Raw genomic sequence first — 56,927 nt, 5'->3', positions numbered from 1 at the left:
TCATTTTGGGTATAAGCGCTATTTCATTAGTATTGAGTTTCTCTCTGCCTTTCTCGTCGCGGCTGCTGGATGGCGATGGTTGGGTGCAATAATATTTATTGCGGCCATTGGGTGGGAGGCGATTCTTGGCGCTTCTTCTGTTCTGTTCTTCTTCAACTATTCCCAGATTCAAACAATTGCGAGATTTGTTTTTGAGGCTAAAGCTTCATATGTCTTGGCGTTTGGCGGGTTTCTTGCTATTGCTGGAATATTGTATTTTGGCGCCTGTCGTGCCTTGAGGCGGGTTTCTTGGCCGCAGGTGTTCTTTGCCTCTATTGGCCTTGTCTTGCTTCAAGCTGTGATCTCATTCAGGGAGGGGAATTTTATATTTCCCACGATCGCGGACAGAAAAAGCCTGCTTGTTGGTAGTTCGATGTATTTTTCTGAAAATATCATTGAGCAGAATAGAAAGGCATTTGATCTTGGGAGGTATGATAATGTGGAATATGTTCCTGTTCGTTGGCCTTCCGCATTGATGCAGACATTGGGAAGCGATTCTGAGAATAAAACCTCCTCTCGTAAGATCTTGTTTATCATTGCTGAATCATGGGGAAGTCCAGGTGACAGGAGGGTGTTGAATTCGCAAATCAAATCAATTGAGAATAGCGATAATGTGCGAGGCATGACGCTTGGCAGCGTTCATGCAATAGGCGCAACGGCCTTTGCGGAGTTTCGCGAACTTTGTGGGAAACTGCCCACCAAGTTGAATTTGAAAGAAATATCGGAGGCCGGCCTAGGCGAGTGTTGGCCAAAGATGCTGGCTCGTCAAGGATATCGAACTGTATCCGTACATGGGGCACATGGGACTATGTATGATAGGCTGCATTGGTATCCAGTTATTGGATTCCAGGAGAAGATCTTCAAGGAGAACATGCCAATCATCACAGGTGAGCAGTGCTATTCATTTCCTGGATATTGTGACAAAAACTTATTTGAGGTAGTTGGTCATAAATTGGCTGGCAATGATGAGATATTTTTGTATTGGTTAACGCTGAATTCTCACATGCCATACGATCGAAGAGATATCTTCGAATACAGGATGGGACTATGTGAGGATGTTTTTGGCAGGGGCTATAGTGAGGGGTTGTGTAATTATCATAATCTTCATGTGCAGTTCTTTGAGGGGCTGGCTAAGTTGATACGAAATAGCGAGCTATCGGGAACGGAAGTCGTGGTAGTGGGAGACCATCCGCCGATATTCGGCGATGAATCTTCGAAGAGTTATTTCGAGATCAACAAAGTGCCTTTTTTGCACTTCTGGGTGAAATGATATTTCCTGAGCAGTTTCGTTTTCAGGCGAATGCCGATTGCTGAGTGTGCAATTAGTGAATCAGCGACGCTAGGAGGGCTGCTATATCGATGTCCAACCTGATGCAATAAAGCGGTGGCTTGGCCAGGATTAGGCGCAGGTTGTGCCCAGTCGTGCATCACGAGTATGTCTGTGTCCGGAAACATGCTTTCCTTCGCACGATCCGCTGCTGCTGCCCGTCGCTCAATTGGATAGAACAATTGCCTTTAAGCAATAGGTCGGGGGCTTCGTCTCGAGGGCATCCACACCCCAGTGGCTTGCATCAGGCCACGAAACTCCCCGACTTCCCCCCATGTTTCTCCAGCACCCGCATGCCAGTCATCACCATGCGCTTGTCCGCCGCCTTGCACATGTCGTAGACGGTGAGCAGCGCCACCTGCACGGCGGTCAGGGCTTCCATCTCCACGCCCGTCGGCCCCACGGTTTCCACGGTGGCGGTGCACTGAACGGCGTTCTCGACCTCCAGTAATTCGAACTCCACGGCGACGCGGGTCAGGGCCAGGGGGTGGCACAGCGGGATCAGCTCGCTGGTCTTCTTGGCGGCCATGATGCCGGCGATGCGGGCTACGCCCAGCACGTCGCCCTTCTTGGCGGTGCCCGATGCGATCAGCGCCAGGGTGGCGGGTTGCATCTCGATGCGGCCGGTGGCGATGGCGGTGCGGTGCGTGGCGGGCTTGGCGCCCACGTCTACCATGTGAGCCTGGCCCTGGGCGTCGAAGTGGGTCAGCGGGGAAATGGGTATGGTCATGGCGGGCGGGATTACAACCGGGTGCGAAACATTTACATCGTCGGGGCATCATACGGCGATGTACCAATGGCCGCCGCGTGCGGCCGGCCCGGTGGGTCGGGCGGAGGAGTTTCGTGCAGGGTTTTAAGCTAAATCGGCCTCTGACGCTTATGGGGCGTGCGCTGGCAGCTTCTCTTTTGATAGTGTTTTGCACGGCGCAGGCGCCCGTGGCTCTGGCGCAGTCCCAGCTGCCCATGATGGGCGACGGGGCCGAGATGACGACCAGCGCCGAGCGCCAGCTGGGCGACCGCATCATCCGCGAGCTGTACCGCGACCCGGACTACATCGACGACGCGGTGTTGCAGGAATACGTGCAGGACCTGTTCCAGGCGCTGGTGCAGGCGGCCCGGGAGCGCGGCGAGCTCTCGCCCGAGCTGCAGGAGCGCTTTGCCTGGCAGATCCTGCTGGGCCGCGACCGCACGGTGAACGCGTTCGCGCTGCCTGGCGGCTACTTCGGCGTGCACCTGGGGCTGATTGGCGTGGTGAGCACGCGCGACGAGCTGGCCTCGGTGCTGGCGCACGAGCTCAGCCACGTGACTCAGCGCCATATCGCGCGCCTGATGGCGCAGCAGGGCCGGCAGACGCCGCTGATGCTCGGCGCGATGATCCTGGGCGCGCTGGCTGCAGCCAAGAACCCGGCCGCGGCCCAGGCGATGATGGTGGGCGGCCAGGCGCTGGCGGTGCAGAACCAGCTCAACTTCTCGCGCGACATGGAGCGCGAGGCCGATCGCGTGGGTTTCGGCCTGATGCAGCCCGCGGGCTTTGCACCCCAGGGCTTCGTCGGCATGTTCGACAAGCTGCAGCAGGCCAACCGCATCAACGACAACGGCAGCTGGCCCTATCTGCGCAGCCACCCGCTGACCACGCAGCGCATCGCCGACATGCACAGCCGCGTTCCGCAGGGCGCGGCGGCGCCCGCCCCCGCGACGCTGCAGCACCTGATGATGGCCGCGCGCGCGCGCGTGCTGATGCGCCCCGGTGTGGACACCTGGCGCCAGTGGGTGGCCGAGCCGCAGGACGCGGGCTTCGCTGCGCGCCCCCTCGCGCAGCGCGTGCCGGCCTGGTATGCGGCCACGCTCGCCGCCGTGCAGCTGGGCGACATGGCGGCCGCGCGCCAGTGCCTGCGCGGCCTGCAGGCGGACGTGCGCGGTGACGCGGCCGCGGCGCGCCAGGCACGGCTGCTGGGCGCGGAGCTGGAACTGGCCGCGGGCGACGCGCCGGCGGCCTTGACCTACCTGCAGGACAGCGTGGTGGCGGGTGCGGAGAAGAAGGCGGGCGCGCCCATGGGTCGGCCCGAAATGCTGCTGCGCACGCAGGCGCTGCTGCGCACGGGCGCCGCGGCCGATATGGCGGGGCTGCTGCAGACCTGGGTGACAAGCCACCCAGGCGACGCGACGGCGTGGCAGCTGCTGGCGCAGGTGTGGCAGCAGCAGAAGCAGCCGCTGCGCGCCGTACGCGCCGAGGCCGAGGCCCAGGTGGCGCGCTACGACTATGCCGCCGCGGTGGACCGCTTCAAGGCGGGGCAGGACCTGGCGCGGCGCGGCGGCGTGGCGGCCGACCACATTGAGGCTTCGATCATCGACACGCGGCTGCGCGCCGTGCAGTCACTTCTGAAGGAACAGGCCGCCGAGCGCTGATTCGATCACCATGCCCAGCAGCGAATAGATCAGCGAGCCGATCAGTGCTGCCGTGAAGCCATGCACCTGGAAGCCCTCGCCCAGCACCGAGGCGGCGGCCCAGAACATGAGGGCGTTGATGACGAACAGGAACAGCCCGATGGTGACGATGGTCACCGGCAGCGTGAGGATCACCAGCACCGGCCGCAGCACCGCGTTGAACAGCCCGATGACGAAGGCGGCCAGCAGCGCGGAGCCGAAGCTGTGCACCTCCACGCCGCTGTAGAGGTATGCCACGCAAAGCAGGGCAGCCGCGCTCAGCAGCCATTTGAGCAGTAGTCGCATAGGCGGCCAGCATAGCACCAGCCCCGCTCGGACGGGATGTGTGCCCGCGCCCTTGCGCGATTGATCAGTGGATGTGATCAGTCGGCGAGCCAAAAGTATTGGCCTTGCAGCATTGGCATTCCTACGATGCCCGCACGACACAACTACTTGGGATTCGAATGAGTCGAGCGCTACCCCTGGCAGGGATACGGATCGTGGATATGTGCAACGTGGTGATGGGGCCTTACGCCACGCAGATACTTGCCCAGTACGGCGCGGACGTCGTCAAGGTCGAGCCCCCGGAAGGGGACGATGCACGGCGTACCGGCGCCCTGCATGAGCCGAACATGGCCTCGCTGTTTCTTGGCGTCAATCGGGGCAAGCGCAGCGTGGTCCTCGACCTGAAGAGCCCGTACGCCAGATCCTATCTGGAGTCCCTGGTCCGCGATGCGGACGTCCTCGTGCACAACATCCGGCCGCAGAAGCTGAATGTGCTGGGCATCGATCCTGAAAGCGTGATGCGGACAACCCCCCGCATCGTTTACGCGATGCTGACCGGCTTTGGACAATCGGGTCCCTATGGCGGCCGGCCGGCGTCATCCAGGGAATGTCGGGGCTGGCGGAGCTGAGCGCCCGCCATTGCGGTGGGCAGCCGCGCTACATGCCCACCATTGCCGCGGACAAGACAGTAGGCATATTGGCGGCAAGCGCCATCCTCGCGGCATTGATGAAGCAGCAGCGCGAAGGCGTGGGCAGCGTGGTGGAAGTCCCCATGTTCGAGTCCATGGTGGCCTACAGCCTCGTGGAGCACATGCACGGCGCGCATTTTCACGGCGGCGATGGGCCGATGGGTTATCCGAGGGCGCTGGCGCCGTGGAGGAAGCCATTTTCCACGCGGGATGGCTACGTCTGCGTGATGCCGTATACCGACCGCCATTGGCAGGGCCTGCTCAATCGTCTCGGCAGCCCCGAACTTGCGGCGGATCCGCGCTTTTGCAACATCGTGCAGCGCAGCCTGCATTCCGATTACGTGTACCGGACGCTGGGCTCCCTGCTCGCCAGTCACGCCACCAACGCCATCCTGGCCATCTTGGCGGAGCTCGAAACCATGGTATCGAGCATGCTCACGCTGATGCCCCAGGTGAGCGCCGGCCGCGTGCGGCCGCTGGCGGTGACCAGCCTCAAGCGCGCAGAGATCGCCCCGAACATTCCCACCGTCGCCGAGGCCGGGCTGCCCGGCTACAGCGCCAGCACGTGGTACGGCTTGTTTGCCCCCGCCGGAGTGCCCCAGGACGTCGTGCAGCGGCTGGCCGATGCCATGGAGACGGTGCTCAAGGACAAGGACGTGCAGGCCAAGCTCGCGGCGCAGGGCCTGAGCATGGTGCCAGAAGTCAACAGTCCGGCGGCTTTCGGTGCCTACGTGCAGACAGAGGCGCAGAAATGGCAAAGTGTCGTCCAGGCCGCCGGCATCTCAGCCGATTAGTTCTGCTTGGGAGGGCCCGCGGCGTTCCATCGAGCGCGTATGAACCTTCGGCAGCTGCAGCATTTCGTCGTCCTGGGAGAGGTCCTGAATTTCCGCAAGGCGGCGGACAAGCTCCATATCGTCCAGCCGGCGCTGACGGCATCCATCCGCCGGCTTGAAAGCGAGTTCGGCGTCGACCTGTTCGAGCGGACCACGCGGGACGTGAAGCTGTCGGCCGCGGGCCGCGCCGCGCTGCCCGAAGTCAAAAGGGCCCTTCAACAGATGGATCGGGCCCGGCGCAATGCCAAGGCCACCCAGACCGGGGAATGGGGTGCGCTGAGGGTCGGATTCGTGGGCTCCGCGAGCATGGCCTTGCTGCCCGCGGGCATCAGGGCCTTCCGGACCAGGTTCCCCGATGTGGTCCTGGGCCTGCAGGAGTCCACGGGAAGCCGCATCGTGGACCTGATCGACAACGGCCAGATGGACGTCGGCCTCATCCGTACGCCTGCCGTCAACAACCGTGGCTTGACCATCCATACGCTCCAGACCCAGCGCTTCATGGTGGTCATCCCGCGCGGCAGCGAGTGGGAGCCTGCGAGAAATACGAAGAAGGTGAGGCTGCAGGACCTGGCCAATGCGCCCTTCATCACTTTTTCGCGCGACGAATCGCCCATGCTTTACCTGGCCGTGGTGAGCGTATGCCGGGAAGCCGGGTTTACGCCGAACATCGTGCAGGAGGCGATACAGGTGCAGACCGTCGTGACACTGGTGGAAAGCGGCTTGGGCGTGGGGCTTGTCCCCTCGGTGTGCGCGCAGCACAAACCTGCAAATGCGTCCTTTTTCGAGCTTGCGAAACAGACGCCGGCCTGTGCGACGGGGCTGGCGCTGGTCTACAACGCCGGCAGCCTTTCACCCGTGGGCCGAAGATTCGTCCAGACGCTGTCGGAGCTGGCGGAGCAGGACGGCCCCGCCCCCGTGTGAATTAATCTGCGAACAGGAACAGCAGGCCCAGGCTGGTCAGCGAGCCGGGCACGGACCAGCGGCGTGCCGGCTTGCGGGTGACGATGGGCGCGGTGTTTGCGGCGGGTGGCTGCGGCGCCTCCTGCGGTTCCAGCTTGGGCCGGCGTGCGTCCAGCACCGGGGTGTGGGCGCCATGCTCGGCCAGCAGCTGGGTCAGCAGTTCGGGCAGCGGCCCCTTGGCCAGCACCGTGCTCACCCGGTTGCCGGCGCCGCCCAGCCAGGGCTGCAGCTGCGCGAACAGCTTGTCGGCCCATTTGGCGCGCCAGTTCTCGCGCGCGCTGTGGCTCACCCATTTGCTGATGCGGTGGGTCATGCGCGGCGCGCAGGCCACCAGCACCCAGTGGGTGTTGGCGGCCGCGGAGCGCACGGCCATGGATTCCAGCTTCTGCCGCGCGTAGTCGGCGTCGTCCACGTACACGATGACCTTGTCCATGGCTGCGCTCCTGTGGGCCTGGCTGCCTGCCCGGTCAGCCTTGCTGGACGGGAGCGGCCTTACCGCGCTGGCTGGCGATGGCCTTGCCGATGGCCAGCACCAGCAGGGCGCCCGCCACGCAGGCGGCGTAGTGCACCGTGCCGCTCTGCGGCAGCTTGAACATCCACTGCCACCTGTCGGGGTTGGCCAGGGCGGGGTCGGAGACCAGCATGCCGCCGGCGATCCAGCCCAGCAGCATGCCGCCGCCCGTGATGATCAGGGGGAAGCGTTCCATGAGCTTGATGACCAGCTGGCTGCCCCAGACGATGATGGGGATGGAGATGAGCAGGCCCAGCACCACCAGCAGGACCTGGTGCTCGCCCGAGTTTTGCGCCGCGCCGGCGATGGCGATCACGTTGTCCACGCTCATCACCAAGTCGGCCACGATGATGGTCTTGATGGCCGCGAGCAGCTTGTCGCTGCCCGCCACGTCGCTGTGGCCTTCCTCGTCGGGGGCGATGAGCTTCACGCCGATCCACACCAGCAGCAGCGCGCCCACCACCTTGAGGAACGGCAGGTTCAGCAAGGTCATCGCGAAGACGATGAGGATCACGCGCAGGATGATGGCGCCCGCAGTGCCGTAGATGATGCCCTTGGTGCGCTGCACAGTCGGCAGCTTGCGGCAGGCCAGGGCGATCACGACCGCGTTGTCACCACCGAGCAGGATGTCGATGATGATGATCTGTCCCAGCGCGATCCAGAACGGCGTGTGGGTGAGAAAGTCCAAATCCATAGTGTGCGTACCTCGAAGTCGATTGCCGGTTCGGGGGAATCCGGCGGCGTCTGAATACCGGACACCATGGAGGGTGTTGAGCGACTGCCTGCGAACAAGGGGGACTTGCCTGCAGGAAAAGGGGCACGCTTTGAACCGACCATGGAGTGGCTGTGGCTCAAAGGTCTTGCTCGGCGGCGGCGGTGGCCACGCCTGGCAGGCCGGAAGCACAAGGCTTCGTATTGACGACCTGTCATCCGTTTGCACGTGGCGCTGACGCAAGGCCTGGTGCAAACGGGGAGCTACTCCCCTTTGAAGGGCGCGATTTAAGCATGTTTCCCGGTCCTTGCAAAGGGTGGTTTTTCCGCGTAGCCATGGCCGGACTATCATGGCCGCCCCGTCTTGCTTCCCGCGCCCACCGCCCGCGCATGCCGTCCGCCATCCACATCACCGACATCGAGGCAGCCATCAACCACTGGCGCGCCCGCGCGCCCTCGCCCGACGGCGTGGCGCTGGCGCCCGAGCTCGTGGCCCTGGCCGAGGTCTACGGGCGCATGGTGTTCATGCGCGCCGACGAGGTGGGCGAGGAGCAGCTCGCGCCCCTGGCGCGGGCCGCCTGGCTGGTCTGGTACGAGACCACGCCCGACACGCCGTGCATCGCCATCTGCTCCACGAGCCAGGGCGACGCCTGGTGCAAGGGCTGCGGGCGCAGCTTTGCCGAGGTGCAGCATTGGCTGGAGATGAGCCCCGCGGACAAGCGTGCCGTGTGGCGCCGCATCACGCGCGAAGGCAAGGCACTGCGCTTCACGCGCTATGCCGAGCGCGCGCTCTGACGCGCTTTACGGGCAGCCGCACCGCGGCTATGGTGGCGCCATGCTGCGTCTGACCCAGGCCCCCGACATCGCCATGGCCATGCTGTGGCGCGACCTGCTGTGCGAGGCCGGCATGCCCGCCAGCGTGCAGCGCCAGCACCTGGGCGCGGCTGCGGGCCAGCTGCCGCCCGGCGAATGCCTGCCCGAGATCTGGCTGGCGCACGAGGAACATGCCGAGCGGGCCCGCGCCCTGCTGCGCGAGTTCGAACGGCTGCCCCAGCGCCAGTGGCTTTGCCGCGCCTGCGGAGAGTGCATAGAGGGCGGCTTCGAGCAGTGCTGGAACTGCGGCGCATGCATGCCGCGCTGACGTAGAGCGTGTTCAAGGTCTTTTCATGGTGCCCGCAAGGCAGCAAAAGGCCGCAATCTAGGCGCGCGCCGCAGCCCATGCTGGCGGCCGGGCAAGGCGGGCAACGACGAGTGCGGCCTTTTGCTGCCTTGCCCGCAGGGTTGCTCCGAAAAGGCAGCGTCTGCGGCGTTGCAAATCCTCGCCGGGCCACCAGCCCGGCTGCGGTTTGCGTCTTGCATCCACTGCCTTTTCGGAGCAACGGGCACCATGAAAAGACCTTGAACACGCTCTTATTTCCAGCGCAGCGGCTCCACGTGCACGCTGCCGCGCTGGCTGCTGAGGGTCAGCGCGCCTTCCTGGATCGTGGCCTGCAGCTGCATGCTGCGTTCGGCCAGCTGGGCGAGCTGCTGCACCGCGTCGGCCGGCAGGCGCCAGACCTGCAGTTTGTCCAGGCGCGACAGTTTGGATTCGATGCCCTTCCACCACACCTCGGCCGCGTGGTGGAACGCGTAGACCACCACCGCGTCGGCGCGGCTCGCGGCCTTGGAGAGGGGCTTGTCCTCGGGCTGGCCGACCTCGATCCACAGGCGCTTGCGGCCCGTGAAGTCGGTCAGCGACACGTCGGGGTCGTCGGGGTCCGACAGGCCCGCGCCGAAGGCGAGCGTGCCGTCGCCGCGGCAGATGTCCTGCAGCTCGTGCGCCTGCAGCGCCAGCGCGGCCAGGCGCACCATCATGCGTTCGTCGGTCTCGCTCGGGTGGCGCGCCAGGGTCAGCGCGTGGTCGGCGTAGTAGCCGTGGTCGATGTCGGCGATCGCGAGGTTCGCCTTGAAGATGGTCGATTTGAGCGCCATTGCTCTCTTATTTTTGTAGCTACCAGCGATTGCTGAGTAAGCGTTGGAGGCCGAAAATTCTTATAACTCTCAGACCCTGCGCGCGAGCTCGGCGGCCTTGCCGGTGTAGCTCGCGGGCGTCATGGCCAGCAGGCGGTCCTTGTCGGCCTGGGGAATGGCGAGGCCCTGGATCAGGCCGTGCAGCGCCTCGGGCGTGACGGCCTGGCCGCGCGTGACCTCCTTGAGCTTTTCGTACGCGCCCGCCACGCCGTAGCGGCGCATGACGGTCTGTATGGGCTCGGCCAGCACTTCCCAGCTCGCATCCAGGTCGGCGGCCAGGGTCTGCTCGTTGAGTTCGAGCTTGCCCAGACCCGTCATCAGCGAGCTGTGGGCCAGCGCCGTGTAGCCCAGGGCCACGCCGATGTTGCGCAGCACGGTGGAATCGGTCAGGTCGCGCTGCCAGCGGGAGACGGGGAGCTTTTCCGCCAGGTGCCGCAGGAGCGCGTTGGCCAGGCCCAGGTTGCCCTCGGCGTTCTCGAAGTCGATGGGGTTGACCTTGTGCGGCATGGTGGAGGAGCCGATTTCGCCCGCCTTGAGCTTCTGCTTGAAGTAGCCCAGGCTCACGTAGCCCCAGATGTCGCGCGACAGGTCCACCAGGATGGTGTTGGAGCGCGAGATGGCGTCGAACAGCTCGGCCATATAGTCGTGCGGCTCGATCTGGATACTGTAGGGCTGGAACGTGAGGCCCAGGCCCATCGGCTCGTGCGTCTCGACGACCTTCTTGCTGAACGCCTCCCAGTCGAAGTCGGGCCAGGCAGCCAGGTGGGCGTTGTAGTTGCCCACGGCGCCGTTCATCTTGGCCAGGATCTTCACGGCCGCGATGCGCTCCACGGCGCCCTGCAGGCGCACGACCACGTTGGCCAGCTCCTTGCCCACCGTGGTGGGGCTGGCGGTCTGGCCGTGGGTGCGGCTGAGCATGGGCACATCCGCGAAGGCGCGGGCCATCTCGCGCAGCTTCAGCACGATGCGGTCCAGGCCCGGCAGGATGACCTGGTCGCGGCCCGCGCGGATCTGCAGCGCGTGGCTGGTGTTGTTGATGTCCTCGCTGGTGCAAGCGAAGTGCACGAACTCGGCGGCCTTCTCCAGTTCGGGGCGGGCCTCGAACTTGGACTTGATCCAGTACTCCACGGCCTTCACGTCGTGGTTGGTGGTCTTCTCGATGTCCTTGATGGCCGCACAGTCGGCCTCGCTGAAGTTCTTCACCAGGCCCAGCAGGTAGGCGCGCGCGCCGGTGGACAGGGGCTTGAATTCGTCGAAACCCGCGTCCGACAGCGCGATGAACCAGGCCACCTCCACCTGCACGCGCCGGTGCATGTAGCCGTATTCGCTCATGATGGGGCGCAGGGCGGAGAGTTTGGCGGCGTAGCGGCCGTCGAGGGGGGATAGGGCGGTGATGGTGGACAGGCTCATGGGGGCGATTGTAGGTGTGCGCCCTCGCGGGCGAATGGCCCGGGCCTCGCTAGAATCAGCCGCCCACCCATCCCACAAGCCGCATGCGGCGCGAAGACAGGCAGAGACCACCATGAAGCTGATCGGATCTATGGCGAGCCCCTATGTGCGCAAGGTGCGCGTGGTGATGGCCGAGAAAAAGCTCGACTACCGCTTCCAGGAGGACAACGTGTGGTCCGATGACACGGCCATCAACGCCTCCAACCCGCTGGGCAAGGTGCCCTGCCTGGTCATGGAGGGGGGCGAGGCCATGTTCGACTCGCGCGTCATCGTGGAATACCTGGACACCCTGTCCCCCGTGGGCAAGCTCATCCCCGCCTCGGGCCGCGAGCGCGCCGAGGTCAAGACCTGGGAGGCGCTGGCCGATGGCGTGCTGGACGCCGGCGTGCTGGCGCGGCTGGAGGCCACCTGGGCCGGCCGCCAGGACGGCGAGCGTTGCCAGGCCTGGATAGACCGCCAGTTGGGCAAGGTGCGCACGGGCCTCTCGGCCATGAGCCAGGGCCTGGGCGAGAAGGCCTATTGCAGCGGCATCCACCTGAGCCTGTCGGACATCGCCGTGGGCTGCGCTCTGGGCTGGCTGGAGTTCCGCTTCCCGCAGATCGCCTGGCGCGCCGACCACCCCAACCTGGGCCGGCTGATGGACAAGCTGATGCAGCGCCAGAGCTTCATCGACACCCAGCCGCGCTGATCCCCACACGCAAGAAAGCGCGCCTTCCCGGGGGAAGCGCGCGCCTTGCTGCGGAATAAAAAATGTTGCGAAGCGCCCCGAAACGAAAGAAGAGAGGGAGGGAGGAGAAGCGCCCCAGGGTTGCAGCCAGGCAGGGCCTGGAAGACTTCGCAACGATCAAAACGGTTCGAGGGCCGGGCATCGAGCTTCACGGCCTTCTGGATTTCTAGAGTGGGGGTGTGCGCCGAAAGTTCCAGCCCCTTTCCACGAATTTTCAAAAAAATACGGTTGCAAACACCAGCAACGCACGCGATGCGTGCTGTTTTCGCAGAACGTGGCGGGTTGCATGTTACTGCCTGTTTTTTGTGCAAGGCCGTTATCGTGCCGGCGGGTGGCAGCAAGGCGGCATGGGTTTCACCTTGTTGCGTTCTGGTGCCTCAGGCGGCGCAGCCATTGCTCGAAGTCGTCCACGTAGGTGAAGACCGAGGGCACCACGAGCAGGCTGAGCACGGTGGAGGTGATGAGCCCGCCGATCACGGCCACGGCCATGGGGGAGCGGAAGCTCATGTCCGCGCCGCCCAACGCCAGCGCGATGGGCATCATGCCCGCGCCCATGGCCAGCGTGGTCATGATGATGGGGCGCGCGCGCTTGTGGCAGGCGTCCAGCAGCGCGTGGATGCGGTCCATGCCCTGGCGGCGCGCGACGATGGCGTATTCCACGAGCAGGATGGAGTTCTTGGTGGCGATGCCCATGAGCATGATGAGCCCGATGAGGGACGGCATGGAAAAGCTCTTGCCCGCCAGGAGCAGCGCCACGAAGGCCCCGCCCAGTGACAGCGGCAGCGCGGCCAGGATGGTGACGGGCTGCAGCAGGTCCTTGAACAGCAGTACGAGCACGATGTAGATGCAGACCACGCCCGTGAGCATGGCGAGGCCGAAGCTCGCGAACAGCTCGCCCATCATCTCGGCGTCGCCCACGTCGATCAGGCGCACGCTGGCGGGCAGGCCCTGCACGGCGGGCAACTGGCGCACGGCCTCGGTCACCTCGCCCAGGCCCCGGCTGCCCAGCTCGATCTCGAAGTTGACGTTGCGCGAGCGGTCGTAGCGGTTGATCACGGCCGGGCCGCCGGCCACCTCCAGCCGCGCCACCTCGCCCAGCCGCACCGGGCCGCGGCTGCCCGGCACCGCGAGGCGCTCCAGTACCGACAGGTCTTCGCGCGCCGCGTCCTGCAGGCGCACGACGATGGGCACCTGGCGCTGCGCCAGGTTGAGCTTGGGCAGGTACTGCTCGTAGTCGCCCACGGTGGCCACGCGCAGCGTCTCGGCGATGGCCTGCGAGGTCACGCCCAGGTCGGCGGCGCGCGCGAAGTCAGGGTGCACGGCGATCTCGGGGCGCACCAGGCTGGCCGTGGAGCTGACGCCGCCGATGCCGGCGATGGTGCGCAGGTCGCGCTCCACGGCGCGCGCGGCCGTCGCCAGCGCCTGCGGATCCTCGCTGGCCAGGGCCAGGATGTATTTGTCGTTGGAGCCGCCCAGGCCCACCTTCACGCGCACGCCGGGCAGCTGCGCCATGGCGTCGCGCAGGCGCTGCTCTATCTCCTGCTTGCGCGGGCGCTCGCGGCGCGGGTCCATGGTCAGCGTGAGCGTGGCCTTGCGCGGGTCGCCCGTGCCGGCCCCGGCGAACGGGTCGGTGCCGGCCGAGCCGCCGCCTATGGTGGTGTAGATGCGCTGCACGTGGCCCACGTTCATGGCCAGCGCGCCGGCGCGCTGGGCCAGCGCGTGCGTTTCGGCCAGCTTGGTGCCGGGTGGCAGCTCCAGCGTGACCTGGGTCTGGGCGTTGTCGTCGGCCGGTATGAAGCCCGAGGGCAGCAGCGGAATCAGCGCCAGCGAGCCCGCGAAGAACAGCAGCGCGCCCGCCAGGGTCAGCACCCGGTGGCGCAGGCACCAGCCGCTGGCGCGCATGTAGGCAGCGAGCCAGCGCGGCTCGCGCTCCTGCGTCGCCAGGGGCTTGAGCAGGTAGGCCGCCATCATGGGCGTGAGCATGCGCGCCACGACGAGTGAGGCGAACACCGCGAGCGCCGCCGTCCAGCCGAACTGCTTGAAGAAGCGCCCCGCGATGCCGCTCATGAACGCCGTGGGCAGGAACACCGCGATCAGCGTGAACGTGGTGGCGATCACGGCCAGGCCGATCTCGTCGGCCGCCTCCATGGCCGCCTGGTAGGGCGTCTTGCCCATGCGCAGGTGGCGCACGATGTTCTCGACCTCGACGATGGCATCGTCCACCAGGATGCCGACGACCAGCGACAGCGCCAGCAGCGTGATGATGTTGATCGAGAAGCCTAGCAGGTACATGCCGATGAAGGCCGGTATCACCGACAGCGGCAGCGCCACGGCCGAGACGATCGTGGCGCGCCAGTCGCGCAGGAACAGCCACACCACCACCACGGCGAGAATGGCGCCCTCGTACAGCAGGTGCATGGAGCTGTCGTACTCGTCCTGCGCGATCTCCACGAAGTCCACCGTGCGCGTGAGCTGCAGGTGCGGGTGCTCGGCCTGCAGCGCGTCGAGCGCGCGCTGCACGCCCGCGCCCACTTCCACCTCGCTCGCGCCGCGGGCGCGCGAGACCTCGAAACCGATCACCGGCTGCCCGCCCAGCAGCGCCGCCGTGCGCGGCTCGGCCACGGTGTCGCTCACCTGGGCCAGCTGGTCCAGGCGGATGCGGCGCCCGCCCGAGACCGGAATCTCCAGCGCCGCGATCTGCCCGGCCGTCTGCATCGTGGCCAGCGTGCGCAGGGGCTGCTCGGCGCCGCCCAGCTCGGCGCGCCCGCCCGCGCTCTCCAGCTGCACCTGGCGCAGCTGGCGCGAGACCTCGGCCGCCGTCACGCCCAGGGCCTGGAGCCTGAGCGGGTCGAGCGCCACGCGCACCTCGCGCGTGGCCCCGCCCACGCGGCTGACCGCGCCCACGCCGGGCACGGCCAGCAGGCGGCGCGTGAGCTGGTCGTCCACGAACCAGGACAACTCCTGCTCGTCGAGCTTGCTCGACGCGATGGCGAACGCCAGGATGGGCTGGCTGGAGAGCTCCAGCTTGGTGACCACGGGGTCGCGCAGGTCCGCCGGCAGGTCGGCGCGTACGCGCGAGACGGCTGAGCGCACGTCGTCCACCGCCTCCTGCACGGGTTTTTCGAGCTGGTATTCGGCGGCGATGGTGGCCGTGCCGTCCACCAGCGTGGTGGTGATGTGCTTGAGCCGCTGCGTGGTGGCGATGGCGTTCTCGATCTTGCGCGCCACGTCCGATTCGAGCTGCCCCGGCGCCGCGCCCGGCAGCGCGGCCGTGACCATGACCACGGGCAGGTCCATGTCGGGGAAGTTCTGCACCTTCATGGCGCTGAAGGACAGCAGCCCGGCCAGCGTGAGCAGCACGAACAGCATGGCCGCCGGCACGGGGTTCCTGATCGACCAGGCGGAGAAGTTCACGGCTTGCGCTCCTTATTTGGTAGCTGGTGGCGCTTGACGGGACTGTCCTGGAGCCTGTTTTTGCTCAGAACCACCAGCTGCCGTGCGCACCAGGTCGCCGTCGTTCAGGAAGGCGCCGCCCTGCTGCACGATGCGCGCCTCAAGCGACAGGCCCTCGGTGATCTCCACGCGGCCCCCGCTGCGCTGGCCGGTCTGCACGCGGCGCATGGCCACGCGGCCCTGGGCGTCCACCTCGAACACGTAGCTGAACCCGTCGCGCACCACCACGGCCGACAGCGGCACCGAGAGCGCTTCGTGCGCGCCCAGCAGGAACTCGCCGCGCGCGAACATGCCCGCGCGGATGTCGGAGTGCGCGGGCAGATCCACGTAGACCAGCGCGTTGCGCGTCTGCGGATCGACGGTGGGCGCGAGCATGCGCACCCGGCCCTCCACCTGCGCGCCGCTGGCGGCCGTGACCAGTGCCTTGCCGCCCGCGCGCAGGCGCGGCAGGTCGGCGGAGGTGACCTCGGCGCGCCACTCCAGCCGGGCGCGGCGCACCATGCGGAACAGCTCCGTGCCCGCGCCCATCACCGCGCCCACGGTGGCCGTGCGCGCGGAGATCACGCCGGCGTCTGGCGCGAGTACGCGTGTGTGCTTCAGGCGCAGCTCCTGCGCGTCGAGCGCCGCCTGCGCCGCCGCCACGCGCGCCTGCGCCGTCTGCGCGGCCGTGGCGTACTGCTGGATCTGCTGCTGGCTCATGGCGCCCGTGGCGGAGAGGGCCGCCGCGCGGTCGGCATTGGCCTGCGCCTCGGCGGCGGCGGCGCGTGCCTCCAGCAGGCCCGCGCGGGCCTGGGCCGCGTCGGCGCGCACCGTGTCGTCGGCGAACACGGCCAGCACCTGCCCGGCGCGCACCACGTCGCCCACGTTCACGCGCACCTCGGCCAGGCGCAGGCCCGAGACCTCGGCGCCGATGCTCGCCTCCTGCCACGCGGCCACGTTGCCGTTGGCCGCCAGGCGCTTGTGCATGGGGGTGCGCTCGGGCTGCGTCACCGCCACGGTCAGCGCCGGGCGCGGGGCCAGGGCGGGCGCCTCCTGGGCGGCCCTGGCCAGCAGCGTGCCGCCGGCGGCCAGCACGGCCGCGGCGATCAGGGGGGTGAACGGTTTCAGGGACTGCATGGGGAATCCATTGCAATGGAGGATTTCAAGGAGCGGGTGCGGCGGCGCTCTGCACTCCGGCGTCCCGCGGATGGGCGGGCGCACCCATTGGCGGGCAGGCCCCGGGGCCGGGAGGCCGGGGCTGGCTGGCTCATGGTGGCGGATTACACCATGCCCGGCCCAGCGGTCGATCCGTTTGGATGAAAAGTGGCCGTAGCGCTTGTGCAGCAAGCGCTACGAGCTCTTCTTTCAGGAGTGGCCGAACACCGCGCGCCACAGCGCCAGGATGGCGTCGCGCTCGGCGGCCAGGGTCTCGGGCGGCACGCGCGTGGGCTCTTCGTTCAGGCGCGCGCGGTGCTGCACCTGGCGCAGCGTGCGGTAGGCGTCGGCGGCGGCGCGGCCCACGCCGGCCGGCAGCAGGCCGGCGCCCTCGGCGTGCTGCAGCAGCGCGATGTTGCCCAGGTTGCCCTGCAGCGCGGGGTGGTCCGCCGACTGCGACAGCACCAGGTACTGCACGGCGAATTCGGCATCGACCATGCCGCCCTCGCTGTGCTTGACGTCGAACAGGCCGGCAGGCACCGGGTGGGCGGCGCGCATGCGCTCGCGCATGGCGATGATCTCGGTGCGCAGCGCGGCCCGGTCGCGCGGGGCGGTGATGACGGCCTCGCGCACGGCATCGAAGCGCGCGCGCAGGTGCTCGCTGCCGAGCACGAAGCGCGCGCGCGTCATGGCCTGGTGCTCCCAGGTCCAGGCGGTGTTGCTGCCGCGCTGCTGCTGGTAGTCGGCGTAGGCCTTGAAGCTCGTGACCAGCAGGCCCGAGTTGCCGTTGGGGCGCAGGGCGGTGTCGATCTCGAACAGGTCGCCCTCGCCGGTCTTCACGGTGAGCCAGTTGATGAGCTTGCGCACGAAGGCGGCGTAGACCTCGGGGGCGCGCTCGTCGTCGTCGTCGAAGACGAAGACGATGTCCAGGTCGCTGCCGTAGCCCAGCTCCTTGCCGCCGAGCTTGCCGTAGCCAATGATGGCGAACTGCGGCTGGCCGTCATCCGTGCGGTGGCGGTTCCTGAGCCGGCCCCAGCACCATTGGGCCGTGACGCGCAGCACGCTGTCGGCCAGCGCCGAGAGGTCGTCCGCCACCTGCTCCACGGTGATGCGCCCCTCCACGTCGCGCGCCAGCGTGCGGAAGATCTCGGCGTGGTGGGCGCGGCGCAGCAGGTCGAGCAGGTTCTCGTCGTCGTCCTCGCCCGTGGACTGCAGCGCGGCCAGGCGCAGGCCCAGTTCATGCTCGAAGTCCGCCGCCACGAAGCGTTCGGACAGCAGGGCCTCGCTCGCGAGCTCGTCGATCACGCCCGGGTGCTGCAGCATGTAGCGCGCCGGCCACTTGGCCGCGCCCAGCAGGTGCAGCAGGCGCTCGTGCACCAGCGGGCGCTCCAGCAGCAGCGCCAGGTAGCTTTCGCGGCGCAGCAGGGGTTCGAGCCAGCCCACCAGGCGCACGGCGGCGACCTCGTTGACCCGGCCCTCGGCCAGCCAGCGGGCCGTGCGCTGCACGATGCGCAGCAGCCGCGCGCGCGCCTCGTCGCGCAGGCCCTGCACGCGCGGGTGCGTGCGCCATTCGGCCACGCGCTCGCGCAGTGCGGACGGCAGCTGCTCCAGCAGCGCCTCCAGCTCGGGCGCGGGCGCCTCGGCGGTGCGCGGCTTGCCGCAGCCGCCGTTGCCGCAGCGCTTGTGCTGCGCGCCGCCGAGCAGGGTGTCGAACTCCTGCGCCACGAGTTCGCGGTGGGCATCGAGCTCGCGCAGGAAATCGCAGCACGAAAGGCCCATGGTGCGGGCGATCCAGGCCAGGTCTTCGTCGCGCGTGGGCAGCACGTGGGTCTGCTGGTCGTCCAGGTACTGGATGCGGTGCTCCACGCGGCGCAGGAAGGTGTAGGCGGCGGCGAGCTGCGCGGCCGTCTCCCGCGACATGAGGCCGGCGCGCTCCAGGCGTTCGAGCGCCTCCAGCGTGGGGCGGCAGCGCAGCTCGGGGAACTGGCCGCCGCGCACCACCTGCAGCAGCTGCACGGTGAATTCGATCTCGCGGATGCCGCCGCGCGAGAGCTTCACGTCGTTGGCGCGCTCGGGGCGGCCGGCGCTGCGCTGCACGGCGTGGTCGCGGATCTGGTGGTGCAGCGCGCGCAGCGCGTCGAACACAGCGTAGTCCAGGTAGCGGCGGAACACGAAGGGCAGCACCACGCCGCGCAGCGCCTGCACGTTGGGCGTGCCCAGGCAGTCCAGCGGCGCCACCACCCGGCTCTTGAGCCAGGCGAAGCGCTCCCACTCGCGGCCATGCACCTGCAGGTAGTCCTCCAGCGCCGAGAGCGACAGCGCCGCCGGCCCCGAGTTGCCGTGGGGCCGCAGCGCCAGGTCCACGCGGAACACGAAGCCGTGCTCGGTGGTCTCGCCCACCAGGGCGTAGATGGCCTTGACGGCGCGCGCGAAGTATTCGTGGTTGGACAGCCTGCCGCGCCCGCCCTCCAGGCCGGCGGTCTCGCCGTCGTGCTCGTAGACGTAGACCAGGTCGATGTCGCTCGATACGTTGAGCTCGCGCGCGCCCAGCTTGCCCATGCCTACGACCCACAGCTGCACCGGCTGGCCCTGGGGCCCGAGCGGCGCGCCGTGGCGCGCGTCCAGCTCGGCGCGGGCCGCGCGGCAGGCGCGGTCCAGCGCCAGCTCGGCCAGCGCGGTCACGGGCAGGGTGATGTCGGAAAGCACCGCGCCCTGGTCGCAGTCCAGCGTGATGAGCCGGTGCATCACCAGCTGGCGCAGGATGCGCAGCGCCGCGCCCAGGTCGTGGCCGCGCGCCAGCAGGGACTCGCAGGCCTGGTCCATGGCGGCGTGGTCGGGCACGCCGGGCGCCAGCAGCGCCAGCTCGGCGCCATAGCGGCGCCCGAGGCGCTGGTGGAAGCGCGAATGGTGCGAGAGCGGGCCGCTGTCGGCTACGGATTCGGTGCAAGGCATGGGCATGGCAAGGGCTGGGTGGCGTGCATCGCCGCGGCGCCGGGGCAGAACCTATGGGGGGTGGGCGGGTCATAATTCCTGACGCCGTTTTCACTCGCCATGACAGAGCTTTCGTCCCATCCTTCCCGCCTTCTCCGGTTCGTGGCGGGCTGTGCGCGATGGGGGCTGGGGCTGCTGCTGGCCTTGTGGCTGCTGCTGGCGGCTGCCTGGGGGGCGCTGCACGGCTGGATTGTGCCGCGTATCGGCGATTTCCGCCCCCAGCTGGAGGCCCAGGCCCAGCGGGCACTGGGGGTTCCCGTGCGCATTGCCGCCGTCTCGGCGCGCAGCGAGGGGTTCTTTCCCGCCGTCGAGCTGTCCGGCGTGGCCCTGCTCGACCCGCAGGGCCGCGAGGCGCTGCGCCTGCCGCGCGTGGTGGTAGCGCTGTCGCCGCGCTCGCTGCTGCGCCTGGGGTTCGAGCAGATCTATATAGAGGGGCCTGAGCTGGACATACGCCGCGAGCAGGATGGCCGCATCTTCATCGCCGGCCTGAGCTTTCGCGACACTGGCGAGACCGACAGCGCCGCCGCCGACTGGCTGTTCGCGCAGCCCGAGGTGGCGATCCGCGGCGGCACTCTGCGCTGGAGCGACGCGCTGCGCGGGGCCGAGCCGCTGGCGCTGACCCAGGTGGACCTGGTGCTGCGCAACGGCGCCCTGCGCCACGGCATCCGCCTGGATGCGACGCCGCCGCCCGACTGGGGCGAGCGCTTCACGCTGCGCGGGCAGTTCCGCCAGCCGCTGCTCACCACGCACGGCGGCAACTGGCAGCGCTGGAGTGGCCAGATGTACGCCTATTTCGCGCAGGTGGACGTCTCGCGGCTCAACCGCCACGCGGACCTGGGAACCCTGCAGGTGCGCCAGGGCCGGGGCGCGCTGCGCGCCTGGGTGGACGTGCAGCAGGGCCGGGTCGTGGGCGGCGCGGCCGACATGGCGCTGGGCGCGGTCGATGCCACGCTGCGCCCGGACCTGCGCCCCCTGCTGCTGGGGACCGTGACGGGTCGGGTCGGCGGCCGCTGGCTGGACGATGGCTTCGAGCTGGCCACCCGGGACCTGCAGTTCGTGGCCGACGACGGTCTGCGCTGGACCGGCGGCAACCTCTTCCTGCGCCACACCGGCCAGGGCCGGGCGGGCTGGGAGCAGGGCGAGCTGCGCGCCGACCGGCTGGACCTGGCCGCGGTCTCGCAGATCGCCGGCCGCCTGCCCCTGGACGAGGCCGTGCACGGCGTGCTGCAGACCTATGCCCCGCGGGGCGTGGTGGAGCAGCTGCAGGCCGGCTGGCGCGGGCCGCTGCAAGAGCCGCGGCAGTACCAGCTGCGCGGCAAGGTGACGGGGCTGTCCCTCGCCGCGCAGGACGGCGTGCCCGCCGTGGCCGGCCTGGCGGGCGCGGACGTGGAGTTCGAGCTCACGCAGGCGGGCGGCCGCGCGGCGCTGGCCATGGCCGGCGGCAGGCTGCTGCTGCCCGGCGTCTTCGAGGACCCCGTGGTGCCAGTGCAGCAGCTCTCCGCCACCGTGCGCTGGCAGATCGAGGGCGAGCGCATCGCCGTGCAGGCCAGCGACCTGCGCTTCGCCAACGCCGACGCCCAGGGCGAGGCGCGCCTTGCCTGGCAGACGGCGGACCCGGCCACGTCGCCCGCGCGCGCGCGCCTGCCGGGAGTGCTGGACCTCGCGGGCACCTTGCAGCGGGCCGATGCCACGCGCGTGCACCGCTACCTGCCGCTGGCCGTGCCCGCGCAGGCGCGCCACTACGTGCGCGACGCCATCCGGGCGGGCAGTGCCAGCCAGGTGCAATTCCGCGTCAAGGGCGACCTGCACGACTTTCCCTACGGCCACGTGCCGCACCGGGGCGAATTCCGCGTGGCCGCCCAGGTCAAGGACGTGCGCTACGACTACGTGCCGCCGGCGCTGCTGGGGCCGGGCGACCGCCCCTGGCCGGCCCTGACGGGCCTGGGCGGCGAACTGGTCTTCGACCGCGCGGGCATGACCGTGCGCAACGCCACGGCCAGCTTCGCGGGCCGGCCCGCGGTGCGCGTGCAGAAGGTCGGCGCCAGGATCGCCGACCTGGAGCACAGCGTCGTCGAGGTCGATGCCCAGGTGCGCGGCCCGCTGCAGGACATGCTGGCGCTGGTCGGCGGCTCGCAGATCGCGCAGCTCACGCATGGCGCGCTGGACCGCGCCACGGCCAGCGGGGCGGCCGAGCTGCAGCTGGGCCTGAATCTGCCCATAGACGCCATGGAGCGCTCCAGCGTGCGTGGCAGCGTTCTGCTTACGGGCAACGAGGTGCGCTTCGTGCCCGAGGCGCCCACCGTGAGCGGCGCGCGCGGCGCGGTGCAGTTCAACGAGCACGGCTTCACCCTGGCCGGCGTGCAGGGCCAGGCGCTGGGCGGCGAGGTGCGCCTGGAGGGCGGCATGGGCGCGCAGGATTCCACGGTGCGCGTGCGCGCGCGCGGCACGGCCACGGCCGAGGGCCTGCGCGCTGCGCCGCAGCTGGGCCTGCTGTCGCGGCTTGCGCGCCACGCCAGCGGCAGCGCCGCCTACACCCTGAACCTGGGCGTGCGCCGCGGCGAGCCCGAGATACAGGTGAACACCGACCTGGTGGGCATGGCCCTCGCGGCGCCGGCCCCGCTGGGCAAGGCGGCGCAGGCGCCGCTGGCCGTGCGCTTCGACAACCAGCTCACGCGCGAGGCCGCGGCCTCGGACGACGCGCCGCTGCAGGACCAGCTGACGCTGGAGCTGGGCGGCGTGGCGCGGCTCGCCTATGTGCGCGCGCTCGACGGCGGGCAGCCGCGCGTGCTGCGCGGCGCCATCGCCGTGGGCGAGGTCGCGAAGGAGGGTCTGTCGCTGCCGGAGCAGGGCGTTTTCGCCAATGCGGCGCTGGCCGAGCTCGACGCCGATGCCTGGCGCGCGCTGCTCGACGATCCCGCGCCGGCCCCGGCCCCGGCCCCGGCCCCGGCCGCGCAGCCGGCCGGCGGGGGCCCGGCGCCGGACTACCTGCCCACCCGTCTGGCCCTGCGCGCGGCCACGCTCACCGCGCAGGGGCGCACGCTGCACGATGTGGTGGCCGGCGCCACGCGCGCCGGCACGGTCTGGCGCGCCAACGTGAGTGCCCGCGAGCTCGAAGGCTATCTGGAGTACCTGCCCGGCGGCGCGCCGGCCGCGGACGGGCAGGCGCCGCAGGACCGGCTGCATGCGCGCCTGGCGCGCCTGGCCATTCCCCAGGCCGCGGACATGCAGGTGAATGAACTGCTCGACGCACGGCAGCCGGGCAGGCTGCCGGCGCTGGACATCGTGGTGCAGGACTTCGAGCTGCGCGGCAGGCGCCTGGGCCGACTGGAAATCGAGGCCCGCAACCGCGCCGCCGCCGACGGCCAGCGCGAATGGCGGCTGTCACGCTTCAACCTGGTGGCGCCCGAGGCCACGCTCACCTCCAGCGGCAGCTGGGCCCTGCTCGGCGGCGCGGGCGGCGAGGCGCAGCGGCGCACGGCGATGGACTTCGAGCTCGACATCCGCGACTCGGGCGAGCTGCTGGCGCGCTTTGGCATGCCGGGCGTTCTGCGCCGCGGCCAGGGGCGCATGGCGGGCCAGGTGAGCTGGCTGGGCTCGCCCCTGTCGCCCGACTACCGCAGCATGACGGGGCAGATGCACGTGGACATGCAGGCGGGGCAGTTCCTCAAGGCCGAGCCGGGCCTGGCCAAGCTGCTCTCCGTGCTGAGCCTGCAGTCGCTGCCGCGGCGCTTCGCCCTGGACTTCCGCGACGTATTCAGCGAGGGCTTCGCCTTCGACTTCGTGCGCGGCGATGTGCACATCGCAAAGGGCGTGGCCACCACCAACAACCTGCAGATGAAGGGCGTGAACGCGGCCGTGCTCATGGAGGGCAGCGCCGACATCGCGCGCGAGACGCAGGACCTGCATGTGGTCGTGGTGCCCGAGATCAACGCCATGACGGCCTCGCTCGTGGCCACGGCCATCAACCCGGTCGTGGGCCTGGGCAGCTTCCTGGCCCAGGTCTTCCTGCGCGGGCCGCTGATCCAGGCGGCCACGCAGGACTTCCGCATCGACGGCACCTGGGCCGAGCCGCACGTGGAGCGCATCCGGGGCCGCAAGAGCACGCCGGCCGACGCCGCCGCAGTCCCTGAACCAGGAGGAAAACCATGAAAGTCGCTGCTCTGCAAATGGTCTCGGGCGTGGCCCTGCAGGCCAATCTGGACCAGGCACGCCGGCTGCTGGAGCAGGCTGCCCAGGCCGGCGCCGAGCTGGCCGTGCTGCCCGAGTATTTCAGCGCCATGGGCCTGCGCGACGAGGACAAGCTTGCGCTCGGCGAGACCCCGGGCGACGGACCCGTGCAGCGCTTCCTGGCCGACGCCGCGCGCTCTCTCGGCCTGTGGATCGTGGGCGGCACGCTGCCGCTGGCCACGGGCAGCCGGGAGCGCGTGCACAACAGCTCGCTGGTGTTCTCGCCCGAGGGCGCGTGCGTGGCGCGCTACGACAAGATCCACCTGTTCCGCTTCGACAACGGCCGCGAGCATTTCGACGAGGCGCGTGTGATCGAGGCCGGGACGCGCTGCGTCCACTTCGACCTGCTGGCGCGCGATGGCAGGCTCTGGCGCGTGGGCCTGTCGGTGTGCTACGACCTGCGCTTTCCCGAGCTGTACCGCGCGCATGCGCGCGCCGGCGCCGACCTGCTGCTGGTGCCCAGCGCCTTCACCTACACCACGGGGCGCGCGCACTGGGAGCTGCTGCTGCGCGCCCGCGCGGTGGAGAACCTGGCCTACGTGCTGGCGCCGGCCCAGGGCGGCACGCACGAGAACGGCCGGCGCACCTGGGGCCACAGCATGCTGGTGGACCCCTGGGGCCAGGTGCTGGCGCAGCAGGACGAAGGGGCCGGCGTGGTGCTGGGCGAGCTCGATGCGGGCCATCTGAACCAGGTGCGCGGCCAGTTGCCGGCGCTCACGCATCGCGTGCTGTGAGGGCGGTCGCCGTGGAGCAGGGCATGGAGCGGGGGGAGGGCGTGGAGGAGGCCGCGCCGGCCGATGCGCCTGAGCTGCCGCCGCAGGGCGTGGTGCAGCGGCGCCTGCGCCGCTGGGCGGGGGCGTGGCGCCGCTGGTCGCTGTGGGCGCTGCTGGTGCTGCTGGTGGCCAGCATGCTGGTCACGCTGGTGTGGCTGGCCGGCCGCTACGAGGCCAGCCAGGTGCAGGCCCGCCTGGAGCGCGACACGGCGGACGCCGTGGTCGACATACGCAATGCCTTCGCGCACAACCTGCAGAACCTGCAGGCGCTGCAGGCGGGCGACCCCGACCTGGCCTCGTGGGAGGCGCGCGCGGCCGAGCTGCTCGCCACGCGGCGCGAGCTGGTGCGCATCGAGTGGCGCGACGCGCAGCTGCAGCTGCGCGCGCATGCCGAATCACCCTACCGCCCGCAGCACTGGGACCCGAGCAAGCGCAGCAGCCTGCACTCGGAGGCCGCGCTGGCCTGCACCAACGCGCAGCGCATCAACGGCCCGTCGTACTCCAGCAGCTACTTCCAGCCCCTGCCCGATGGCGCGGGCGCGGAGATGATGGAGGTCTGCCTGCCGCAGATCCAGGACCGGCGCGTGCGCGGCTTCGTCGTGGCCACCTATGCGCTGCAGACCGTGCTGCAGGACCTCGTCGCGCCCGGCCTGCAGCGCACCCAGGAGGTGTCGTTCACCGAGGCCGACGGCACGCGCCTGGCGCTCATCGGCGCCATGCGCCGCGGCTCGCGCATGTTCACGGCGCAGCAGCTGTTCGACCTGCCGGGCAACACGCTGGTGCTGCGCATGGACGGCTGGCATGCCGCGCCCAGCGTGTTCCCCAACGTGCTCACGGCGCTGGTCACGGCCATGTCGATCGCCCTGGTGACGGTGCTGGTGGTGCTGGTGCGCGACAACCGGCGGCGCCTGCGCGCCGAGCGCGACCTGGGCGATGCGCTGGCGTTCCGCAAGACCATGGAGGACTCGCTGCTCACGGGCCTGCGCGCGCGCGACCTGAGCGGCCGCATCACCTACGTGAACCCGGCCTTCTGCGACATGGTGGGCTACGCGGCCGAGGAGCTCGTGGGCCAGGCATTGCCGCCGTACTGGCCGCCCGAGCATGCGCACGAATACGCCGAGCGCCAGTCCGTGCGCATGGCGGGCCGGCTCGACCCGCCGCGCGAGGGCTACGAAACCATCTTCATGCGCAAGGACGGAACGCGCTTTCCCGTGATGATCTACGAGGCGCCGCTGATCAACGCCCATGGCCTGCACACGGGCTGGATGGGCTCGTTCCTGGATGTGAGCGAGCAGCGCCGCGTGGAGGAGCTCTCGCGCGCTTCGCACGAGCGCCTGCAGGCCACGGCGCGCCTGGCCACCGTGGGCGAGATGGCCTCGCTCCTGAGTCACGAGCTGAACCAGCCGCTGGCGGCCATCTCCAGCTACGCCACGGGCTCGCTGAACCTGCTGGAGTGCCCGGCCGGCTGCGCGCAGCCGGCGCCGCAGGACCTCGCCGACGTGCGCGTGGCCGTGCAGCGCATCGCGGCCCAGGCCGAGCGCGCGGGCCGCGTGATCAAGAGCGTGCACGACTTCGTGCGCCGGCGCGACCAGTCGCGCGAGCCGGTCACGGCGCAGGACCTGTTCGATGCCGTGCTGCCGCTGATACGGCTGCAGGCGAACAAGGTGGGAGTGCGCGTGCTGCTGGACATCAGGCCGGGCCTGCCCCGGGTGCTGTGCGATACCACCATGGTCGAGCAGGTGCTGCTCAACCTGGCGCGCAACGCCATGCAGGCCATGGACAGCCCGGACATCCACCCGCGGATCCTGGAGCTGCGGGTGCGCCGCGCCGCGTGCAACGCCGCCAAGGGCTGGCTCGAATTCTCCGTCGCCGACATGGGGGTGGGCATCGCGCCGGAGGTGGCCGAGCGCCTGTTCACGCCGTTCTACACCACGCGCGCCGAGGGCATGGGGCTGGGCCTGAGCCTGTGCCGCACGGTGGTGGAGCAGCACGGCGGCTTCCTCGGCCATGCGGCGCGCACGCCCCGTGGTACGGTATTCACCTTCACCCTCCCTGCATTTCAGGAAACCGAGCTCTGATGGAACCCGCCTCCAACGCCACCGTGTACATCGTGGACGACGACGCCGAAGTGCGCGAGGCACTGGCTTGGCTGCTGCGCTCGCGCCGCGTGTTCAGCGAGGCCTTCGCCAGCGCCGAGGCCTTCGAACTCATGCTGGCCGAGCGCGCCGCCAGCGGCCTGTCCCAGCGCCAGCCCTGCTGCCTGCTGCTGGACGTGCGCATGCCCGGCATGAGCGGCCTGGCCCTGTTCGACAAGATGGTCGAGCGCGGCGACACCGCCGCCATCCCCGTGATCTTCCTGACCGGCCATGCCGACGTGCCCACGGCCGTGGCCACGGTCAAGCGCGGCGCGTTCGACTTCTGCGAAAAACCCTTCTCGGACAATCAGCTCGTGGACCGCGTGCAGGAGGCGCTGGCCTTGTCGGCGCGGCACCTGCAGGCTTGCCGCGCGCGCCACGAGCTGCAGGACAGGCTGGCCGAGCTCACCGAGCGCGAACGCGACGTGATGCGCCTGGTGGTCGAGGGCCTGCCCAACAAGCTGATCGCCGACCAGCTCGACATCAGCGTGCGCACGGTGGAGGTGCACCGCGCGCGCGTGTTCGACAAGATGCAGGTCAAGTCGGCGGTGGAGCTGGCCAACCTGCTGCGCTCTTAGCCACCATGAAAATGAAAAGGCAGGCCCGCTGGGCCTGCCTTGAGGGGGCGTCTTGCCTCAGCCCTGGCGCTCGCCCATGAAGATCTCCACACGGCGGTTGCGCGCGCGGCCCTCGGCCGTGTCGTTGCTGGCGATGGGTTCACGCGACCCGCGGCCGTCCACGTGGATGCGCGCGCCGCTCACGCCACGCGCCGTGAGGTAGTTGCGCGTGCTCGTGGCGCGGTCGAGCGACAGCGGGTCGTTGATGGCGTCGTTGCCCGTGGAGTCCGTGTGGCCGATGATGCGCACTTCGGCATTGGGGTTGTTGCGCAGACCTTCGGCAAAGCGATCGAGGATGGGGCGAAAGCTGGGCTGGATGTCCGAGCGGTTGGTGGCGAACGAGATGTCGCTGGGGATGTCGAGCTTGAGCTGGTTGTCCGCCGTCTGCGTCACCGTGACGCCCGTGCCTTGCGTGGCGGCCTGCATCTCCTGCTTCTGCTTTTCCATGTGCTGCGACCAGATGTAGGTGCCCAGGGCACCCACGCCCGCGCCGATCACGGCGCCCGTGCCCGCGCGGCCCCCGGTCATGGCGCCGATGGCGGCTCCGCCCAGGGCGCCCGCGCCCGCGCCGATGGCCGTGCGGCGCTGGGTTTCGCTCATGTCTGCGCAGCCGGTGGCCAGCATGACGACTGCGACGGTGCCGATGAGAAGAGGTTTGCGCATGAGTCGCTCCTTGTGTTCAGTGGATGGGTGCCCTGCACAGCGTAGCCAGCGCCGCGGGCGTGGTCTGTAGGACGCGGTCCCTGCCGGGAGAGGGCATCGTGAACAACTGTGGATAGGTGCCGGGCGCTCATTCGTCCTTGTCGGCGGGCGGCGGCAGCTCGCCGCGCTTGCGGCCCGAGAACATGGTCCACCAGAGAATTCCCACAAAGATCAGCAGCGCCACCAGCGCCTCAAGCAAAATCAGCACCATGAATGTTCGTCTCCCGCGCCTGGTCTGGATGGCGCTGATTGTAGGAATGCTGGCGGCCTGCTCCACGCCGGTGCCCATGGCGCCGTCCACGGCGCCCACGGCGCGGCCCGGGCCCGCCGGGCCGGTGGCCGTGCCCGGCACGCTTAGCCAGTCCAAGAGCCGCTGGGTGCCAGTGGCCTGGAATGAACTGCCGGGCTTCGAGGGCGACGCGCTGCACGAGGCCTGGAACGCCTGGCTGCGCAGTTGCGAGCGCCCTGCGCCGGCCTTTGCGCCGCTGTGCGGCGACGTGCGCCGCCTGACCATCGCCTCGCCCGAGGAGCAGCGCGAATGGATGATGCAGCGCCTGCAGCCCTACCGCATCGAGTCGCTCGACGGCGGCGCCGACGGCCTGCTCACGGGCTATTTCGAGCCCTACTTGGACGCTGCGCGCCAGCCGGGCAATGGGTTCGTCGTGCCCCTGTATGCGCCTCCGGCGGATCTGGCGGCGCGTAGGCCCTGGTACACGCGCCAGCAGATCGAGACCCTGCCGCAGGCGCAGGCCGCCCTGGCCGGCCGCGCCATCGCCTGGGTGCGCGACCCCGTGCAGGCCATGGTGCTGCACATCCAGGGCTCGGGACGGCTGCGCGTGCAGGAGGCCGACGGCAGCCAGCGCCTGGTGCGCCTGGCGTTCGCGGGCACCAATGACCAGCCCTACAGGAGCGTGGGCAAGTGGCTGCTGGACCAGGGCCTGGTGCGCGACGCCACCTGGCCGGGCATCAGCGCCTGGGTGGCGCAGAACCCCCAGCGCGTCAACGAGATGCTGTGGTCCAACCCGCGCTACGTGTTCTTCCGCGAGGAGCCGCTCGACGCCCTGGACGCCGCCTTCGGCCCCAAGGGCGCGCAGGGCGTGCCGCTCACGCCGGGGCGCTCGATCGCCGTGGACCGCCAGAGCATCCCCTATGGCACGCCCGTGTGGTTGGCCTCCAGCGGCCCCACGGCCCAGCTGTCGCGCCTGGTGCTGGCGCAGGACACGGGCAGCGCCATCCTGGGCGCCGTGCGCGCCGACTATTTCACGGGTTGGGGCCAGGAGGCGGGCGACATGGCCGGGCGCCTGAAGCAGAACCTGCGCCTGTGGGCGCTGTGGCCTCGTTGATGCTCATCGATCGATAGCTGTCAGCGCTTTACGCACGGCGTTTTCAATAAATAAAACATTGAAATGCCACGCATTTGAAGCGCTGGAAGCTATCGATAGGGAAGCGCTCTACTCCTCTTCCACCACGTAGCGCGAGACCACGGGTGGCGCGTCGCCCACGTGGAAGGCGTTCTTGCGGTCGCGCAGCGCCACGTCGGAGGCGGTGACGCGGTCGAAGCGGCGCAGATGCTCGGTCCACGACTCGTCCACGATGCGCTCGACGTAGCGGCACGGGTCGGCGATGTCGTGCTGCAGTTCCCAGCTCAGGGCGCCCTGGCGCAGGCGTGCGCGGCGGGTTTCCTGCATGACGGCGCGGAATTCGGCCGCGCGTGCGGGGTTGATGAAGTACTCGACGCTCGTGACCAGGCGCAGGCCCGCGGCCGGGGGCGTCTCGGCCTGGGGGGCCTTGAAGGCGTGCGAGGGGCTCAGGTCTTCCTCGCCGTGGCGGTTGCTCACCAGGCGCTGCACCAGGGCCATGGCCGCCACGCCAGCGGCGGCGGCCAGCGCCAGGCTGACGTGCACGGTGGTCAGCGCCGCCACCTGGCCCCACAGCGCCGCGCCCAGGGCCGTGGCGCCCATGATGGCCATCTGCAGGATGGACATGCCGCGCGCGCGCACCCAGTTGGGCAGCGCGAACTGAGCCGCCACCACGAGCACGTTGGCCGTGGTGATCCAGGCCGCGCCCGCGAGCACCATGGCCGGCACGGCGATATAGACGCTGGGCGCGATGGCCACGACCGAGACGGCCAGAGCCTGCAGCAGCATGCCGACGCTCACCAGCCGGTCCGTCGCCATCATCTGGCGCAGGCGCGGCAGGAGCATGGCGGCGCCGATCGCGCCCGCCCCCATGGAGGCCAGCAGTACCGTGAAGGTGCCGGCGCCGCCGCCTTCGAGTTCGCGCGCCACCAGAGGCAGCAGCGCCATCAGGGACGTGGCATGCAGGAAGAAGACGGAGATGCGCCACATCACGGCGCGCATGGGGGGGGATTCGCGCACGAACTGCAGGCCCACGCGCATGGCGCTGCCCAGGCGTTCGCGCCCCAGCGGGTTGGGCGTGGGCTGGCGCCGCCAGCGCATGATGGTGAAGGCCGCGACCAGCGACAGCACGGCGTTGAACACGAATACCCAGGCGCTGCCCGCGCTGGCGATGATGGCGCCGGCCAGCAGCGGCCCGATGATGCGCGAGGCGTTCACGGCCACGCCGTTGAGCGCCAGCGCCGCGGGCAGGTGGTGGCGGTCCACGAGTTCGGGCACGATGGCCGAGAACACCGGCCAGCGCATGGCCATGCCTATGCCGTTGGCGAAGGTGAGGGCCAGCAGCAGGTAGGCGTTGAGCCCGCCGGACAGCACGGCCAGGCACAGCACCACGGCCACGATGGCCACCCAGAACTGCGTGGCCATGAAGTAGCGCCGCCGGTCCAGTATGTCAGCCAGCGCGCCGCTGGGCAGGCCCAGCAGGAACACGGGCAGGTTGGATGCCGTCTGCACCAGGGCCACCAGCACGGGCGAGGTGGTCAGCGTGGTCATCAGCCAGGCGGCGGCCACGTCGTTCATCCACATGCAGGTGTTGGCCATCAGCCAGGTGAGCCAGAGCATGCGGAACACCGGCGCGGACAGCGGCGCCAGCGGCGACTGCGGAGCGCGCTCGGCGGCGCTGCGCCGCAGCTCGGCCTGGGCGGCGGCCTCGGCGGCGTCTGCGATGTCGGAAGTCCGGTTGGCCTGGGTGTCCGGCGCCATGGGGTCCGGGGCGGTGTTGTCGTGGGCGGGCTGTGGCGGCATGGGGCTGCCTATTGTCGCGGGGATGGGCCGGGCGCGCCAAGCGCCCGCGCGCATTCCTTCAAGGTTCTCGGAAATTCAAGCAAAAATGGCCTAAAACGGCCATGTAGAAAGCGCCAGCAGCTATTTTATTGGTAGTGGACGTTCAGCCCAGATGGGTCAGCGGCAGCGCCCCGCCGGCCTTGACCTCGCCCAGCGAGAAGCTGGTGTGCATGTCCTTCACGTTGGGCAGGTTCAGCAGCACGGTGCGCGCGAACTGCGAGAAGCTGTCCAGGTCGCGCGCCACCACCTGCAGCTCGAAGGTGCCGGTGCCGCTGATGTAGTGGCAGGAGACGACCTCGGGAATCTTGGCGATGGCCTGCTCCATGGCGCGCGTCAGGTCGCCCGTGCTGCGCTCGGCGTCCAGGCGCACGAAGGCCAGCACGCCCAGGCCGATCTTGTGGCGGTCGATCTCGGCGCGGTAGCCGCGGATGAAGCCCGACTCCTCCAGCGCGCGCACGCGGCGCCAGCAGGGTGCGGCCGACAGGCCCACGCGCTGGGCCAGTTCGGCATTGGTCAGGCGCGCGTCCTGCTGCAGCTCGCGCAGGATGGCAAGGTCGTATTTGTCGAGTGTTTCCATTTTTTGATTGTTTTTGGAAAGATCCTTTCCCGCATCGGGATAAACACGGCAAACAAAGCAAACACATATCCATGGTCGGCGCATACACTGCGCGACAGGGCCAGCGGCTTGCCGGCTGCCGGCCGATTCGTCGTGCCCACGAGGGCCGTGCACCGAAAAAACACCCACGGAGACACACCATGAATGCCCCCCTGCCCGAACCTGTGCGCCGCGCGCTGGAGGCGGTGACCCTCGAAGACAAATACACCCTGGGCCAGGGCCGCGCCTTCATGAGCGGCGTGCAGGCCCTGGTGCGCCTGCCCATGCTGCAGCGCCAGCGCGACGCGGCGGCGGGTCTGAACACGGCGGGCTTCATCAGTGGCTACCGCGGCTCGCCGCTGGGCGGCTACGACCAGGCGCTGTGGAGCGCGCGCAAGCACCTGGCGGACAACCACATCGTCTTCCAGCCCGGCGTGAACGAGGAGCTGGGCGCCACGGCCGTGTGGGGCACGCAGCAGCTCGACCTGTACCCGCAAAGCAGGAAGTACGACGGCGTGTTCGGCATCTGGTACGGCAAGGGGCCGGGCGTGGACCGCAGCGGCGATGTGTTCAAGCACGCCAACATGGCTGGCACGGCGCGCCACGGCGGCGTGATCGCCGTGGCGGGCGACGACCACATCAGCAAGAGCAGCACGGCCGCGCACCAGAGCGACCACATCTTCAAGGCCTGCGGCCTGCCGGTGTTCTTCCCAAGCACCGTGCAGGACATCCTGGACATGGGCCTGCACGCCTTCGCCATGAGCCGCTTCTCGGGCCTGTGGTCGGGCATGAAGACGGTGCAGGAGGTGGTGGAGTCCTCCGCCAGCATCTCGGTGGACCCCGACCGCGTGAAGATCGTGCTGCCCGAGGACTTCCAGATGCCCCCCGGCGGCCTGCACATCCGCTGGCCCGACGCGCCCCTGGAGCAGGAGGCGCGCCTGATGGACTACAAGTGGTACGCCGCCCTGGCCTACGTGCGCGCCAACCGGCTCAACTACAACGTGGTCCAGGGCCCGGATGACCGCTTCGGCCTCATCGCCAGCGGCAAGGCCTTCAACGACATGCGACAGGCCCTGGCGGACCTGGGCCTGGACGACGACACCTGCCGGCGGCTGGGCATCCGCGTGCACAAGGTCAACGTGGTCTGGCCGCTGGAGGCGGGCATCACGCGCGACTTCGCGCAGGGCCTGCAGGAGATCCTGGTGGTGGAGGAGAAGCGCCAAGTCATCGAATACCAGATCAAGGAGCAACTCTACAACTGGCGCGCCGACGTGCGCCCGGACGTGCTCGGCAAGTTCGACGAGGTCGAGGGCGACCACTCCGGCGGCGAGTGGGGCATGCCCAACCCGAGCCAGAACTGGCTGCTGCGCCCCAAGGCCGACCTGACGCCGGCCATCATCGCCAAGGCCATCGCCAAGCGGTTGAAGAAGCTGGGTGTGCCCGAGGACGTCGTGGCGCGCATGGATGCCCGGCTCTCGGTCATCGAGGCGCGCGAGCGCGGCATGGCCGGGCACAAGGTCGACACGGGCGAGCGCATGCCCTGGTTCTGCAGCGGCTGCCCGCACAACACCAGCACGCGCGTGCCCGAGGGCAGCCGCGCCGTGGCCGGCATAGGCTGCCACTACATGGCCAACTGGATGCCCGACAGGAACACCAGCACCTTCACCCAGATGGGCGGCGAGGGCGTGACCTGGGTGGGCCAGGCGCCGTTCACCAAGGACAGGCATGTGTTCGCCAACCTGGGCGACGGCACCTACTTCCACAGCGGGCTGCTGGCCATACGCCAGAGCATCGCCGCGGGCGCCAACATCACTTACAAGATCCTCTACAACGACGCCGTGGCCATGACCGGCGGCCAGCAGGTGGGCGAGCGGCCCGAGGGCCATTCGGTGGCGCAGATCGCCCACAGCCTGCGCGCCGAGGGCGTGGCCAGGCTCGTGGTGGTGACCGACGAGCCGGCCAAGTACCAGGGCCGCACGCACCCGGCCAACGCCGCGCGTGCCGGCCACCCCGAGCTGCTCGACGACCTGCCGCCGGGCGTGCAGGTGTTCCACCGCGACGAGCTCGACCGCATCCAGCGCGAGCTGCGCGACACCCCCGGCTGCACCGCACTGATCTACGACCAGACCTGCGCGACGGAGAAGCGCCGGCGCAGGAAGCGCGGCAAGCTGGCCACGCCCGCCAAAACGGTGGTCATCAACGAACTGGTCTGCGAGGGCTGCGGCGACTGCTCCGTGCAGTCGAACTGCCTGTCGGTGGAGCCCGTGGAGACCGACTTCGGCCGCAAGCGCCGCATCAACCAGAACAGCTGCAACAAGGACTACTCCTGCGTGAAGGGCTTCTGCCCCAGCTTCGTGACCATCGAGGGCGGATCGCTCAGGAAGCCCAGGAAGGAGAAGAAGGGCAGCCTCTCCGGCCTGCCGCCCATCCCCGAGCCCGCGCTGCCCGCGCTGGATGCCGCCTGGGGCATCGTCGTGGCCGGCGTGGGCGGCACGGGGGTGATCACCATCGGTTCCCTCCTGGGCATGGCCGCGCACCTGGAGGGCAAGGGCGTGGTCACGCAGGACGCCGCGGGCCTGGCACAAAAGGGCGGCTCCACCTGGAGCCACGTGCAGATCGCGCGCCGCCCCGAGGACATCCACACCACCAAGGTGGACACGGCCAAGGCCGACCTGGTGATCGGCTGCGACCCCATCGTCGCGGCCAACCCGGCCACGCTGGCCGTCATGCAGCCGGGCCGCAGCTTCGTGGCGCTGAACACGCATGGCACGCCCGCCGCGGCCTTCGTGCACAACCCCGACTGGCGCTTCCCCGCCGAGGGCTGCGAGGCCGCCATCGCCGAGGCCGTGGGCCCGGGCCTGCTGGGCGTGTTCGATGCCGAGCGCGCCGCCACCGAGTTGCTGGGCGACAGCATCTACACTAACCCGCTGATCCTGGGCTACGCTTGGCAGAAGGGCCGCGTGCCGCTCACGCACGCCGCGCTCATGCGCGCCATGGAGCTCAACGGCGTGCAGGTCGAGAACAACCAGGCCGCGTTCGAGTGGGGCCGCCGCTGCGCGCACGACCTCGCCGCCGTGCAGGCGCTCTACCAGGCCGCGCAGGTGATCCAGTTCGTCAAGAAACCGGGCCTTGCCGAGATGGTGGACAGGCGCGTCGAGTTCCTCACCGGCTACCAGAATGCCGCCTACGCCGCCGAGTACAAGGCCTTCGTGGACAAGGTGCAGGCCGCGGAGGGCGCGCTGGGCCAGGGCACGCGCCTGACCGAGGCCGTGGCGCGCTACCTGTTCAAGCTCATGGCCTACAAGGACGAGTACGAGGTGGCGCGCCTGCACACCGACCCGGCCTTCACCCAGCGCCTCGAAGGCATGTTCGAGGGCGACTGGCGCATCGTGCACCACCTGGCGCCGCCCACGTTCGCCAAGCACGACGACACGGGCCAACTCGTCAAGAAGAGCTACGGCCCCTGGATGCGCAAGGCCATGGGCGTGCTGGCCCGGTTCAAGGGCCTGCGCGGCACCGCGCTCGACCCGTTCGGCCGTACCGAGGAGCGCAAGACCGAGCGCGCGCTGATCCGGGAATACCGCGCCTGCGTCGACGAACTACTCGCGGGCCTGTCGGCCGAACGGCTGCCCCTGGCCGCCGAGATCGCGCGCATCCCCGAGGACATCCGCGGCTACGGCCACGTGAAGGAACGCCACCTGCAGGCGGCGCGCAAGAAATGGTTCGCGCTCATGGACCGCTGGCGTGCCCCGGCCCAGGCGCCCCGGCGCACCGCCTGAAGTGCTTTGTTTTCGATAGCTGCTGGCGATTTACTGGCAAGCGCTGGCGGTTATTTTCATTGGAGACGCGGCAAGCCCTGGAGTCCGGCGGGCCTTGCCATGCGGGCGCTGGCGCACGCCGCATACAATTACCTGTTGCCCTCGCGGCAGGCCCCGTGGGGCGTGTCAGACCTTCCATCCCTAGTTTGAGTGGAGCTTCTCCCGTGTTTATCTCTTCCGCCTTTGCACAAACCGCACCCGCCGCAGCCGCCGAGGGCGGCCTGATGGGTTCGCTCACCGGCATGCTGCCGCTGGTGCTGATGTTCGTGGTGCTGTACTTCATCATGATCCGGCCCCAGATGAAGCGCCAGAAAGAGCACCGCGCCATGATCGACGCCCTGGCCAAGGGCGACGAGGTGGCCACGGCCGGCGGCCTGCTGGGCAAGGTGGCGGGCCTGTCCGAGGGCTATATCCAGCTGGAGATCGCCAGCGGCGTGCAGGTGCAGGTGCAGCGCAGCGCCGTCTCCCAGGTGCTGCCCAAGGGCACCGTCAAGTAATCCCGGGCCGGTTTTCCCAGGCCCGCGGGCCTGTTTCCGGGGGGCGGGCCCGCTGCCTCCCGGGTATTGAAGAAACGCGATCATGAACCGTTACCCGGTCTGGAAGTACGCGATCCTGGTGATCGCGTTGCTCATAGGGGCCTTGTACACCCTGCCCAATTTCTTCGGCGAGGCGCCTGCCGTGCAGGTGTCCTCGGCCAAGGCCACGATCAAGGTCGATGGCGCGCTGCAGCGGCGCGTCGAGGAGGTGCTCCAGTCGGCCGGGGTGAGCCCGGACTCGGTGGTGTTCGACGGCCACTCGGTGCGCGCGCGCTTCGATACACCGGACAATCAGCTCAAGGCCAAGGACGCGATCGAGAAGGCGCTGGTCCCCGACCCGTCCGACCCGCCCTACATCGTCGCGCTTAACCTCGTGTCGCGCTCGCCCGACTGGCTGACCGCGATCAACGCACGCCCCATGTACCTGGGGCTGGACCTGCGCGGCGGCGTGCACTTCATGCTGCAGGTGGACATGCAGGCGGCCATCACCAAGAAGGCTGAGTCCTATGCCGGCGACCTGCGTACCGCCCTGCGCGAGAAGAACATCCGCCACGGTGGCATCAGCCGCGACGGCCAGGCCGTGGACATCCGCGTGCGCGACGAGGCCACGGCCACGGCGGCGCGCAACCTGGTCGCCGACCAGTTCCCCGACCTCGTGGTCGCGAGCAGCCCCGATGGCGAGGGCCTGAGGCTGCGCGCCACGATCAAGCCCGAGGCCCTGCGCAAGGTGCAGGAGCAGGCGCTCAAGCAGAACATGGTCACGCTGCACAACCGCATCAACGAGCTCGGCGTGGCCGAGCCCGTGATCCAGCAGCAGGGGCTGGACCGCATCGTCGTGCAGCTGCCCGGCGTGCAGGACACGGCCAAGGCCAAGGACATCCTGGGCCGCACCGCCACGCTGGAGGTGCGCATGGTGGACGAGGGCACCGAGGCACGCGCCGCCGAGATGGGCACCGGCCCCGTGCCCTTCGGCGACGAGAAATACCTGGACCGCAACGGCCAGGCCGTGATCGTCAAGAAGCAGGTCATCCTCACGGGCGAGAACCTGACCGACGCCCAGCCCGGCTTCGACGGCCAGACCCAGGAGCCCACCGTGAACCTCACGCTGGACGCCAAGGGCTCGCGCATCTTCAAGGACGTGACGCGCGAGAACATCGGCAAGCGCATGGCCATCGTGCTGTTCGAGAAGGGCAAGGGCGAGGTCGTCACGGCCCCGGTGATCCGCAGCGAGATCGGCGGCGGGCGCGTGCAGATCTCGGGCCGCATGACCACCACCGAGGCCAACGACACGGCCCTGCTGCTGCGCGCCGGGTCGCTCGCCGCGCCCATGGAGATCATCGAGGAATACACCATCGGCCCGAGCCTGGGCGCGGACAACATCGCGCGCGGCATCCACAGCGTGGTCTGGGGCATGGCGGCGATCGCGGCCTTCATGTGCGTGTACTACGTGCTGTTCGGCGTGTTCTCCACCATCGCGCTCTCGGTGAACGTGCTGATGCTCATCGCCGTGCTGTCCATGCTGCAGGCCACGCTCACGCTGCCAGGCATCGCCGCCATGGCGCTGGCGCTGGGCGTGGCGATCGACTCCAACGTGCTGATCAACGAACGCATCCGCGAGGAACTGCGCGCGGGCGTGGCGCCGCAGGCGGCGATCGCCGCGGGCTACGAGCGCGCCTGGGCCACCATCCTGGACTCCAACGTCACCACGCTGATCGCGGGCCTGGCGCTGCTGGCCTTCGGCACGGGGCCGGTGCGCGGCTTCGCCGTGGTGCACTGCATCGGCATCCTGACCAGCATGTTCTCGGCCGTGTTCTTCTCGCGCGGCCTGGTCAACCTCTGGTATGGCCGCAAGAAGAAGCTCAAGAGCGTGGCCATCGGCCAGGTGTGGAAGCCCGAGGACGCGAGCGAGCTGCGCTCCGTGGCTGGCCGTAGTAACTAGGAGGAAAAATCATGGAATTTTTCCGCATCAAAAAAGACATCCCGTTCATGAAGTACGCGTTGGTGCTCAACGCGGTGTCCTTCATCACCTTCGCCCTGGCGGTATTCTTCCTGGTCACGCGCGGCCTGCACCTGTCGGTGGAGTTCACCGGCGGCACCGTCATGGAGGTGGCCTACGCGCAGACCGCCGACATCGGCAAGGTGCGCGACAAGGTGGCGGCGCTGGGCTATCCCGACGTGGTGGTGCAGAACTTCGGCACCTCGCGCGACGTGATGATCCGCCTGCCCGTGCAGAAGGGCGTGACCTCGGCCCAGCAGAGCGAGCAGGTGCTGGCCGCGCTCAAGAGCGAGGATCCGGGCGTCACGCTGCGGCGCACCGAGTTCGTCGGCCCGCAGGTCGGCGAGGAACTGGTGCACGGCGGCCTCATGGCGCTGGGCATGGTGGTGCTGGGCATCGTGATCTACCTGGCCCTGCGCTTCGAGTGGAAGTTCGGCGTCGCGGCCATCATCGCCAACCTGCACGACGTGGTCATCATCCTGGGCTTCTTCGCGTTCTTCCAGTGGGAGTTCTCGCTCTCGGTGCTCGCGGGCGTGCTGGCGGTGCTGGGCTACTCGGTCAACGAGTCGGTCGTGATCTTCGACCGGATCCGCGAGGCCTTCCGCAAGTTCCGCAAGCTCAATACGCACGAGGTGATCGACCACGCCATCACCTCGACGATGAGCCGCACCATCATCACCCACGCCTCGACCGAGGCCATGGTGCTCTCGATGTTCTTCTTCGGCGGCCCCAGCCTGCACTACTTCGCGCTGGCGCTGACCATCGGCATCCTATTCGGCATCTATTCCTCGGTGTTCGTGGCCGCGGCCATCGCCATGTGGCTGGGCGTCAAGCGCGAGGATCTGGTCAAGGCCTCCGCGCGCAAGGAGGAAGACCCCAACGACCCCAACTCGGGAGCCGTTGTGTGATCTGACGCCCGCCGTCCGGGTGGATGCATATGCGCTACCGCTAATATCGGAGGTCTATGGACATCTCACCGCCCTCCACCGCCCACCGGCGCCTGGCCCAGCTGGCCCGTCAACGCTTCGTGGATGGGCTGTGCGCCGGCCTGCCGGCGCTGGACAAGAAGCTCCTCGATTTCCTGACCGAGCTCATGGGCCGCACGGGCACGGTGCGCGACATGCAGCTGCGACGCGACGCCTGGATGGGCTACCAGACCCGCCACAAGGCCTGGGTGGAGCTCATGGTGCGCGGCTGGCGCGGGGGCCTGGCGCAGCAGAGCGCCCCCGGGCGGACGGCGGCCATGCCCATGTCCGACGGGCTGGCGCTGGTCGGCGACGACGAGGTCGAGAACAGGATCCTGGCCTCGCGCATGGCGCTCACCGTGGCCGAGCAGGTGGGCGCGCCCTTCGATGCCGTGCGCCAGCGCACCCAGCACCTGGAGGGCCGCGAGCTCGCCAGCAGCGACATCCTGCGCCCCGAGGCCCAGTGCCTGCGGCTCGTGGAGCAATGGCTGGAGGCCGGCCTCAAGCGCGACGACCTGCAGCTGGTGCTCGACCCCCTGCAGCGCGAGCTCGCCAACCTGGCGCTGGCGCAGTACCAGGCGCTGCTCAAGCTCTATGATGAGCAGGGCGTGGCCGTGCCGAACGACCTGCGCGCGCGCGTGCGCCGCAGCACGGCCACGGGGGTGAGCCGCGCCGGCGCGCTGGGCCCGGAATCGGGCGGCGCGGGCCTGGCGGCGCATTCGGCCGCGCAGGGGCTGCCGCCGCCGCACGTGACCCCCTTCCCGCACACGGTGGCGGCAGCCGCCGGATCGGGCAGCCCCCTGGTGCGGGCGCGCCAGCGCGCCCAGGGCGTGCTGATGCAGCTGCGCCGCCTGCTGACCCAGCCCGTCGTGGCGTACGACATGGTGCAGCCGCAGCCCGCATCCGCGGCGCTGGTGCACGCGCTGTCGGCCGAGCGCGTGGAGGCCGACCTCTACTACAGCGGCATGGCCACCCTGGTGGAGGACTACAGCCCGCAGGCGGTGGTGCATGTCACCAACGTGGTGCGCGAGCGCGCGGCCGAGTTCAAGAAGAAGGCCAGCACGGCCGGCGAGAAGGCCATCATCGAGGTGGTGGCGCTGATGTTCCAGAGCATCCTGAGCGAAGACCGCATCCCGCCCGCGGTGCGCGTGTGGTTCGCGCGCCTGCAGGTGCCGGTGCTGCGCGTGGCCCTGGCCGAGCCCGAGTTCTTCAGCAACCTCACCCACCCCGCGCGCCAGCTGATCGACCGCATGGGCAGCTGCGTGCTGGGCTTCGACGCCAGCGCCATCAGCGGCACGGCGCTGGAGGCGGAGATCCGCCGCATCGTGCAGGTCATCGAGCAGTATCCCGAGACCGGCAAGCGCGTGTTCGAGCTGGTGCACGGGGAGTTCGAGAAATTCCTCGCCCGCTTCCTGACCGAGCGCCAGGCCACTTCGCGCATCGTCAGCGTGGCCCAGCAGGTGGAGCAGCGCGAGACGCTGGCGATCCAGTACACCATCGAACTGCGCGCCCTGCTCAAGGACATGCCGGTGCGCGACGAGATCCGCGACTTCCTGTTCAAGACCTGGGCCGAGGTGCTGGCCGTTTCGGCCGTGCGCGACGGCCCGCAGCACGCCGACACGGCCGCCTACAAGCGCGCCGCGGCCGACCTGGTATGGGCCGCCAGCGCCAAGCCGCACCGCGCCGAGCGCGCCAAGGTCATCCAGCAGCTGCCCGCGCTGCTGCAATGCCTGCGCCAGGGGCTGGCGCTGATCGGCGTGACGGGGGCGCAGCAGGACGCGCAGATCAAGCTGCTGACCGACACGCTGGCCGATGCCTTCCTGTCCAAGACGGCGTCCATTTCGCAGGAGCACATCGACGCCATGGTCAAGCGCCTGGCCAACCTGGAAGACTTCATCAGCGACGAGACGCTGGGCGACATGCCGCTGAGCGCGGACAACATCGAGCTGCTGCTGGGCATAGACGCCTCGTCCATCCACGTCATTGCCGACAACGGCGCGCCCGTGCAGGAGGACATGGTCGCCTGGGCGCAGCAGCTGCCGCTGGGCGTCTGGTTCACGCTTGACCACAACGGCGCATCGGCCCAGGTCCAGTACGTGTGGCACAGCCAGCGCAAGCAGCTGCACCTGTTCGCGGCCATGGATGGCAGCAGCTACCTGGTGCAGCTCAAGCGCCTGGGGGCCTACCTGCAGGCGGGCCTGCTGACGGCGCAGGAGGAGGAAAGCCTCACGCTGCGCGCCACGCGTGATGCGCTCACCAAGATCGACGCCAATCCCGAGCGCCTGTTCGAGTAATTGCTATTGAAAGTGGAGCTGCTTGCGCTTGTCTGGCAAGCGCTGGATGCCGTTTTTATTCATCATCCTCGCCGCCTTGCACCACGCGGCGCACCACGTCGGCGGCAAAGCCGCGCGCGGCCAGGAAGCGGATCTGGCGCGCGCGCTCCTGCGGCGTCGCGGCGGCGGGCGCGCCGCCATAGCGCTGGCGCCACACGGCGCGCGCGCGTTCCAGCTCGGTGCCGGCCAGCTGCGCGGCGGTAGCGCGCACGAGGTCTTCGTCCAGGCCCTTGCGGCGCAGCTCCTGCGCCACGCGCTGGGCGCCCAAGCGCGCGGCGCGGCGGTGCACCACGGACTCGGCCACGCGGGCGGCGTCGATGAAGCCCCGGGCCTGCAACTCGTCGAGCAGCGCGGCGAGATCCTCGCCCTCTTGCACGTGGCGCGCCAGCTTGGCCTGCAGCTCGCTGCGCGAATGCTCGCGCTGCGCCAGCAGGCGCAGCGCGCGGGCCTTGAGCGAGAGCCTGGCGAATCCCATGAGTGCTCTATGAAAAATAGCTGCTGGCGCTTGATGGACAGGCGTCAGAGGCCATTTCTGCCGCAAACGCCGGGTGCCGTTCAGGCCTCGGCGCCGGCGGCCTTTTCGCTCTTCTTGCCGCGCGCGGGCTTGTCCTCGGGCGCCTGGGCCGCGGTGGCGCCGGGCAGCAGGGCGATGCCCAGGCCCTCGCGCACCTTGTTCTCGATCTCGCGCGCCAGGTCGGGGTTCTCGCGCAGGAATTCGCGCGCGTTGTCGCGGCCCTGGCCGATCTTCTCGCCGTTGTAGGCGTACCAGGCGCCGCTTTTCTCCAGGATGCGCGCGTTCACGCCCATGTCGATGATCTCGCCCTCGCGCGAGATGCCCTCGCCGAACAGGATGTCGAACTCGGCCGTCTTGAACGGGGGCGAGACCTTGTTCTTGACCACCTTCACCTTGGTCTCGTTGCCGATGGCCTCGTCGCCCTTCTTGATGGTGCCGGTGCGGCGGATGTCCAGGCGCACCGAGGCGTAGAACTTCAGCGCGTTGCCGCCCGTCGTCGTCTCGGGGCTGCCGAACATGACGCCGATCTTCATGCGGATCTGGTTGATGAAGATGACCATGCAGTTGGTCTTCTTGATGGTGGCGGTGAGCTTGCGCAGCGCCTGGCTCATCAGGCGCGCCTGCAGGCCGGGCAGGGCGTCGCCCATCTCGCCCTCGATCTCGGCCTTCGGCACCAGGGCGGCGACCGAGTCCACCACGATCAGGTCCACCGCGCCCGAGCGCACCAGGCTGTCCACGATCTCCAGCGCCTGCTCGCCGGTGTCGGGCTGGCTGATCAGGATGTCGTTGATGTTGACGCCGAGCTTCTGCGCGTAGGCGGTGTCGAGCGCGTGCTCGGCGTCGATGAAGGCGCAGGTGCCGCCGAGCTTTTGCATCTCGGCGATGACCTGCAGCGTGAGCGTGGTCTTGCCCGAGGACTCGGGGCCGTAGATCTCGACCACGCGCCCGCGCGGCAGGCCGCCCACGCCCAGGGCGATGTCCAGGCCCAGCGAGCCGGTGGAGACGACCTGGATGTCCTCGATGGCCTCGCCCTCGCCCAGGCGCATGATGGTGCCCTTGCCGAACTGCTTCTCGATCTGGGCCAGCGCGGCCTGCAGGGCCTTGGCCTTTTCGCTGTTGGCGGCGGGGTTGGTCTTGGCGATGGTGTCCATGGGGGCTCCTTGCGGGAAATCAGGGTGGATCGTCGGGTTCTGCTGGCCCACTGTTTCGAACAACAGGCTGGATGTGTGAACAGTAGTTTATGGGCGTTGATGCGGTTCGCAAAGGATATATTGGTCAGTTTGGCTGACAATAGGGCATGGGCGAGACACCATCCTCCGACGACCGCTGGCGCCAGGCGCACCTGGGCCGCCTGCTGGGCCATGCCCTGCGGCGCTTCGACGCGCGCGTGCTGCAGCTCATGGCGCGCGACGTGCAGGTACCGCTGGCGCTGTCCAACCTGGCCGCGCGCGAGCAGGTGAGCGCCGCGCACGTCCACATCACGCGCCACCTCTCATTGAACGGCGACCGCCTGACCGACCTGGCCGAGCGCGCCGGCATGGCCAAGCAGTCCATGGCCAGCCTGGTGGACCAGTGCGAGGCCTGGGGCCTGGTCACGCGCGAGGCCGACCCGCACGATGCGCGCGCCCGGCTGGTGCGCTTCACGCCCACGGGGCTGGCGTGGCTGGAGGCCTTTCGCGGCGCGGTGGCGCAGGCCGAGGCCGAGTTCCGCGCCGAGGTGGGCAGCGAGGTGGCCACCGTCGTGGCCCTGGGGCTGGAGGCCTACGCCAACGGCTGACCGGAGCCCGCGCCCCGCGCACGCCCCCGGCCGCGATCGACCGGGACCACGAAGCTCTCCTTGACCTCTTCCATCACCACGTAGCTGTTGGACTGCGCCGGCACGGGCATCTGCTGCAGAATGGAGCCCAGCAGGTGCCGGTATTCGGACATGCCGGCCAGGCGCGCCTTGACCAGGTAGTCGAAGCTGCCCGAGATCAGGTGGCATTCCAGCACCTCGGGCATGTTCTGCAGCTCGTCGCGCACTTTCTTGAAGATCTGCTCGGACTTCTGCGCCAGGGTGATTTCCACGAAGACCAGCAGGTTCTTGCCCAGCGCCGCCGGGCTCACGCGCGCGTGGTAGCCCGTGATCACGCCCTGGGCCTCCAGGCGCTTGACGCGCTGCGAGCACGGCGACGTGGACAGGCCCACGCGCTCGCCCAGTTCGGTCATGGTCAGGCGTCCGTCCTGCTGCAGGAGGTCGAGGATGCGCAGGTCTATGGAGTCGAGCTCAGACATTGCTGCAGGAGAGGGAAGTTGACGATCGAAACAGCAAACATTGCTGTTTCGTGTGTTGATTTCAGCAAAAGATTAGCATGGAAATCCATAAAGTCACGCTCATTAACCGAACATTGGAGACTGAACGTGAAAGTCATCGTACTTGGCTCTGGCGTGGTGGGCGTGGCCACCGCTTACTACCTGGCCCGTGCGGGCGCCGACGTCACGGTCATCGACCGCCAGGACGGCCCGGCGCTCGACACCAGCTTCGCCAACGCGGGCCAGGTCTCGTTTGGCTACTCCACGCCCTGGGGCGCGCCCGGCATTCCCACGAAGGCCCTCAAGTGGATGTTCGAGAAGCACGCGCCGCTGTCCATCCGCCCCGACGGCAGCCTGTTCCAGCTGCGCTGGATGGCCCAGATGCTGCGCAACTGCTCGGCCGAGCGCTACGCGGTGAACAAGGAGCGCATGCTGCGCCTGTCCAACTACAGCCGCGAATGCCTGCAGGAGCTGCGCCGCGACACCGGCATCCAGTACGAAGGGCGCCAGGCCGGCACGCTGCAGCTGTTCCGCTCGCAGAAACAGGTCGATCAGGCCGGGCGCGACATCAGCGTGCTCAAGGAATGCGGCATCGCCTACGAGCTGCTCGATGCCAAGGGCGTCTGCCAGGCCGAGCCCGCGCTGGCGCAGGCCCGCGCCACGATCGCCGGCGGCCTGCGCCTGCCGCAGGACGAGACCGGCGACTGCTACCTGTTCACCAATGCCCTGGCCCGCATGGCGCAGGAGCTGGGCGTGAAGTTCCGCTTCGGCACCGGCGTGGATTGGCTGCTGTTCGACGGCCAGGGTGCCGTGGGCGGCGTGCAGCTGGCGACGCCGGACAAGGAGGTCGCCCGCGCCGACCGCTACGTGCTGGCCATGGGCAGCTATTCGCGCCAGCTGCTGCTGTCCGCCGGGCTGGACATCCCGGTCTACCCCGTCAAGGGCTACTCGCTCACGATACCGATCCAGGACGAGGCGCTGGCGCCCGTCTCCACGGTGCTCGACGAGACCTACAAGATCGCGCTCACGCGCTTCGACCAGCGCATCCGCGTGGGCGGCATGGCCGAGCTGGCCGGGTTCGACAGGACGCTGCGCCCACAGCGCCGCGCCACGCTGGAGATGGTCACACGCCAGCTGTTCCCCGGTGGCGACCTGGCGCGCGCCGAATTCTGGACCGGCCTGCGCCCCATGACGCCCGACAGCACGCCCATCGTGGGCCGCACGCCGCACAGGAACCTGTTCCTGAATACCGGCCACGGCACGCTGGGCTGGACCATGGCCTGCGGTTCGGGCCGGCTGCTGGCCGACATCGTCACCGGCCGCAAGACCGAGATCTCCACGCAGGGCCTGTCCGTGGACCGCTACCTGGGCAGCGCCCCGGCCCTGCATGCCCGGCCCGCGGCCGGCAAGGCGGCATGAGCCGCCCGGCCCGGGCGGATTTCGACCTGGCCGCGCTGCGCGCCAACTACGCCCACGCCAAGGCCGTGCACGGCGGCAAGGTGGCGGCCACGCTCAAGGCCAACGCCTATGGCCACGGGGCCGTGGAATGCGCCAGGGCCCTGGCCGGCCAGGCCGACGCCTTCGCCGTGGCCTTCGCGCAAGAGGCCATGGAGCTGCGCGAGGCCGGGCTGACCGAGCCCATCCTGGTACTCGAAGGTGCCTTCGGCATGGACGACGTGGCGCTGGCGCAGCGGCACGGGCTGTGGCTGGTGGTGCACCAGGAGGAGCAGTTGCGCATGCTCGAATCGCTGCAAGACCGTGGTGGTGGCGCCGGCGTCCATGCCTGGCTCAAGATCGACACGGGCATGCACCGCGCCGGCGTGGCGCCCGGGCAGGCCCGGGCCCTGTGGCAGCGGCTGGCCGCCTGCGACAAGGTGGCCGGCATCACGCTGATGACGCACCTGGCCTCGGCCGACGAGCCCGGCAACCCGATGACCGGGCGCCAGCTGGCCGTGTTCGCCGATGCCACGCAGGGCCTGCCCGGGCCGCGCAGCATCGCCAACTCGGCCGGCGTCCTGGGCTGGAAGGGTGCGCACCAGGACTGGGCGAGGCCCGGCATCATGCTCTACGGTGCCGACCCGCGCGGCATGCCCTCCGACGTGCTGCAGCCCGTGATGCGCCTCGCCAGCGAGGTGTTCGTGGAGCGCTGGCTCGCGCCGGGCGAGGCCCTGGGCTACGGCGGCAGCTTCGTCGCCGACCGGCCCACGCGCGTGGGGCTGGTGGCCATGGGCTATGCCGACGGCTACCCGCGCGTCGTGCCCTCGGGCACGCCGGTGGCGGTCGATGGCCGCCTGACCCGCATCATCGGGCGCGTGGCCATGGACATGCTCACTGTCGATCTGACCGACCTGCCCGGGGCAGGGCCGGGGGCGCAGGTCGAGCTGTGGGGAAGCCAGGTGAGCGTGAACCAGGTGGCTGCTGCTGCCGGGACCATTGCCTATGAGCTGCTGTGCAATGTCAAGCGGGTGCGGCGGGTTTACCTCCGCTCGTAGGGTTTGGCTTTTTCGGTGGTGCGGGGTGGTTGGATGCTGCTGGCCGGGGCGAGTCCCGGCCAGCGACATCTAAACCAACGACGAAGATTCAAGAAAGATAGCTGCAGGAGCAAGAAGGAAGGCAAAAGGTATCTCAACTCACCCCTTGTCCGCTTTCCCCGCCGCATTGGCAAACCGGCTGAGCTGCTTGTCCACCCACCAGGGCGCGCGCCCCAGGTCCTCGGCCGCTTCCTTGCGGCGGATGGCGTTGCGCACCACGATGGAGCCCAGGTAGCGCACCGGCTCGGGCGGGAACAGGCCCAGCGGCCCGCGCGTGAGCGGGCTGCGCGTCCAGGCGTTGTCTTCGCCGAGGACCAGCGACGACAGGATCTGCCCGCCCATGTAGGTCGGCCCCACGCCGTTGCCCGAGTAGCCGAAGCCGTAGAAGACATGGCCCGCGCCGTTCAGGCGGCCGAAGAAGGGGAAGCCGCTGACCGAGCGGTCCGACGGGCCGTTCCAGCTCGCCGTGACGGGCACGCCGCCGAGCGAGGGGAAGAAGTCGCGCAGCGCCCGCGTGAGCTGCGCCTCGTAGGGCGAGGGCTGGTCGAACACCGGCGCGATGCGCCCGCCGCGCGCGAAGGTGTTGCCGCCCTTGCCCAGCATCAGCCGCCCGTCCTCGGTGCTGCGGTAGTAGTAGACGAAGGTGCGCGAGTCGAGCACCGAGACGCCGTCGGCCAGCCCGGCGGCCTGCAGCAGCGCGGGGCAGCGCTCGGTGATGACCATGTCGCTGGAGACGATGGCGATGCTGCGCTCGAACTGCGGCAGGGCCTCGGCCATCCAGGCGTTCAGGGCCAGCACCAGCCTGCCGGCCGTCACGCTGCCGCTGGGGGTGTGCACGACGGCGGGCGGTCCGGCCTCGCAGCGCAGCATGGAGCTGCGTTCGTGGATGCGTATGCCCATGGCCAGCGCCACGCGGCGCAGGCCGCGCACCAGTTTGCCGGGCTGCACGGTGGCGGCGATGGGCGAGTACCAGCCCGCGATGTTGCGCGCCGAGCCGGAGCGCCGCGCCACCTCGGCGGGCGCGAGCGCGTGGTAGGAGTCGATGCCGTGGGCCTGCAGCGCCTGCACCACGGGCTCCATGGTGCCGACCTGCGCCGCCGCGGTGGCGGTGTAGAGCGTGCCGTCGCGCCGGAACTCGGCGTCTATGCCGTGCTCGCGCACGAAGTCGCCGATGGCGTCGACGGCGGCCTCGCTGGCGCGCACCAGGCGCAGCGCCTCGGCCTCGCCGAACAGGCGCCTGAGCGTGAGGAACTTGGCCGACCAGGTGAGCAGGCAGCCGCCGTTGCGTCCGCTGGCGCCCGCGCCGCACAGGTCGCGCTCCAGGATGACGATGTCGAGCTGCGGGTTGCGCTGCTTGGCCTGTATCGCCGTCCACAGGCCGGTGAAGCCGCCGCCGACGATGCAGACGTCGGCCCGCTGCGCGCCCTGCAGCGCCGGGGCCAGGTCGCCATCGCCCATCAGGGCCTGCTCAAGCCAGAAGGGTCGCATGTCCGGGTACTCCTGTTGCAATCGTTTTGATAGCTGGTGACGATTGATGGGTAAGCGCCAGAGGCCTTTTTCTTCATTTTTTTGTGCCGGGGTGGCGCATCAGGCGCTCGTGCAGTGGCGCAGGAAATGCGCCAGGCCGGGCGTGGCCGCGCCCTCCTGCTTGGCCGCGTCGTCCCAGCGGCGCAGGCGCAGCGCGTCCCGGGCGTAGGGCAGGGCCTCGAAGGCGCGCGCCTGGGCCTCGTCGAACGGCCCGCCCTGGAGCTGCAGGCTGCGCGCCGAATCGGGCGACAGGCCTTGCAGGTAGCCCGGCTCGCGCGTGCACAGGTAGCGCTTGGCGTCCACGTGCAGGCGGATCGGCGCCAGCGTGGCCTCGCCGAACAGGCCGCGCAGAAAGGGCAGGCAGCGGTACTGGTGCACGTCGTCCACGCCGGCGAGCGTGGGCGATCCCGGCAGGTCGTGCAGCAGGTGGCCCAGGTCGTGCAGCAGGGCGGCGGCGATGAGCGCGCTGCCCGCCCCGGCCTGCTCGGCCAGGTGGGCGGACTGCAGCGCGTGTTCGAGCTGGGTGACCGGCTCGCCGTCGTACTGCGCGTGGCCGCGGGTCTCGAACAGGTGCGCGATGTCGGCGAGGCTCAGGCTCATCGCGCTCACCAGGGCAGGGAGTAGGTCTTGGTGTTGCAGAAGCTCTTCATCGCCTCCTGCACGCCTTCCTTGTAGCCCAGGCCCGAGTCCTTGATGCCGCCGAAGGGCGTGAGCTCCAGGCGGTAGCCCGGCACCTCGCGCACGTTGACGCTGCCCACGTTGAGCTCGCGCACGAAGCGCGTGATGTAGTCCAGCCGGTTGGTGCACACCGAGGACGACAGGCCGTAGGCCGTGCCGTTGGAGATGCGGATGGCCTCGTCGATGTCCTTGAAGCGGATCACGGGCGAGACGGGGCCGAAGGTCTCGTGCTTCACCACGGTCATCTCGGGCCTGACCTGGTCGAGCACCGTGGGCGCGTACAGCGCGCCGCGGCGCACGTGGCCAGCGAGCAGCCTGGCGCCGCCGGCGATGGCCTCGTCCACCACCTGCTCGAAGTGCCTGGCGGCGGGCTCGTCGATCACCGTGCCCATGTCGGTGTGCGGGTCCATGGGGTCGCCGTACTTGAGGGCCTGGGTCTTGGCGACGAGCAGCTCGACGAACTGGTCGGCCACCTTCTCGTGCACCAGCATGCGCTTGACGGCCGTGCAGCGCTGGCCCGAGTTCTTGTACGAGCCGCTGGCGGCCAGCGTGGCGGCTTCCTCCACGTCGGCGTCCTCCATCACGATGATGGGGTCGTTGCCGCCCAGCTCCAGGATCTGGCGCTTGTAGACGGACTTGCCCGCGATGTACTTGCCGATGGCCACGCCGCCGGTGAAGGTGACCAGGTCGACGTCGGGGTGGGTGAGCATCTCGTCGGCGATCTCGCGCGGGTCGCCGGTGACGATGGACAGCATCTCGGGCGGCAGGCCGGCCTCGTACAGGATGTCGGCCAGCACGTAGGCCGACAGCGGCGTCTTCTCGCTGGGCTTGAGCACCATGCGGTTGTTGGTCGCCACGGCCGGCGCCACCTTGTGGATCACCTGGTTGAGCGGGTGGTTGAACGGCGTGATGGCGGTGATCACGCCCAGCAGCGGCTCCTTGGTCGTGTAGACCTTGCGGCTCTTGCCATGGTGCGTGAGGTCGCACGAGAACACCTGGCCGTCGTCCACCAGCGCCTGGTTGGCGGCGAACAGCAGCACGTCGGACGCGCGCCCCACCTCGTAGAGCGTGTCCTTGCGCGACAGGCCCGATTCGAGCGTGATCAGGCGCGAGATCTCGTCCAGGCGCGAGGCGATGATCTCGCCGGCGCGCATCAGGATCCGGTAGCGCTCGTAGCGCGTCAGCGTGGGCTTGTAGTCGCGCGCGATCCTGTACGCGCGGCGCACGTCCTCCAGCGTGGCCTTGGGCACGGTGGCGACGACCTCGCCCGTGTAGGGGTAGGTGACCTCGATCACCTCGTCGCGGTAGACCTTCTCGCCTGCGATGCGCAGGGCCTCGTGGCGGATCTCTGCGGGCTTGAGCTGCTGCACGGTCATGGGGCTTGTCTCCTTGGAATTCGTTCACGCCTTCTCAGGCGGCGGCGTGGTTCAGCGCCAGGTCCAGCGCGTCGAAGTTGCGCAGGCGCCGGCCGCTCGCGATGCCGCTGACCGGGCGGTTGCAGATCAGCGGCACGCGCTGCTCGGAGATGCCGCCGTGCGAGCGCAGCGGGGCGTCGAGCCCCGACAGGTCGTGCCGGCTCGCGCTGGTGCCGAGCACGGTGCTCTGCTCGCTCACCACCACGATGTCGCCGATGCGGTCGGGCGGCAGCTCGAAGCGCGCGGCGGCCTCGGCGCGCGTGAGCACGAGCTCGACGCCGGGCAGCGCGCGGATGCGCTCTATCCACTCGGCGGCCGCAGCCTCGTCGGGCGCGTAGACGGTGGCGTACGAACCCAGCGCGCCGTGGTGCACCACGTAGGGGTCGGTGATGGGCAGGATCACGCGCGCGCGCTCGGGGCCGTACCAGGCATCGAGCTGGTCCTGCAGGTAGATCACCTTGGGGCTGCCGTCGGCGCCGTGCTTGTCGTTCATGCCGTGGTCGGCCGTGAGCACGATGATGGCGCCGAGCCGGTCGAGCTGCGCGAGGTACTTGTCCATCATCGCGTAGAAGGCGTTGGCCGCGGGGCTTCCCGGCGCGGCCTTGTGCTGCACGTAGTCGGTGGTGGAGAGGTACATCAGGTCGGGGCGGTGCCGCTCCATGAGCTTGACGCCTGCGGCGAACACGAACTCCGACAGCTCGGCGCTGTACACCGAGGGCACGGGCATGCCCACCATGTCGAGCACGCCGGTGATGCCGTTCTCCTCCTGCGTCACCTGGTCGGCCTTCTCCGACGAGAAGCAGATGCCCTTCATGTGGTTGCCCAGGAGCTTGCGCAGCTTGTCCTTGGCCGTGACCACGGCCACCTTGGCGCCGGCGTCGGCGAAGGCGGCCAGCACGGTGCCGGCGCGCAGGTACTTGGGGTCGTTCATCATGACTTCCTCGCCCAGCTCGCGGTCGAAGAAGTAGTTGCCGCAGATGCCGTGCACGGCCGGCGGCGCGCCCGTGACGATGGACAGGTTGTTGGGGTTGGTGAACGAGGGCACGACGCAGTCGGCCAGCAGGTCCGCCCCTTCGGCGCGCATGCGCGCCAGGCAGGGCGCCACGCCAGCGGCGATGGCGGCGTCCAGGTAGGCGGGTTCGCACCCGTCCACGCACACGACCACCACGGGGCGCTGCATCCAGCGGTAGCGGCGGCTGTTCACTTCGATGGTTTGCGGGGTCGTCGTCATGTCAGGCTTCCTTGGTTGATGAAAGGGCGGATGAAGAAGAGGGCGCGGCCGGCTCCCGGCCCAGCGCCTTGTGCATGCGGGCGCGGCTGTCGGCCACGTGGCGGCGCAGCGCCGTGCCGGCGCGCTGCGGGTCGCGCGAGGCGATGGCGTTGACGATCTCGCCGTGCTCGTCGGCCGACACGCTCAGGCCGCCGCCGCCGCCCAGGGCGCGCATGCGGAACAGCGACAGCTCCTTGATCAGGCGCTGGTAGGTCTCGGTGAGCTTGGCGCTGCCGGCGGTCTCCAGCAGGATGTCGTGGAACTGCAGGTTCAGCTGCGCGTACTGCTCCAGCTCCCGCGCATCGGCCGCGGCGTGCATGGCGTCCACCATGGCCTTGAGGCGCTCTATGCCGTCGTTCGTGATGGCCAGGGCCACGCGCCGGCCGATGATTTCCTCCATGGCCTCGCGCAGCTCGTAGATCTCGTCGGCCTCCTCGAACGAGATCTCGCGCACGAACATGCCGCGGTTCTTCTCGGTGCGCACCAGGCCGGCCTCCTCCAGCGCGCGCAGCGCCTCGCGGATGGGGCCGCGGCTGGTGTTGAAGCGCTGGGACAGCTCGCTCTCGTTGATGCGGCTGCCCACGGGCAGGGCGCCGGTCATGATCAGCCGCTCGATCTCCTCCTGCACCAGCATGGGCAGGGAGCTCGACTGCAGGAAGGCCAGGGCGGAAGGGGGTTGTTTGGTGTCCATGGGGTGGATTCTTTCGTGGCCGCTGAAAACTGTCAACAGTTTTCTATTGACAGTGATCAGTTTGCAATCTACATTGCATTCCACCGACGCCGGCAATGGCGCCGGAACCGGCCCCCGAGAGCCCCACTACAGGAGACACAAGATGGACAACGAGACGACGACCCGTCGCATTCCCATGGCCCTGTGCGCCGCCGCACTGGGATTGGCGGCCGGCATGGCCCATGCCCAGCGTACGCCGCTGCTGGTCTACACGGCGCTGGAGACCGACTCCATGAAGGCCTACAAGACGGCCTTCGAGAAGGCCAACCCCGACATCGAGATCAAGTGGGTGCGCGACTCCACAGGCATCATCACGGCCAAGCTGATGGCCGAGAAGGCCAACCCCCAGGCCGACGTGGTGGCCGGCGTGGCCGCCAGCAGCCTGGCGCTGCTGGACCAGGAGGGCATGCTCCAGCCCTACCAGCCCAAGGGCTTCGAGGCGCTGACCCGGACTTACTCGGACTCCAAGAACCCGCCCGCCTGGGTGGGCATGGACGTGTGGGCCGCCGCCATCTGCTTCAACACCGTGGAGGCCAAGAAGCGCGGCCTGCCCAAGCCCGAGACCTGGAAGGACCTGGCCAAGCCCATCTACAAGGGCGCCATCGTCATGCCGCACCCGGCATCGAGCGGCACGGGCTTCCTGGACGTGTCGGCCTGGCTGCAGATGTGGGGCGAGCAGGACGGCTGGAAGTACATGGACGCGCTGCACGAGAACATCGCGCAGTACCAGCACTCGGGCTCCAAGCCCTGCAAGGCCGCGGGCACGGGCGAGTTCCCCATCGGCATCTCGTTCGAGTTCCGCGCCTACCAGGTGGTCAAGTCGGGCGCGCCGGTGGAGCTGGTCTTCCCCAAGGAGGGGCTGGGCTGGGACATCGAGGCCACGGCCATCATGAAGACCACCAAGAAGCCGGAGCAGGCCAAGCGCCTGGCCGACTGGTTCGCGTCCAAGGAGGCCAACCAGATCACCTCCAACTGGTGGGCCGTGGTGGCCTACCCCGGCGTGGCGCAGAAGCTCAAGGGCATCCCGGACAACTATGAGCAGCTGCTCGTCAAGAACGACCTGAACTGGGCCGCCAAGAACCGCGAGCGCATCCTGGCCGAGTGGGGCAAGCGCTACGAAGGCAAGTCCGAGGCCAAGTAGACCGGCCCTCAGTGCAGCGCGCCCTGCGGGCCTGCGCCCGCGGGGGGTTTCTTCACCTCCCCACGATGAGCACCCCCATGGACATGACAATCACCAAGATGCTCGCCGGGGCCCTGGACCAGGCCGCGCCGGCGCTCGAAATCAAGGGCATCCACAAGAATTTCGAGAACTTCAGCGCGCTGCGCGACATCGACCTGACGGTGCGCCAGGGCGAGATGCTGTGCTTCCTCGGCCCCTCGGGCTGCGGCAAGACCACGCTGCTGCGCATCATCGCGGGTCTGGAGACGCAGACCTCGGGCAGCATAGTGCAAAGCGGCCGCGACATCTCCTGGCTGCCCGCGAGCGAGCGCGACTACGGCATCGTGTTCCAGTCCTACGCGCTGTTTCCCAACCTGACCATCGCCGAGAACGTGGCCTATGGCCTGGTCAACGGCAAGATGCGCAAGGCCGAGATCCAGGCGCGCGTGGCCGAGCTGCTGGCCATGGCCGGCCTGCCGACCGCGGGCGGCAAGTACCCCAGCCAGCTCTCGGGCGGCCAGCAGCAGCGCGTGGCGCTGGCGCGCGCGCTGGCCACCAACCCCGGGCTGCTGTTGCTCGACGAGCCGCTGTCCGCGCTGGACGCCACGGTGCGCGTACGCCTGCGCGCCGAGATCCGGCGCCTGCAGAAGCAGGTGGGCATCACCACCATCATGGTCACGCACGACCAGGAGGAGGCGCTGTCCATGTCCGACCGCATCGTGGTCATGAACCACGGCGTGATCGAGCAGGTGGGAACGCCCATGGAGATCTACGAGCGGCCTGCCTCGCCCTTCGTCGCCAATTTCGTCGGCAAGGTCAACGTGCTGCGCGGCCAGGCGCTGGGCGGCAAGCGCTTTCGCGTGGGCAAAATGGAGATCGAGTGCGAGGCCAGCGAGGGGAGCTTCCGGCTCGGCGAGGACGTGTCCCTGTACCTGCGGCCCGAGGACCGCGTGGCAGAGCATCTGGAGGCCGGCACCCCCTACCGCCTGGGCGTGCTGGTGAACAAGGTGGAATTCCTGGGCGGCCTGTGCATCGCCGAGGTGAGCGCCGAGGCCCTGGGCGGCCAGAGCCTGGGCCTGCATTTCTCGCTCAACCAGATGCACGATCTGGGCATCTGCGAGGGCCGGCGCATCGACATCGCGCTGCGCGCCAGCCGCATCCGCGTGTTCTCCACCGGGAGGGATCAGGCATGACGACCGCGACCCTGCCCGCACGGGGCCGTGCCGCCCCCCGCCAGCGCTGGAGCCGCGACGAGTGGATCGCGCGCGCCATGATGCTGGGCGCCATGGCGCTGCTGCTGACCTTCCTGATCGCGCCGCTGTTCTCCATCCTGGTCAACGCCGTGCTGGACAAGGAGGGCAACTTCGCCGGCCTGGCGCATTTCAGCGCCTACTTCGAGACGCCCAGCCTGCTGCGCGCGGCCTTCAACTCGGTCTGGGTGGCGCTGGCCGTGGTGCTGGTCTCGGTGCCCACGGCCTTCGTCTGCGCCTACGCGCTCACGCGCACCAGCCTGCCCGGGCCCTTCAAGGCCACGGTGCGGCTCATCGCGCTGATCCCGCTGCTCGCGCCCTCGCTGCTGTCGGCCATCTCGTTCGTGCAGTGGTTCGGCAACCAGGGCGTGCTGAAGTTCCTGCTCGGCGACTTCTCCATCTACGGCGCGCCCGGCATCATCCTGGCCGAGGTCTACAACACCTTCCCGCACGCGCTGATGATCCTGGTCACGGCCCTGTCGCTGGCCGACGGGCGCCTGTACGAGGCCGCCACCGCGCTGCGCACGCCGCCCTGGCGCCAGTTCCTCACCATCACGCTGCCGTCGTCCAAGTACGGCCTGATCAGCGCCTGCACCGTGGTCTTCACCTACGTGGTCAGCGACTTCGGCGCGCCCAAGGTCATCGGCGGCAATTTCAACGTGCTGTCGGTGGACGTGTACAAGCAGGTCGTGGGGCAGCTCAACTTCTCCATGGGCGCCGTGGTGGGCATGCTGCTGCTCGTGCCCTCCATCGTCTCCTTCGCCATCGACTACACGGTGCGGCGCAAGATCAAGGCGCAGCTCACCGCGCGCTCCGTGCCCTTCACGCCGAAGCCCCGCCGCGTGGCCGACGCGCTGCTGGCGCTGTTCTGCGTGGGCGTGTGCTGCATGCTGCTGGCCACCATCGGCATGGCGCTCTACACCTCGGTGATCAAGCTGTGGCCCTACAACCTCACATTCACGCTGGACCACTACCGCTTCGCGCTGTTCGAGAGCGACATGGCCGACGCCTACACCAACAGCCTGAAGGTGGCTTTTGTCACGGCGGTGCTCGGCTCGGTCATCGTCTTCCTGGGCGCCTACGTGATCGAGAAGACGCGCAACCTGGGCTGGATGCGCAACGTCATGCACCTGATGGCCGTGCTCTCCATGGCCGTGCCGGGGCTGGTGCTGGGCCTGGGCTACGTGATGTTCTTCAACCACCCGGCCAATCCGCTCAATTTCCTCTACAACACCATGGCGATCCTGGTGATCTCCATGGTCATCCACTACTACACGTCCAGCCACCTCACGGCGGTGACGGCGCTGCAGCAGATCGACAACGAGTTCGAGGCCGTGTCCGCCTCGCTTAAGGTGCCGTTTTTCAAGACCTTCCTGCGCGTGACGGTGCCGGTGTGCCTGCCCGCGATCCTGGAGATCGGCCGCTACTTCTTCGTCGTCTCCATGGCCAGCCTGTCGGCGGCGATCTTCCTGTACACGCCCGAGACCATCCTCGCCTCGGTGGCCATCATGCACCTGGACCAGGCCGGCGACGTGGGCCCGGCGGCGGCGCTGGCCAGCCTGATCGTGGTCACGTCCGTGGTCGTGTCCGTCCTGTATTCGCTGGCCACGCGCGTGCTGCTGGCGCGCACCCAGGCCTGGCGCCACCTGCGCCGGGGCTGACCCACCCGCTTTCCCGTCCCCACTGGAGATCTCCATGAGCCAAGCCATCACCCCCATCCTGCTGACCCCCGGGCCACTGACCACCTCCGAGCGCACGCGGCGCGCCATGCTGCGCGACTGGGGTTCGTGGGACGCGGACTTCAACCAGATCACCGGCCGCATCCGCCAGCGCGTGCTCGACATCGTGCACGGCCAGGGCACGCACGAATGCGTTCCCATGCAGGGCAGCGGCACCTTTTCGGTGGAGGCGGCCATAGTCACCCTGGTGCCGCGCACGGGCCACGTGCTGGTGCCCAACAACGGCGCCTACTGCGCGCGCCTGGCGCGCATCTGCAAGGTGCTGGGGCGCAGGCTCACTACCATCGACTACAGCGAGGCGCAGCAGGTCAGCCCCGCCGACGTGGACCGCGCGCTGGCCGCCGACCCCTCCATCACCCACGTGGCCCTGGTGCACTGCGAG

The 56,927-nt window shown here is 69.0% G+C and carries 45 protein-coding genes and 1 pseudogene (2 of these 46 running past the window's edge); 25 read left to right on the top strand and 21 right to left on the bottom strand.

Features of this window, described 5'->3' with window-relative positions:
• On the top strand, positions 1 to 1,309 hold the 3' portion of the coding sequence (locus ALIDE2_RS25120) for a sulfatase-like hydrolase/transferase (protein ID WP_158307700.1). The gene continues 65 nt to the left of window position 1, outside the view; the window shows 1,309 of its 1,374 coding nt (coding positions 66–1,374); the start codon falls outside the window, past its left edge; it ends in the stop codon at positions 1,307 to 1,309.
• A 301-nt stretch (positions 1,310 to 1,610) separates the two neighbouring features.
• On the opposite strand, the gene moaC is transcribed toward ALIDE2_RS25120, so the two are convergent.
• A complete protein-coding gene (gene moaC, locus ALIDE2_RS22805; protein WP_013723245.1) occupies positions 1,611 to 2,096 on the bottom strand; it encodes a cyclic pyranopterin monophosphate synthase MoaC in 486 nt (161 codons plus the stop codon).
• Between the two features lie 149 nt (positions 2,097 to 2,245).
• On the opposite strand from moaC, the gene ALIDE2_RS22800 reads away from it, so the two are divergent.
• Positions 2,246 to 3,772, top strand: coding sequence for a M48 family metalloprotease (locus ALIDE2_RS22800; RefSeq protein WP_013723244.1), 1,527 nt, complete (start codon positions 2,246 to 2,248; stop codon positions 3,770 to 3,772).
• On the opposite strand, the gene ALIDE2_RS22795 is transcribed toward ALIDE2_RS22800, so the two are convergent.
• Positions 3,740 to 4,096 (bottom strand): phage holin family protein, encoded by a 357-nt coding sequence (locus ALIDE2_RS22795; protein WP_013520998.1) that lies wholly within the window; start codon positions 4,094 to 4,096, stop codon positions 3,740 to 3,742. The genes ALIDE2_RS22800 and ALIDE2_RS22795 overlap by 33 nt on opposite strands.
• Before the next feature lie 158 nt (positions 4,097 to 4,254).
• Here ALIDE2_RS22795 and ALIDE2_RS25565 point away from each other — a divergent pair.
• From ALIDE2_RS25565 to ALIDE2_RS22785, 3 genes and pseudogenes are all read left to right on the top strand, one after another.
• Positions 4,255 to 5,150, top strand: a pseudogene (locus ALIDE2_RS25565) (CaiB/BaiF CoA transferase family protein); the annotation flags it as partial.
• 33 nt (positions 5,151 to 5,183) lie between these two features.
• Positions 5,184 to 5,558, top strand: a complete 375-nt coding sequence (locus ALIDE2_RS25560; RefSeq protein ID WP_013520997.1) for a tripartite tricarboxylate transporter substrate-binding protein — start codon at positions 5,184 to 5,186, stop codon at positions 5,556 to 5,558.
• Positions 5,559 to 5,597: 39 nt separating this feature from the next.
• Positions 5,598 to 6,518 (top strand): LysR family transcriptional regulator, encoded by a 921-nt coding sequence (locus ALIDE2_RS22785; protein ID WP_013723243.1) that lies wholly within the window; start codon positions 5,598 to 5,600, stop codon positions 6,516 to 6,518.
• Position 6,519: 1 nt separating this feature from the next.
• Here ALIDE2_RS22785 and ALIDE2_RS22780 read toward each other — a convergent pair whose 3' ends face one another.
• Both ALIDE2_RS22780 and ALIDE2_RS22775 read right to left on the bottom strand, forming a co-directional pair.
• Positions 6,520 to 6,990: a hypothetical protein gene (locus ALIDE2_RS22780; protein WP_013723242.1), complete on the bottom strand. Its 471-nt coding sequence runs from the start codon at positions 6,988 to 6,990 to the stop codon at positions 6,520 to 6,522.
• Between the two features lie 34 nt (positions 6,991 to 7,024).
• Positions 7,025 to 7,762, bottom strand: a complete 738-nt coding sequence (locus tag ALIDE2_RS22775; protein WP_013520994.1) for a TerC family protein — start codon at positions 7,760 to 7,762, stop codon at positions 7,025 to 7,027.
• 407 nt (positions 7,763 to 8,169) lie between these two features.
• Here ALIDE2_RS22775 and ALIDE2_RS22770 point away from each other — a divergent pair, with 407 nt between their 5' ends.
• Positions 8,170 to 8,574, top strand: a complete 405-nt coding sequence (locus ALIDE2_RS22770; RefSeq protein ID WP_013723241.1) for a DUF3717 domain-containing protein — start codon at positions 8,170 to 8,172, stop codon at positions 8,572 to 8,574.
• Positions 8,575 to 8,614: 40 nt separating this feature from the next.
• A complete protein-coding gene (locus ALIDE2_RS22765) occupies positions 8,615 to 8,920 on the top strand; it encodes a putative signal transducing protein (RefSeq protein WP_013520992.1) in 306 nt (101 codons plus the stop codon).
• A 269-nt stretch (positions 8,921 to 9,189) separates the two neighbouring features.
• Here the strand turns inward: ALIDE2_RS22765 and ALIDE2_RS22760 are convergent, their stop codons facing one another.
• Complete coding sequence (locus tag ALIDE2_RS22760; RefSeq protein WP_013520991.1) at positions 9,190 to 9,750, bottom strand: YaeQ family protein; 561 nt, start codon at positions 9,748 to 9,750, stop codon at positions 9,190 to 9,192.
• Between the two features lie 69 nt (positions 9,751 to 9,819).
• A complete protein-coding gene (purB, locus tag ALIDE2_RS22755; protein WP_013520990.1) occupies positions 9,820 to 11,199 on the bottom strand; it encodes an adenylosuccinate lyase in 1,380 nt (459 codons plus the stop codon).
• Between the two features lie 112 nt (positions 11,200 to 11,311).
• Between purB and ALIDE2_RS22750 the strand changes: the two genes are divergently transcribed.
• Positions 11,312 to 11,926 carry a glutathione S-transferase N-terminal domain-containing protein gene (locus ALIDE2_RS22750; protein ID WP_013520989.1) on the top strand — a complete coding sequence of 205 codons (615 nt, stop codon included), beginning with the start codon at positions 11,312 to 11,314 and terminating at the stop codon, positions 11,924 to 11,926.
• A 393-nt stretch (positions 11,927 to 12,319) separates the two neighbouring features.
• Here ALIDE2_RS22750 and ALIDE2_RS22745 read toward each other — a convergent pair whose 3' ends face one another.
• From ALIDE2_RS22745 to glnE, 3 genes are all read right to left on the bottom strand, one after another.
• Positions 12,320 to 15,379, bottom strand: coding sequence for an efflux RND transporter permease subunit (locus tag ALIDE2_RS22745; RefSeq protein WP_013723240.1), 3,060 nt, complete (start codon positions 15,377 to 15,379; stop codon positions 12,320 to 12,322).
• Between the two features lie 12 nt (positions 15,380 to 15,391).
• Entirely contained in the window at positions 15,392 to 16,534 is a 1,143-nt protein-coding gene (locus ALIDE2_RS22740) for an efflux RND transporter periplasmic adaptor subunit (RefSeq protein ID WP_013723239.1), read from the bottom strand.
• A gap of 228 nt (positions 16,535 to 16,762) precedes the next feature.
• On the bottom strand, positions 16,763 to 19,510 hold the full coding sequence (glnE, locus tag ALIDE2_RS22735; RefSeq protein WP_013520986.1) for a bifunctional [glutamate--ammonia ligase]-adenylyl-L-tyrosine phosphorylase/[glutamate--ammonia-ligase] adenylyltransferase: 2,748 nt from the start codon (positions 19,508 to 19,510) through the stop codon (positions 16,763 to 16,765).
• Between the two features lie 93 nt (positions 19,511 to 19,603).
• On the opposite strand from glnE, the gene ALIDE2_RS22730 reads away from it, so the two are divergent.
• Genes ALIDE2_RS22730 through ALIDE2_RS22715 form a run of 4 tightly spaced genes read left to right on the top strand, consistent with a single transcriptional unit; the run spans position 19,604 to position 27,256 of the window.
• Positions 19,604 to 23,692: a YhdP family protein gene (locus ALIDE2_RS22730; protein WP_013723238.1), complete on the top strand. Its 4,089-nt coding sequence runs from the start codon at positions 19,604 to 19,606 to the stop codon at positions 23,690 to 23,692.
• Entirely contained in the window at positions 23,689 to 24,504 is an 816-nt protein-coding gene (locus tag ALIDE2_RS22725; protein WP_013723237.1) for a carbon-nitrogen hydrolase family protein, read from the top strand. Before ALIDE2_RS22730 ends, ALIDE2_RS22725 begins: the two co-directional genes overlap by 4 nt.
• A gap of 23 nt (positions 24,505 to 24,527) precedes the next feature.
• Complete coding sequence (locus ALIDE2_RS22720; RefSeq protein WP_013520983.1) at positions 24,528 to 26,621, top strand: two-component system sensor histidine kinase NtrB; 2,094 nt, start codon at positions 24,528 to 24,530, stop codon at positions 26,619 to 26,621.
• Positions 26,621 to 27,256 (top strand): response regulator transcription factor, encoded by a 636-nt coding sequence (locus ALIDE2_RS22715; RefSeq protein ID WP_013520982.1) that lies wholly within the window; start codon positions 26,621 to 26,623, stop codon positions 27,254 to 27,256. Before ALIDE2_RS22720 ends, ALIDE2_RS22715 begins: the two co-directional genes overlap by 1 nt.
• 57 nt (positions 27,257 to 27,313) lie before the next feature.
• Here ALIDE2_RS22715 and ALIDE2_RS22710 read toward each other — a convergent pair whose 3' ends face one another.
• Positions 27,314 to 27,958, bottom strand: coding sequence for a YiaD family glycine zipper/OmpA-like lipoprotein (locus tag ALIDE2_RS22710; protein WP_013520981.1), 645 nt, complete (start codon positions 27,956 to 27,958; stop codon positions 27,314 to 27,316).
• 127 nt (positions 27,959 to 28,085) lie between these two features.
• On the bottom strand, positions 28,086 to 28,208 hold the full coding sequence (locus tag ALIDE2_RS25680) for a hypothetical protein (RefSeq protein ID WP_013520980.1): 123 nt from the start codon (positions 28,206 to 28,208) through the stop codon (positions 28,086 to 28,088).
• On the opposite strand from ALIDE2_RS25680, the gene mltA reads away from it, so the two are divergent.
• Positions 28,207 to 29,340, top strand: coding sequence for a murein transglycosylase A (gene mltA, locus ALIDE2_RS22705; protein WP_238530073.1), 1,134 nt, complete (start codon positions 28,207 to 28,209; stop codon positions 29,338 to 29,340). The genes ALIDE2_RS25680 and mltA overlap by 2 nt on opposite strands.
• Positions 29,341 to 29,448: 108 nt before the next feature.
• On the opposite strand, the gene ALIDE2_RS22700 is transcribed toward mltA, so the two are convergent.
• Together ALIDE2_RS22700 and ALIDE2_RS22695 are read right to left on the bottom strand one after the other, a co-directional pair.
• Positions 29,449 to 31,158, bottom strand: a complete 1,710-nt coding sequence (locus tag ALIDE2_RS22700) for an MFS transporter (protein WP_013520978.1) — start codon at positions 31,156 to 31,158, stop codon at positions 29,449 to 29,451.
• A gap of 142 nt (positions 31,159 to 31,300) precedes the next feature.
• Positions 31,301 to 31,774, bottom strand: coding sequence for an Lrp/AsnC family transcriptional regulator (locus tag ALIDE2_RS22695; RefSeq protein WP_013520977.1), 474 nt, complete (start codon positions 31,772 to 31,774; stop codon positions 31,301 to 31,303).
• 179 nt (positions 31,775 to 31,953) lie between these two features.
• On the opposite strand from ALIDE2_RS22695, the gene ALIDE2_RS22690 reads away from it, so the two are divergent.
• The 5 genes from ALIDE2_RS22690 (at position 31,954) to ALIDE2_RS22670 (ending at position 41,401) form a co-directional block, all read left to right on the top strand.
• On the top strand, positions 31,954 to 35,571 hold the full coding sequence (locus ALIDE2_RS22690) for an indolepyruvate ferredoxin oxidoreductase family protein (RefSeq protein ID WP_013520976.1): 3,618 nt from the start codon (positions 31,954 to 31,956) through the stop codon (positions 35,569 to 35,571).
• A gap of 203 nt (positions 35,572 to 35,774) precedes the next feature.
• On the top strand, positions 35,775 to 36,107 hold the full coding sequence (yajC, locus tag ALIDE2_RS22685) for a preprotein translocase subunit YajC (protein WP_013520975.1): 333 nt from the start codon (positions 35,775 to 35,777) through the stop codon (positions 36,105 to 36,107).
• Between the two features lie 82 nt (positions 36,108 to 36,189).
• Positions 36,190 to 38,085, top strand: coding sequence for a protein translocase subunit SecD (gene secD / locus ALIDE2_RS22680; protein ID WP_013520974.1), 1,896 nt, complete (start codon positions 36,190 to 36,192; stop codon positions 38,083 to 38,085).
• Positions 38,086 to 38,096: 11 nt separating this feature from the next.
• The gene (secF, locus tag ALIDE2_RS22675) at positions 38,097 to 39,050 is read left to right on the top strand and encodes a protein translocase subunit SecF (protein ID WP_013520973.1); all 954 of its coding nucleotides are present in this window, start codon (positions 38,097 to 38,099) and stop codon (positions 39,048 to 39,050) included.
• 56 nt (positions 39,051 to 39,106) lie between these two features.
• The gene (locus ALIDE2_RS22670; protein WP_013723235.1) at positions 39,107 to 41,401 is read left to right on the top strand and encodes a DUF1631 family protein; all 2,295 of its coding nucleotides are present in this window, start codon (positions 39,107 to 39,109) and stop codon (positions 41,399 to 41,401) included.
• A 55-nt stretch (positions 41,402 to 41,456) separates the two neighbouring features.
• Here the strand turns inward: ALIDE2_RS22670 and recX are convergent, their stop codons facing one another.
• Complete coding sequence (gene recX / locus ALIDE2_RS22665) at positions 41,457 to 41,915, bottom strand: recombination regulator RecX (RefSeq protein WP_013520971.1); 459 nt, start codon at positions 41,913 to 41,915, stop codon at positions 41,457 to 41,459.
• A gap of 80 nt (positions 41,916 to 41,995) precedes the next feature.
• Complete coding sequence (gene recA, locus ALIDE2_RS22660) at positions 41,996 to 43,105, bottom strand: recombinase RecA (RefSeq protein ID WP_013520970.1); 1,110 nt, start codon at positions 43,103 to 43,105, stop codon at positions 41,996 to 41,998.
• A 146-nt stretch (positions 43,106 to 43,251) separates the two neighbouring features.
• Here recA and ALIDE2_RS22655 point away from each other — a divergent pair, with 146 nt between their 5' ends.
• Entirely contained in the window at positions 43,252 to 43,731 is a 480-nt protein-coding gene (locus tag ALIDE2_RS22655) for a MarR family winged helix-turn-helix transcriptional regulator (protein ID WP_013520969.1), read from the top strand.
• Here the strand turns inward: ALIDE2_RS22655 and ALIDE2_RS22650 are convergent.
• Positions 43,716 to 44,228 carry a winged helix-turn-helix transcriptional regulator gene (locus ALIDE2_RS22650; protein ID WP_013520968.1) on the bottom strand — a complete coding sequence of 171 codons (513 nt, stop codon included), beginning with the start codon at positions 44,226 to 44,228 and terminating at the stop codon, positions 43,716 to 43,718. The two genes, ALIDE2_RS22655 and ALIDE2_RS22650, sit on opposite strands and share 16 nt — an antisense overlap.
• Positions 44,229 to 44,354: 126 nt before the next feature.
• Here ALIDE2_RS22650 and ALIDE2_RS22645 point away from each other — a divergent pair, with 126 nt between their 5' ends.
• Entirely contained in the window at positions 44,355 to 45,665 is a 1,311-nt protein-coding gene (locus ALIDE2_RS22645) for a D-amino acid dehydrogenase (RefSeq protein WP_013520967.1), read from the top strand.
• Entirely contained in the window at positions 45,662 to 46,738 is a 1,077-nt protein-coding gene (gene alr, locus ALIDE2_RS22640) for an alanine racemase (protein ID WP_013520966.1), read from the top strand. The genes ALIDE2_RS22645 and alr overlap by 4 nt, the downstream gene beginning before the upstream one ends.
• Before the next feature lie 138 nt (positions 46,739 to 46,876).
• Here alr and ALIDE2_RS22635 read toward each other — a convergent pair whose 3' ends face one another.
• From ALIDE2_RS22635 to ALIDE2_RS22615, 5 genes are all read right to left on the bottom strand, one after another.
• Entirely contained in the window at positions 46,877 to 48,265 is a 1,389-nt protein-coding gene (locus tag ALIDE2_RS22635) for an FAD-dependent oxidoreductase (protein WP_013723234.1), read from the bottom strand.
• A 99-nt stretch (positions 48,266 to 48,364) separates the two neighbouring features.
• Entirely contained in the window at positions 48,365 to 48,904 is a 540-nt protein-coding gene (locus ALIDE2_RS22630) for a phosphonate degradation HD-domain oxygenase (protein WP_013723233.1), read from the bottom strand.
• A gap of 5 nt (positions 48,905 to 48,909) precedes the next feature.
• Positions 48,910 to 50,358: a phosphonoacetaldehyde dehydrogenase gene (gene phnY / locus ALIDE2_RS22625; RefSeq protein ID WP_013723232.1), complete on the bottom strand. Its 1,449-nt coding sequence runs from the start codon at positions 50,356 to 50,358 to the stop codon at positions 48,910 to 48,912.
• Between the two features lie 34 nt (positions 50,359 to 50,392).
• Entirely contained in the window at positions 50,393 to 51,628 is a 1,236-nt protein-coding gene (phnA, locus tag ALIDE2_RS22620) for a phosphonoacetate hydrolase (RefSeq protein WP_013723231.1), read from the bottom strand.
• 1 nt (position 51,629) lies between these two features.
• The gene (locus ALIDE2_RS22615; RefSeq protein WP_013520961.1) at positions 51,630 to 52,358 is read right to left on the bottom strand and encodes a phosphonate utilization associated transcriptional regulator; all 729 of its coding nucleotides are present in this window, start codon (positions 52,356 to 52,358) and stop codon (positions 51,630 to 51,632) included.
• Positions 52,359 to 52,500: 142 nt separating this feature from the next.
• Between ALIDE2_RS22615 and ALIDE2_RS22610 the strand changes: the two genes are divergently transcribed.
• From ALIDE2_RS22610 to ALIDE2_RS22595, 4 genes are all read left to right on the top strand, one after another.
• Complete coding sequence (locus tag ALIDE2_RS22610) at positions 52,501 to 53,538, top strand: putative 2-aminoethylphosphonate ABC transporter substrate-binding protein (protein ID WP_013520960.1); 1,038 nt, start codon at positions 52,501 to 52,503, stop codon at positions 53,536 to 53,538.
• A gap of 77 nt (positions 53,539 to 53,615) precedes the next feature.
• A complete protein-coding gene (locus ALIDE2_RS22605; protein WP_013723230.1) occupies positions 53,616 to 54,749 on the top strand; it encodes a putative 2-aminoethylphosphonate ABC transporter ATP-binding protein in 1,134 nt (377 codons plus the stop codon).
• On the top strand, positions 54,746 to 56,467 hold the full coding sequence (locus tag ALIDE2_RS22600; protein ID WP_013723229.1) for a putative 2-aminoethylphosphonate ABC transporter permease subunit: 1,722 nt from the start codon (positions 54,746 to 54,748) through the stop codon (positions 56,465 to 56,467). Before ALIDE2_RS22605 ends, ALIDE2_RS22600 begins: the two co-directional genes overlap by 4 nt.
• Positions 56,468 to 56,501: 34 nt before the next feature.
• Positions 56,502 to 56,927, top strand: partial view of a 2-aminoethylphosphonate--pyruvate transaminase gene (locus tag ALIDE2_RS22595; protein ID WP_013723228.1) — the start only. 705 nt of this gene lie beyond the right edge of the window; only the first 426 of its 1,131 coding nucleotides appear in the window; the start codon lies at positions 56,502 to 56,504; the stop codon falls past the right edge of the window.

Source organism: Alicycliphilus denitrificans K601 (assembly GCF_000204645.1).
GTDB lineage: Bacteria > Pseudomonadota > Gammaproteobacteria > Burkholderiales > Burkholderiaceae_C > Alicycliphilus > Alicycliphilus denitrificans.
This window is presented reverse-complemented; position numbering and strand designations above follow the sequence as displayed.

Coding starts and splice junctions, on each gene's coding strand:
- purB (WP_013520990.1), bottom strand. CDS start 11,199: ATGAGCCTGTCCACCATCACCGCCCTATCCCCCCTCGACGGCCGCTAC.
- ALIDE2_RS22740 (WP_013723239.1), bottom strand. CDS start 16,534: ATGCAGTCCCTGAAACCGTTCACCCCCCTGATCGCCGCGGCCGTGCTG.
- phnY (WP_013723232.1), bottom strand. CDS start 50,358: ATGACCGTGCAGCAGCTCAAGCCCGCAGAGATCCGCCACGAGGCCCTG.
- recA (WP_013520970.1), bottom strand. CDS start 43,105: ATGGACACCATCGCCAAGACCAACCCCGCCGCCAACAGCGAAAAGGCC.
- ALIDE2_RS22730 (WP_013723238.1), top strand. CDS start 19,604: ATGACAGAGCTTTCGTCCCATCCTTCCCGCCTTCTCCGGTTCGTGGCG.
- mltA (WP_238530073.1), top strand. CDS start 28,207: ATGAATGTTCGTCTCCCGCGCCTGGTCTGGATGGCGCTGATTGTAGGA.
- glnE (WP_013520986.1), bottom strand. CDS start 19,510: ATGCCCATGCCTTGCACCGAATCCGTAGCCGACAGCGGCCCGCTCTCG.
- ALIDE2_RS22775 (WP_013520994.1), bottom strand. CDS start 7,762: ATGGATTTGGACTTTCTCACCCACACGCCGTTCTGGATCGCGCTGGGA.
- ALIDE2_RS22695 (WP_013520977.1), bottom strand. CDS start 31,774: ATGGAAACACTCGACAAATACGACCTTGCCATCCTGCGCGAGCTGCAG.
- ALIDE2_RS22760 (WP_013520991.1), bottom strand. CDS start 9,750: ATGGCGCTCAAATCGACCATCTTCAAGGCGAACCTCGCGATCGCCGAC.
- ALIDE2_RS22780 (WP_013723242.1), bottom strand. CDS start 6,990: ATGGACAAGGTCATCGTGTACGTGGACGACGCCGACTACGCGCGGCAG.
- ALIDE2_RS22630 (WP_013723233.1), bottom strand. CDS start 48,904: ATGAGCCTGAGCCTCGCCGACATCGCGCACCTGTTCGAGACCCGCGGC.
- ALIDE2_RS22615 (WP_013520961.1), bottom strand. CDS start 52,358: ATGGACACCAAACAACCCCCTTCCGCCCTGGCCTTCCTGCAGTCGAGC.
- ALIDE2_RS22785 (WP_013723243.1), top strand. CDS start 5,598: ATGAACCTTCGGCAGCTGCAGCATTTCGTCGTCCTGGGAGAGGTCCTG.
- ALIDE2_RS22600 (WP_013723229.1), top strand. CDS start 54,746: ATGACGACCGCGACCCTGCCCGCACGGGGCCGTGCCGCCCCCCGCCAG.
- recX (WP_013520971.1), bottom strand. CDS start 41,915: ATGGGATTCGCCAGGCTCTCGCTCAAGGCCCGCGCGCTGCGCCTGCTG.
- ALIDE2_RS22700 (WP_013520978.1), bottom strand. CDS start 31,158: ATGCCGCCACAGCCCGCCCACGACAACACCGCCCCGGACCCCATGGCG.
- ALIDE2_RS22765 (WP_013520992.1), top strand. CDS start 8,615: ATGCTGCGTCTGACCCAGGCCCCCGACATCGCCATGGCCATGCTGTGG.
- phnA (WP_013723231.1), bottom strand. CDS start 51,628: ATGACGACGACCCCGCAAACCATCGAAGTGAACAGCCGCCGCTACCGC.
- ALIDE2_RS22670 (WP_013723235.1), top strand. CDS start 39,107: ATGGACATCTCACCGCCCTCCACCGCCCACCGGCGCCTGGCCCAGCTG.
- ALIDE2_RS22770 (WP_013723241.1), top strand. CDS start 8,170: ATGCCGTCCGCCATCCACATCACCGACATCGAGGCAGCCATCAACCAC.
- ALIDE2_RS22720 (WP_013520983.1), top strand. CDS start 24,528: ATGGAGCGGGGGGAGGGCGTGGAGGAGGCCGCGCCGGCCGATGCGCCT.
- secF (WP_013520973.1), top strand. CDS start 38,097: ATGGAATTTTTCCGCATCAAAAAAGACATCCCGTTCATGAAGTACGCG.
- ALIDE2_RS22635 (WP_013723234.1), bottom strand. CDS start 48,265: ATGCGACCCTTCTGGCTTGAGCAGGCCCTGATGGGCGATGGCGACCTG.
- ALIDE2_RS22610 (WP_013520960.1), top strand. CDS start 52,501: ATGGACAACGAGACGACGACCCGTCGCATTCCCATGGCCCTGTGCGCC.
- ALIDE2_RS22715 (WP_013520982.1), top strand. CDS start 26,621: ATGGAACCCGCCTCCAACGCCACCGTGTACATCGTGGACGACGACGCC.
- alr (WP_013520966.1), top strand. CDS start 45,662: ATGAGCCGCCCGGCCCGGGCGGATTTCGACCTGGCCGCGCTGCGCGCC.
- ALIDE2_RS22750 (WP_013520989.1), top strand. CDS start 11,312: ATGAAGCTGATCGGATCTATGGCGAGCCCCTATGTGCGCAAGGTGCGC.
- ALIDE2_RS22655 (WP_013520969.1), top strand. CDS start 43,252: ATGGGCGAGACACCATCCTCCGACGACCGCTGGCGCCAGGCGCACCTG.
- ALIDE2_RS22690 (WP_013520976.1), top strand. CDS start 31,954: ATGAATGCCCCCCTGCCCGAACCTGTGCGCCGCGCGCTGGAGGCGGTG.
- secD (WP_013520974.1), top strand. CDS start 36,190: ATGAACCGTTACCCGGTCTGGAAGTACGCGATCCTGGTGATCGCGTTG.
- ALIDE2_RS22800 (WP_013723244.1), top strand. CDS start 2,246: ATGGGGCGTGCGCTGGCAGCTTCTCTTTTGATAGTGTTTTGCACGGCG.
- moaC (WP_013723245.1), bottom strand. CDS start 2,096: ATGACCATACCCATTTCCCCGCTGACCCACTTCGACGCCCAGGGCCAG.
- ALIDE2_RS22725 (WP_013723237.1), top strand. CDS start 23,689: ATGAAAGTCGCTGCTCTGCAAATGGTCTCGGGCGTGGCCCTGCAGGCC.
- ALIDE2_RS22710 (WP_013520981.1), bottom strand. CDS start 27,958: ATGCGCAAACCTCTTCTCATCGGCACCGTCGCAGTCGTCATGCTGGCC.
- ALIDE2_RS22605 (WP_013723230.1), top strand. CDS start 53,616: ATGGACATGACAATCACCAAGATGCTCGCCGGGGCCCTGGACCAGGCC.
- ALIDE2_RS25560 (WP_013520997.1), top strand. CDS start 5,184: ATGGTATCGAGCATGCTCACGCTGATGCCCCAGGTGAGCGCCGGCCGC.
- ALIDE2_RS22795 (WP_013520998.1), bottom strand. CDS start 4,096: ATGCGACTACTGCTCAAATGGCTGCTGAGCGCGGCTGCCCTGCTTTGC.
- ALIDE2_RS22650 (WP_013520968.1), bottom strand. CDS start 44,228: ATGTCTGAGCTCGACTCCATAGACCTGCGCATCCTCGACCTCCTGCAG.
- ALIDE2_RS25680 (WP_013520980.1), bottom strand. CDS start 28,208: ATGGTGCTGATTTTGCTTGAGGCGCTGGTGGCGCTGCTGATCTTTGTG.